At 50.5% G+C, this 57,671-nt stretch carries 37 protein-coding genes, 1 tRNA gene and 1 pseudogene (1 of these 39 running past the window's edge); 15 read left to right on the plus strand and 24 right to left on the minus strand.

What is annotated here, in order from left to right:
- The first annotated feature begins 285 nt into the window (after positions 1 to 285).
- Genes II896_06320 through II896_06330 form a run of 3 tightly spaced genes read left to right on the plus strand, consistent with a single transcriptional unit; the run spans position 286 to position 5,146 of the window.
- Positions 286 to 1,365: a class I mannose-6-phosphate isomerase gene (locus II896_06320; GenBank protein ID MBQ4444249.1), complete on the plus strand. Its 1,080-nt coding sequence runs from the start codon at positions 286 to 288 to the stop codon at positions 1,363 to 1,365.
- Positions 1,362 to 2,234, plus strand: a complete 873-nt coding sequence (locus II896_06325) for a carbohydrate kinase (protein ID MBQ4444250.1) — start codon at positions 1,362 to 1,364, stop codon at positions 2,232 to 2,234. The genes II896_06320 and II896_06325 overlap by 4 nt, the downstream gene beginning before the upstream one ends.
- Positions 2,231 to 5,146 carry an alpha-mannosidase gene (locus II896_06330; protein MBQ4444251.1) on the plus strand — a complete coding sequence of 972 codons (2,916 nt, stop codon included), beginning with the start codon at positions 2,231 to 2,233 and terminating at the stop codon, positions 5,144 to 5,146. The genes II896_06325 and II896_06330 overlap by 4 nt, the downstream gene beginning before the upstream one ends.
- A 92-nt stretch (positions 5,147 to 5,238) precedes the next feature.
- Here II896_06330 and II896_06335 read toward each other — a convergent pair whose 3' ends face one another.
- Both II896_06335 and II896_06340 read right to left on the minus strand, forming a co-directional pair.
- Positions 5,239 to 5,844 (minus strand): rubrerythrin family protein, encoded by a 606-nt coding sequence (locus II896_06335; protein MBQ4444252.1) that lies wholly within the window; start codon positions 5,842 to 5,844, stop codon positions 5,239 to 5,241.
- A 167-nt stretch (positions 5,845 to 6,011) separates the two neighbouring features.
- The gene (locus II896_06340) at positions 6,012 to 6,728 is read right to left on the minus strand and encodes an aspartate/glutamate racemase family protein (protein MBQ4444253.1); all 717 of its coding nucleotides are present in this window, start codon (positions 6,726 to 6,728) and stop codon (positions 6,012 to 6,014) included.
- Between the two features lie 117 nt (positions 6,729 to 6,845).
- On the opposite strand from II896_06340, the gene II896_06345 reads away from it, so the two are divergent.
- The 3 genes from II896_06345 to II896_06355 all read left to right on the plus strand — a co-directional run bounded on the left by II896_06345 (position 6,846) and on the right by II896_06355 (position 10,657).
- Positions 6,846 to 8,864 carry an elongation factor G gene (locus tag II896_06345; protein MBQ4444254.1) on the plus strand — a complete coding sequence of 673 codons (2,019 nt, stop codon included), beginning with the start codon at positions 6,846 to 6,848 and terminating at the stop codon, positions 8,862 to 8,864.
- Between the two features lie 199 nt (positions 8,865 to 9,063).
- The gene (locus tag II896_06350) at positions 9,064 to 10,044 is read left to right on the plus strand and encodes a hypothetical protein (protein MBQ4444255.1); all 981 of its coding nucleotides are present in this window, start codon (positions 9,064 to 9,066) and stop codon (positions 10,042 to 10,044) included.
- A gap of 133 nt (positions 10,045 to 10,177) precedes the next feature.
- Entirely contained in the window at positions 10,178 to 10,657 is a 480-nt protein-coding gene (locus tag II896_06355) for a PH domain-containing protein (GenBank protein ID MBQ4444256.1), read from the plus strand.
- Positions 10,658 to 11,118: 461 nt separating this feature from the next.
- Here II896_06355 and II896_06360 read toward each other — a convergent pair whose 3' ends face one another.
- The 5 genes from II896_06360 to II896_06380 all read right to left on the minus strand — a co-directional run bounded on the left by II896_06360 (position 11,119) and on the right by II896_06380 (position 25,904).
- Positions 11,119 to 12,744 (minus strand): recombinase family protein, encoded by a 1,626-nt coding sequence (locus II896_06360; GenBank protein MBQ4444257.1) that lies wholly within the window; start codon positions 12,742 to 12,744, stop codon positions 11,119 to 11,121.
- Between the two features lie 1,140 nt (positions 12,745 to 13,884).
- Positions 13,885 to 14,763, minus strand: a complete 879-nt coding sequence (locus II896_06365; GenBank protein ID MBQ4444258.1) for a hypothetical protein — start codon at positions 14,761 to 14,763, stop codon at positions 13,885 to 13,887.
- A 411-nt stretch (positions 14,764 to 15,174) separates the two neighbouring features.
- On the minus strand, positions 15,175 to 24,177 hold the full coding sequence (locus II896_06370; protein ID MBQ4444259.1) for an InlB B-repeat-containing protein: 9,003 nt from the start codon (positions 24,175 to 24,177) through the stop codon (positions 15,175 to 15,177).
- 219 nt (positions 24,178 to 24,396) lie between these two features.
- Complete coding sequence (locus II896_06375; protein ID MBQ4444260.1) at positions 24,397 to 25,296, minus strand: site-specific integrase; 900 nt, start codon at positions 25,294 to 25,296, stop codon at positions 24,397 to 24,399.
- 149 nt (positions 25,297 to 25,445) lie between these two features.
- A complete protein-coding gene (locus II896_06380) occupies positions 25,446 to 25,904 on the minus strand; it encodes a hypothetical protein (protein ID MBQ4444261.1) in 459 nt (152 codons plus the stop codon).
- Positions 25,905 to 26,307: 403 nt separating this feature from the next.
- Between II896_06380 and II896_06385 the strand changes: the two genes are divergently transcribed.
- Together II896_06385 and II896_06390 are read left to right on the plus strand one after the other, a co-directional pair.
- Entirely contained in the window at positions 26,308 to 26,553 is a 246-nt protein-coding gene (locus II896_06385; protein MBQ4444262.1) for a type II toxin-antitoxin system Phd/YefM family antitoxin, read from the plus strand.
- A gap of 4 nt (positions 26,554 to 26,557) precedes the next feature.
- Positions 26,558 to 26,779, plus strand: coding sequence for a type II toxin-antitoxin system RelE/ParE family toxin (locus II896_06390; GenBank protein ID MBQ4444263.1), 222 nt, complete (start codon positions 26,558 to 26,560; stop codon positions 26,777 to 26,779).
- Positions 26,780 to 27,140: 361 nt separating this feature from the next.
- Here the strand turns inward: II896_06390 and II896_06395 are convergent, their stop codons facing one another.
- Together II896_06395 and II896_06400 are read right to left on the minus strand one after the other, a co-directional pair.
- Positions 27,141 to 32,942: a metallophosphoesterase gene (locus tag II896_06395; protein MBQ4444264.1), complete on the minus strand. Its 5,802-nt coding sequence runs from the start codon at positions 32,940 to 32,942 to the stop codon at positions 27,141 to 27,143.
- A 7-nt stretch (positions 32,943 to 32,949) separates the two neighbouring features.
- Complete coding sequence (locus tag II896_06400; GenBank protein ID MBQ4444265.1) at positions 32,950 to 35,238, minus strand: hypothetical protein; 2,289 nt, start codon at positions 35,236 to 35,238, stop codon at positions 32,950 to 32,952.
- A gap of 1,253 nt (positions 35,239 to 36,491) precedes the next feature.
- Between II896_06400 and II896_06405 the strand changes: the two are divergent.
- Positions 36,492 to 37,514 (plus strand): annotated as a pseudogene (locus II896_06405) (IS30 family transposase).
- A 344-nt stretch (positions 37,515 to 37,858) separates the two neighbouring features.
- On the opposite strand, the gene II896_06410 reads toward II896_06405, so the two are convergent.
- The 14 genes from II896_06410 to ychF form a co-directional block, all read right to left on the minus strand.
- Entirely contained in the window at positions 37,859 to 38,989 is a 1,131-nt protein-coding gene (locus II896_06410; GenBank protein MBQ4444266.1) for an XRE family transcriptional regulator, read from the minus strand.
- A 133-nt stretch (positions 38,990 to 39,122) separates the two neighbouring features.
- Positions 39,123 to 40,043 carry a DUF1738 domain-containing protein gene (locus II896_06415; protein ID MBQ4444267.1) on the minus strand — a complete coding sequence of 307 codons (921 nt, stop codon included), beginning with the start codon at positions 40,041 to 40,043 and terminating at the stop codon, positions 39,123 to 39,125.
- Positions 40,044 to 40,110: 67 nt separating this feature from the next.
- Positions 40,111 to 40,434, minus strand: coding sequence for a hypothetical protein (locus II896_06420; protein MBQ4444268.1), 324 nt, complete (start codon positions 40,432 to 40,434; stop codon positions 40,111 to 40,113).
- Between the two features lie 25 nt (positions 40,435 to 40,459).
- Complete coding sequence (locus tag II896_06425; GenBank protein ID MBQ4444269.1) at positions 40,460 to 41,764, minus strand: PcfJ domain-containing protein; 1,305 nt, start codon at positions 41,762 to 41,764, stop codon at positions 40,460 to 40,462.
- Complete coding sequence (locus tag II896_06430; GenBank protein ID MBQ4444270.1) at positions 41,761 to 42,780, minus strand: hypothetical protein; 1,020 nt, start codon at positions 42,778 to 42,780, stop codon at positions 41,761 to 41,763. Before II896_06430 ends, II896_06425 begins: the two co-directional genes overlap by 4 nt.
- A 262-nt stretch (positions 42,781 to 43,042) precedes the next feature.
- Complete coding sequence (locus tag II896_06435; protein MBQ4444271.1) at positions 43,043 to 43,585, minus strand: hypothetical protein; 543 nt, start codon at positions 43,583 to 43,585, stop codon at positions 43,043 to 43,045.
- Positions 43,586 to 43,775: 190 nt separating this feature from the next.
- Entirely contained in the window at positions 43,776 to 44,129 is a 354-nt protein-coding gene (locus II896_06440) for a DUF3848 domain-containing protein (GenBank protein ID MBQ4444272.1), read from the minus strand.
- Positions 44,126 to 44,842 carry an N-6 DNA methylase gene (locus tag II896_06445; protein MBQ4444273.1) on the minus strand — a complete coding sequence of 239 codons (717 nt, stop codon included), beginning with the start codon at positions 44,840 to 44,842 and terminating at the stop codon, positions 44,126 to 44,128. The genes II896_06440 and II896_06445 overlap by 4 nt, the downstream gene beginning before the upstream one ends.
- Before the next feature lie 2 nt (positions 44,843 to 44,844).
- Entirely contained in the window at positions 44,845 to 45,267 is a 423-nt protein-coding gene (locus II896_06450; protein ID MBQ4444274.1) for a hypothetical protein, read from the minus strand.
- A gap of 60 nt (positions 45,268 to 45,327) precedes the next feature.
- Positions 45,328 to 45,555 carry a hypothetical protein gene (locus II896_06455; GenBank protein ID MBQ4444275.1) on the minus strand — a complete coding sequence of 76 codons (228 nt, stop codon included), beginning with the start codon at positions 45,553 to 45,555 and terminating at the stop codon, positions 45,328 to 45,330.
- 15 nt (positions 45,556 to 45,570) lie between these two features.
- The gene (locus II896_06460; protein MBQ4444276.1) at positions 45,571 to 45,840 is read right to left on the minus strand and encodes a hypothetical protein; all 270 of its coding nucleotides are present in this window, start codon (positions 45,838 to 45,840) and stop codon (positions 45,571 to 45,573) included.
- A gap of 425 nt (positions 45,841 to 46,265) precedes the next feature.
- A tRNA-Arg gene (locus II896_06465) sits at positions 46,266 to 46,342 on the minus strand.
- Between the two features lie 140 nt (positions 46,343 to 46,482).
- Positions 46,483 to 48,165: an arginine--tRNA ligase gene (gene argS / locus II896_06470; GenBank protein MBQ4444277.1), complete on the minus strand. Its 1,683-nt coding sequence runs from the start codon at positions 48,163 to 48,165 to the stop codon at positions 46,483 to 46,485.
- Between the two features lie 9 nt (positions 48,166 to 48,174).
- Positions 48,175 to 49,266, minus strand: coding sequence for a redox-regulated ATPase YchF (ychF, locus tag II896_06475; protein ID MBQ4444278.1), 1,092 nt, complete (start codon positions 49,264 to 49,266; stop codon positions 48,175 to 48,177).
- A 142-nt stretch (positions 49,267 to 49,408) separates the two neighbouring features.
- Here ychF and II896_06480 point away from each other — a divergent pair, with 142 nt between their 5' ends.
- Positions 49,409 to 50,149 carry an undecaprenyl-diphosphate phosphatase gene (locus tag II896_06480; protein MBQ4444279.1) on the plus strand — a complete coding sequence of 247 codons (741 nt, stop codon included), beginning with the start codon at positions 49,409 to 49,411 and terminating at the stop codon, positions 50,147 to 50,149.
- 352 nt (positions 50,150 to 50,501) lie between these two features.
- Positions 50,502 to 55,280 (plus strand): InlB B-repeat-containing protein, encoded by a 4,779-nt coding sequence (locus tag II896_06485; GenBank protein ID MBQ4444280.1) that lies wholly within the window; start codon positions 50,502 to 50,504, stop codon positions 55,278 to 55,280.
- Positions 55,281 to 55,396: 116 nt separating this feature from the next.
- On the opposite strand, the gene II896_06490 is transcribed toward II896_06485, so the two are convergent.
- Positions 55,397 to 55,582 (minus strand): hypothetical protein, encoded by a 186-nt coding sequence (locus tag II896_06490; GenBank protein ID MBQ4444281.1) that lies wholly within the window; start codon positions 55,580 to 55,582, stop codon positions 55,397 to 55,399.
- 64 nt (positions 55,583 to 55,646) lie between these two features.
- Here II896_06490 and II896_06495 point away from each other — a divergent pair, with 64 nt between their 5' ends.
- The 4 genes from II896_06495 to II896_06510 all read left to right on the plus strand — a co-directional run.
- Positions 55,647 to 55,901: a DUF4160 domain-containing protein gene (locus II896_06495; GenBank protein MBQ4444282.1), complete on the plus strand. Its 255-nt coding sequence runs from the start codon at positions 55,647 to 55,649 to the stop codon at positions 55,899 to 55,901.
- A gap of 12 nt (positions 55,902 to 55,913) precedes the next feature.
- Positions 55,914 to 56,351 carry a DUF2442 domain-containing protein gene (locus tag II896_06500; GenBank protein ID MBQ4444283.1) on the plus strand — a complete coding sequence of 146 codons (438 nt, stop codon included), beginning with the start codon at positions 55,914 to 55,916 and terminating at the stop codon, positions 56,349 to 56,351.
- A 159-nt stretch (positions 56,352 to 56,510) separates the two neighbouring features.
- Positions 56,511 to 57,230, plus strand: coding sequence for a hypothetical protein (locus tag II896_06505; protein ID MBQ4444284.1), 720 nt, complete (start codon positions 56,511 to 56,513; stop codon positions 57,228 to 57,230).
- Between the two features lie 274 nt (positions 57,231 to 57,504).
- Positions 57,505 to 57,671, plus strand: partial view of a hypothetical protein gene (locus II896_06510; protein ID MBQ4444285.1) — the 5' portion only. It continues 10 nt past the right edge of the window; 167 of the gene's 177 nt are visible here — the first part of the coding sequence; its start codon is at positions 57,505 to 57,507; its stop codon lies off the right edge, out of view.

Consider the following 57,671-nt stretch of genomic DNA (forward strand, 5'->3'; position numbering starts at 1 on the left):
TGCTTCTATTATACAACCATACGAACGCCCATTCTTACGAATGGTATCTATACTATGTATAGATTGGTCGCTGCGCTCCCTGCGTTCGGTTGCAATGCGGCGCAAGCGTTATGCAAATACTTCGCTTCGCTCGTGCTTGCACGCTTGCTTCTATTATAGCATACTTTTTCACCCGAGACAATCAAAAACGGTATTTTTTTCGCCTGCGTGCCGCGGATTGCATCTTGCGCGGCGCACGCGTATATGGTATAATCGAAATATCTTAGTGCCAAGGAGAGTTTCGCCATGCCCGAGCGTATCGTCAAATTGCTGTCCCAACCCATTTTCTTCGAGAAAAACCGCGTGTACCGCGTGTACAAAGGCGGGCGCGGCATCGCCGCGTTTTGCGATTTGCCCGCCGAAGAGGACGGCTTCTTCCCCGAGGAATGGATCGCCTCGTCGGTCAAGGCCATCAACCCCCGCTATTTCGGTCCGCGCGACGGCGTGGCGGTCATCGAGGGCACGGACGTCTTCTTCGACGACGCGCTACGCGACTATCCCGCCTTGTTGACGGGCCGCCGCCGCTACGACTGCCTTATCAAATACCTCGACAGCGCCATACGCTTGCCTATGCAGGTGCATCCCACGCGCGCTTTCGCCAAGGAGCACTTTGGCTCGCCCTACGGCAAGACCGAGGCGTGGCTGGTGCTGGCCACGAGGCCGGGTGCCAAGATATTCTTCGGCTTCAATCGCCCCGTCACCAAGGACGAGTTGTCCCGCATGGAGACGCGCAGCGAAGAGGAGCGCGATATCATGTCCACCATTTTGGCGGGCGTGGACGCCAAGGTGGGCGACGTCTATATCATCAACGCGGGCCTTATCCACGCCATCGGCGCGGGCTGCACCATTTTGGAAGTGCAGGAGCCGACCGATTTCACCATTCAGCCCGAGCGGTGGTGCGGGGATTATCATATCAGCGAGCAAGAGGAATATATCGGTCTCGACAAGTTCACCGCGTTGGATTGTTTCGACTATTCTTTGGTGGGCGAAAAGGCTCTCAAAGGCGCCTTGCTCACCCCGCGGGTTATCAAGGACGAGGACGGCGTCAAGGTCGAACTCCTCATCGGCTACGAAGATACGCCGTGCTTCGCCGAGAACCGCGTTTCCCTCGCGGCCGGCAAGCGGTACACGCCCTCTTTCGCCCCCTCGGTATGGATCGTGCTGGACGGCGAAGGCGAAATCACGGGCGACGGGTACGCCCGACGGATAAAGAAGGGTGATTATTTCTATTTGCCGTACGCGGCCGAGGGCAAGTTTGACGTAGGCACGTCTACCGCCATCGTGCTGGCCGAGTGCTTGCCGAGCAAGGAGAATCTCGACCTATGATTACGGCGATAGGGGAGATATTGGTTGACAAATTGGTCAAGCCCGACGGGGCGGTGTGCCACGTGGGCGGCGCGCCTTTCAACGTAGCGGTCGGCGCGGCAAGGTGCGGTGCCGCCGTCACGTTTTACGGCAAGGTTGGCGCCGACTCGATGGGAGACTTTATCTTGGGCGCCATCGGCTCGTTCGGCGTGGACGCCAAGGTCAATAGGGACGCTCGCTATCCCACCACCGTGGCCGAGGTCACCTTGGACGAGCGAGGCGAGCGATATTTCCGCTTTTTGCGCGACAACGCGGCCGACTATCACCTGACGGCGGCGGACTTCGCCGTGCCGAGCGATACCACCATCGTGCATTTGGGCACTCTTATGCTCAACAAGGCCGAGGGCAGAGCGGCCGCCGACGAAGTGATACGCCTTACGCGCCTAAGCGGCGCTTTGCTGTCGGTGGACGCCAATTTCCGCGACGACCTCTTTGCCACCACTTCTTTGCGCAACGAAGTTATGCTGCCCTATCTTATGGCGGCGGACGTTCTCAAAATGAGCGAGGACGAGGTTCTTAGCCTCACGGGCGAGGCGGATTTGGGCGAGGCCGTGCGTGCGCTCGCCTTCCGCGGTATGCTGTTCGTCACGGCGGGCTCGCGTCCTTCCCGTGTGTATTACGGCGGGCACGTGGCGCAAGTTGCCCCCCCACGTCTTAGCCATATTGTGGACACGACGGGTGCGGGCGACGCTTTTTACGGCGCGGTATTGGCCAATTTGGACGCCATCTTTTCCAAGGGGTTGCAACCCACGATGCCCGCGCTTACCGAGATATTGGAAGTCGCCAATCGTATGGGTGCTTTGGCCACCCAAAAGGAAGGCGCCATATGATCGCCGTCATCAAGATGTTGGTGGCGGGACTACTCAAACACCCCGTAGTGGCTTCGCACGTGGTCACGCTCAAAAAGCGCGTGTTCAAAGAGGTGGGAGACCTCACGGTGGACGCCTATTCCACCGCCGAGCCCATTCCTTTCGCGGAAGTGGGCTCTATAAGCCCCGAGCGTATGCGCAAAGGCGCGATTTGGACCGAGGAGCGTTTCGGTGCGTGTTGGTTTCACCTGACGGGCGTCGTGCCCTCGGCGGCGGACGGCAAGCATTTGGTCGCTTTGGTCAAATTGCAGGGCGAGGGCTTGTCGTACGAGGATGAGGAGACGGGCGACCTCGTCACGTCCATTTTGTCCGTTCCCGACGTGTTGCAGCCGCCCACCATCGGCAAGTGCGTAGTGGAGTTGACCCCCAAGGCCACGGCGGGCGCCATGGTCGACGCGTGGATAGACGCGGGCTACAACGGCATCAACGGCAACTTCTTGATGAAAGCCAAGTTCCGCTACGCCAAGATGGCCGTTCGGCGCGAGAGCCTTTGGGACTACTACTACGATTACGTCACGTTGGCCGTCCTTTTGGCGACTGACGGACACAATCCTCTGCTCACCCCCGCGCTCAAAGAGAAATTGCTGTGGGTGCTGTCGCAGTCCTACGCCCTGTACGACAACGGGCAGCTTGACGGCGCGCACAAGATCTTGCGCGACTACTACGATCTGCCCCCAGCGCAGGATGGCGTGGAATACACCCTCGTGGGGCACGCCCATCTCGACCTTGCCTGGATGTGGCCCAAGCGCGAGAGTATGCGCAAGGCCGTGCGCACGTTCACCAACGCAGTGCGCCAAATCGAGCGCGAGCCCGCCTATGTGTTCGGTGCGAGCCAGGCGCAGATGTTCGATTGGGTACGCCAAAGTACCCCCACGTTGTTTGCCAAATTGCAACGAGCGGTAGCGAGCGGCAATATCGAATTGCAAGGCGGTATGTGGGTGGAATGCGATTGCAATATGCCCTCGGGCGAGAGCCTAATCCGCCAATTCGGCTACGGCGACGCGTTTTTCCTCGAACATTTCGGCCGCACGTCCGACGTGGTGTGGCTACCCGACGCGTTCGGTTTTTCCTACGCCCTGCCCACCATCGCCGCGGGTTGCGGCAAAAAGTATTTCGTCACCACCAAACTCACTTGGAATCGGCACGTCAAGTTTCCCTATCAGACCTTCTATTGGAAGGGATTGGACGGGGCGACGCTTCTTTCTCACGTTTCCCCCGAGGGAACCTATTGCAACGACGGCACGCCTTTGGCGTGGGCCAAGGCCGAGGAGCGCAATACGCAAAAGGAGTTGGGCGCGGCGCTCGTCATCTACGGCGTAGGCGACGGCGGCGGCGGCGCGGGCGAGGGCCATATCCAGATCGCCAAGCGTGCGATAGGGCTTGCGGGCGCGCCCAAAGCCCGATTCGGCAGCGCCGCGAGTTGTTTCGAGCGGTTGGCCGAGCGCAAGGACGTGCCCACCTTCGACGGGGAACTCTACCTCGAATATCACCGAGGTGTTTTGACGTCCCAGGCCGAGGAGAAGCGGCTCAACCGTCTGGCCGAGCGCAATCTGCACGTGTTGGAATGGTTGCTTGCCTACGACGGACGGTCGGCGGACGTCACGCACGACTTGTGGCGCACTACGCTGTTCAATCAATTCCACGATATTTTGCCCGGTTCGGGCATTGGTCGGGTACACCGCGAAAGTGTGGCCGAACTCACCGAGGTGGTCGACCGCGCCGCCGAACTTTATGCGGGGTTGTTACCCACGGGCGAGGGCTTCGGCTGGCTCAATCCTTCTCCCTTCGCGCGGCGGGAATACCAAACGGCGGGCGGCAAGACCTATCTCGTATCGGCCGAGGGCTACGCTTCGGCTTCGTTTGCGCCCGTGGAGAAGGGGAGCGTTGCGGGCGATGACTATCTCGAAAACGACTTCGTCAAGGTGACGTTCGCGCGGGGCGTCGTCACTTCCTACCTCGACAAGCGGACGGGCAAAGAGTACGCGAAGGCGGGGCTCAACGTCCTCGGGCTCTACTACGACAAGGACAAGCGCTACGACGCGTGGAATATCGGTTTGGACTATCTTAGCCACCCACGTACCATACGTTTTTCGTCCCAACGCGCCTATATGGACGGCGCTATCGCCGTGATGGAACTCCGCTTCGCCTTGCCCCGCGGCACGGTCGTGCAGGCCGTGCGTTTGGGCTACGGCACCCAAGTGGTGTTTGATACCACGGTGGAGTGGCACGAGGAGCACCTGATGCTCCGTGCCGATTTCGTGCCTACCGTGTACGCCCGATGGGCCGATTGCGATATTCAATTCGGCAGCGTCGCCCGCGACACCGCCGACGATACGCCCGAAGCGGCCGCTCAAATCGAGGTCTGCGCGCACAAATACGTTTCCGTCGAGGACGCGGGGTGCGTTTTCGCTTTGTATTCGGACTCCAAATACGGCTACCGTCTCAAAAAGGGCGTGCTGTCCATCGACCTTTTGCGCAGTCCCAAATATCCCGATCCCGATTGCGATATGGGCGTTCACCGCTTCGCCTACGCGATGGATATCCCCGCCACACGAATGGACGCCGTTCGGGGCGGCTACAACTTCAACTATCCTCTGCTTGCCCTGCCTACCGCCGAGGCGGTCGCGCCTCTTGCCACCGTGGACACCGCGAACGTCGTTCTCGAAACGATCAAGCCCGCCGCCATGGGCGAGGGCTACGTCCTCAGGCTGTACGAGCGCTTGGGCGTAGCGACCGATTGTACCCTTGCGCTACGGCGCCCCTACCTCGCGCTGTACGCCACCGACCTGTTGGAGAAAAACCCTGTCGAAACGAACGCCCGTTTACACTTCGCCCCGCACGAGATCAAGACGATATTGGTCAAAACCCGCTAAAAACGGGAAGAGAAATCGATCCCTTCCCGTTAAGACTTTTTATTGCGTGTCCCCCAACCAATGGGACTTATTTCACCGCAGGTGCCCCTTTTCTATGCCAATACGCATTCTTTTTCGTTGAGATGCAGTTTCACCGAGCCTTGCTTTTCCTGGCACAGCGGGCAGGTGTCGAAGGCCTCTTTCCCTTCGGCGCGATAGCCGCAGGCGGGGCATTCCCACACCACCGATTTGCTCTTCTCGTAGGCCGTGCCGTCCTTGAATTGACGGTAGAGGTCTTTGAGAATGCGGTGGTGCCGCTTCTCCACCTCGGCCACGTTGTCGAACAAAGCCGCGATGTCGTCGAAGCCCTCTTCCCGCGCCGTCTTGGCGAAAGAGGGGTAGATATTGTTGCCCTCGTCTTCTTCGTCCTTGGCGGCCAATTTGAGGTTTTCCACCAAATCCCACTTTTCGCGGAAGGGATAGCCCGAACTAATGTCGATATTGTCGATGGGCTTTTGCGACGCCGACTGAATAAAACTGTAAAACATACGCCCGTGGTTGAATTCGTTGTAGGCGAGTTTGTCTATTTCGGCGGCCAGCGCCTTGTAGCCCTGTTGTCTCGCGCCGTACTCGATATACTCGTACCTCGTCCTTGCCATACATTCCCCTGCGAACGCCTTGGCCAAATTGAAATAGGTTTTGCTGTTCAAAAGTTCCATATCATACCTCCACGCCAAGTATTGACCGCCCTTGCCCGAACTATTCGCCGTAGTGTGAACTTGACGTAATCGAGCGGGTTTTTGCACGAAAACGGGGGAGCAGGGCGTGCTTTTTCCCTCGAAATGCGGATGGAATTTTGCGAAAACGCGGATATCGGATGCGAAGGCTATTTCTCTCGCACGAGGTGTTCGAGCGTTCGGGCGTACCGCTCGCGGTCTATTTTGCCCGAACTCAGCACGTCCACCGAAACGCCCTTTTTCGCGCTTCTTCCCGTAGCGCTCGGGGCGGGCGCGCCTATGGCGGACAGCAGTTCCGCGTTGCCGTCCAAGATATTTTTCGGTTTGACGATACGGCAAAGCACGTCCTTTATAAGGACGTAATGTGTACAGCCGAGTATCAAATTGTCCACTTCGCCCACGCCGTCGAGCCGCTCGCGGCAATAGGCTTCGATGGCATCCACGTCGGGGTAGTCGCGGTCTACGAGGGTAGCCAATTCGGGCAAGGACAGGGTGCGGAAACCGTCCGTATCGCGGTAGCGCGAGGTGGTCAGCGCGGTGCCCAAGAGCAGGCTTTTGCCGCCCAACGCGAGGGCTCTCTCCACGGGCGGCAGCACGCCGAAAACCGCCCAATCCGTGGTCTTGCGCAGGTACCGCAATGCCGCCGTCGAGGCCGTATTGCACGCCAGCACCAATTTCGTCGCGCCCTTCTCGGCGAGCCGTTCGCACCCCTCGCGCACCAACGCCATCACTTCCAATCGGGGCTTGTTGCCGTAGGGGGCGTGTCCCACGTCCGCGTAGTACGCAAAGGCGTTGTCCGCGCCGCTTTCGATGAGCGCTGCCAAGGTCGAAAGGCCGCCCATTCCGCTGTCTATGACGCCTATCATAGTATAGTATATAAAAAAATATCGAAAGGGTGATAGATTTTGCTTGCCAAATCGGCGGGCGTATTGTAATATAATAAAAGTCTAAATAACGACAAATATACCATAAAGGGGTACGATATGAAAGTTTTCGAAACAAATGCAATCCGTAACGTAGCACTCATCGGTCACGGCGGCGAAGGTAAGACTTCCCTTGCCGAAGCGATGCTGTTTAACGCCAAGTCCATCGACCGTTTGGGCCGCGTGGACGACGGCAACTCCACCATGGACTACGATCCCGAAGAAATCGCCCGCAAGATTTCCATCGGTTTGTCCGCCGGTTACGCCGTGTGGAAGGACGTCAAGATCAACGTCCTCGACACGCCGGGGTTCTTCGACTTCGAGGGCGAGGTCATCGCGGCCTTGCACGTCTGCGAGGCGGCCGTCATCGTGACGAGCGCTTCGGGCAATATGACCGTCGGCACCGAGAAGGCGTTGGAGATGGTCAGCGAGCGCAAGAAGCCCGCAATTCTCTTCGTCAATGGCGTCACCAAAGAGAACGCCAACTATGTGGAGACCGTCAACGCCATTCGCGCCGCCTATTCCAAAGTGGTCATGGCCGAGATTCCCATCGTCGAGGCTTTGACGATGAAGGGTTACGTCAACGTACTCGAAGGCAAAGCCTTCGACATGAGCGGTAAGGAGATCGCCATTCCCGCTTCTCTCCAAAGCGCCTACGAAGAGGCCCGTTTGGAGATCGTGGAGTTGGCCGCCGAGACCGACGACGCTTTGATGGAGAAGTACTTCGAGGAGGGCGACCTGTCCCACGACGAAGTCATCACCGGCATCAAGGCCGCCATCGCCGCCGACAGCGCCATCTTGGCCTACGGTGGTTCCGCCACCCAAAACGTGGGCGTCACCAATTTGATGGACGCCATCTTGCGCTTCGTTCCCGCTCCCACCGCCAAGACCGAGGGCACCTGCCTCCAAGTCTTCAAGAGCGTGGTCGACCCCTTCGTGGGCAAACTGCTCCTCTTCAAAGTGGAGGGTGGCTCCGTGGCTTCGGGCATCGCCCTCAACAACGTCAACGCCGACAAGCAAGAGCGCATCAGCGCCTTGTACTGTCTCAAAGGTAAGAAGCAAGAGGGCGTGGACAAGTTGAACGCGGGCGACATCGGCGCCGTGGCCAAACTCAGCTACACCAAGACGGGCGACACCTTGGGCGACGAGACTATCACCGAGCCCTTCGAGGCCATTCCCTTCCCCGCTCCCGTCATCGCCTTGGCCATCAACGCGGCCAAAGTGGACGACCAAGAGAAGGTCATCTCCAGCGTCCTCAAGATGCTCGAAGAGGAAAGCACCGTGGTCATCGAGCAAAACGCCGAGACCAACGAGACCTTGCTGTGCGGCATGGGCGAGATGCAACTCGACATCATCTGCAAAAAGGTCAAGAACAAATACAACGTGGACGCTATTCTGCGTGAGCCCCGCGTAAGCTACCGCGAGGCCATTCACCACTCCGCCGAGGCCGTCGGTCGTCACAAGAAGCAAACGGGCGGCGCCGGTCAATTCGGTCAATGCTCCGTGCGTTTCGAGCCGGGTGCGGCGGACGGCGTGTTCGAGTTCGTGGACGCGGTCGTTGGCGGTGCTATTCCCCGTCAATTCATTCCCGCCGTCGAGAAGGGTTTGCGCGAAGCGTTCAAGACGGGCGTTTTGGCGGGCTATCCCATGATCGACCTCAAGTGCACGGTCTTCGACGGTAAGTATCACCCCGTGGACAGCAAAGAAATCGCCTTCATCTCGGCGGCCAAGTTGGCCTACGACGAGGGCATCAACAAGGCCGGTCCCTACTTCCTCGAGCCTGTCAATGACGTCAAGATCATCGTGCCCGAGAGCTACCTGGGCGACGTTATGGGCGACGTCAGCAAGCGCCGCGGCGCCATCAAGTTCACCGAGCAGGAGAACGGCAAGCAGATTATTTCCGCTTCCATTCCGCAGGCCGAGATGCTCAAGTACGCCACTGACTTGCGCTCCATGACCCAAGGTCGCGGTCGTTTCGTGTCCACCTTCGCCGAGTACCAAGAGGTTCCCGCCTCCGCCAACGCGAAGATCATCGAGGACGCCAAGAAGCGCAAGGCCGAGTTAGACGCCCGCAAGTAAGCGGGGCGAGGATGCGCGACCGAGCGCCGTTTCGCGCTTTCGCTCGCGTTACGAAACACAAGTCTTATTTCACAAAAACCCCCGCAAAACGGGGGTTTTTCGTTACCAAATCGCCCCCGCTTGACAGGGCGAGTGCATGGTGCTATAATCTATATAACCTTAGCGTTATTGCGTATGCTATACTATAAGAGGTGATATTATGAAGAAACGCATTGCCATATTGATTGCCGTCGTTATGCTGGCCACCGTATGTTTGGCCGCGCTCACCGCGTGCTATCAGTCCCGCCCCGCCAAGCTCAGCAAGGTCGTGGGCACCTACGAGTTGAAGTCCTACACCCGCACCTATCCCGCCAAAGAAGGGGAGGAGACGGGCGAGACGGTGGACCTCATCGCCACCAATCAAATCAAGGCCTATCTGGTCGTCACGTCGGACGGCAAGGGCTATTACGTCTACGAGGACAAAGACACCCCCGTGCGGTGCTACCAATGCAAGATCAACGTCTCGATGGACGATAAGCAACCCGACAAGGTCAAGGAGATATCCTACACCTACGCGGCGGAGACCACGGGCGACGCCGTCCCCGGCAGCGGCCACGAGACCTTGGGCGTCTACTTCAAGTACAAGACCAAGAAACTCAGCTACAATATGCCCGCCATCTTCGGGCGCAAATATTCGCGTTCGGTGCGCTACGAAAAGGTGTCCAACGAGACCGGGCTGAATTACGTCAACCGAGAGTTTGGCACGACCTTCGCGCCCGCCGATTACGAGGTGGCTTTGTTGGACGGTGTGTTGGTCTACAACGGCGCCTACGACGCCGCTTCTCCCTACGTCTACTACGTCGTGGACTACTATCCAGAGCGTGCCAAATGCAACGTCTATTACGCCCTCAAATCGGATAGACAAGCACACGCCGACGCCGACCTCACGGCAACGCCCATGATGATGGCGCATTCCGACGACTACGATACGGGTGCGTATGCGGACAAAGTGACCGTCACGTTCGGCAATTTGCCTTTCGACGCGCCCTACTACGGCACGCCCGTCACCTCGCTCACCTACCACGGCGAGGGCTACGAAATGTGGCTTTCGCGCAACTCCCGCGCCACTTTCGACGTGCAGGCGTTCATTTCGGATGCCAACACCCAGTACGACCAATACCTCGCCTCGTTGGGCGAGTAGGGTTGCCGTATCGAGCGCAAGCGACGTGGGGTGACGTTTGCCAAGCCGTCACTTAGTCGGCCAAGGCGTTGCCTATTCTTCCAAAACGCACGCACACTCGCGGTATGCGCGGTATGACCAAAGGAGACCGAATATGAAGGATTATGATATGCAAGCGATGCGTGCGGACGAGATCGTGCCGCGCGAGGTATTCGCGGACGTTTTGGACGCGGACGAGGTCGTGGTGGGCGCGTACAAGCCCAACAAACGGCGCTATTACAAGGCTTTTTGGATGTTCGCCTTGCCCATCTTTTGGCCGCATCTTATCATGATTTTCATCCTTACTTTGGGCGTCGTGCCCATTCTCTATGTCAAGCGCGGCTACGATCACCTCTACTACGCCTACACCAACAAGCGCGTCCTCGCGCGTTCGGGCTCGTTCGGCGTCACCTATCGCAGCATAGACTACCGCGACGTGGTCTCCACCGAGGTCTCCGTGTCCTTCCTCGACCGCCGCACGGACACCGGCTCCATCTCTTTCCAAACCCAACGCCGCAGTCTTACGTTCAACTTCATCGAAAAGCCCTACGACGTTCTCCGCGAAATCCGCGAATATATCGCTCACAACGCCTAGCTATGAAGTATGAGTGCGGAGTACAGGGAACCATAAATTCTTTGATTTGTTCGCACCATAAATTGATAGGAAAAGAAACCGATTAAACGATAAATTACAAAAAAACGTTTATTCTCCCGCCAATATATTGTATAATAAAGGCGAATCAAGCAAAAAACGGGTTGATTTTCCCCGAAATACGCTTGACTTTGCAGTCACCCCCCGCGCGGGGGGGGTGGATTGAAATGCGCAGGGCAACACGATTACGTTCGGCTGCAAGGGGTGTGGATTGAAATCTCAGTCTACAACCGTGCACGCATCTCAGGGGGGGTGTAGATTGAAATCACGGTCGACATAGTGGCTGTGTTTTTAGGCGTACCTAGAGGGATTCGTAAGGAGAGACGACCTTCGGGAGCATCAACGGAATAGGCGCGCCCTATGGCCTGTAACGTCCTTATATAACATTCTCGCGCCGTCAGCCCCTACCGTAGGTTGGGGGTGCGACACGATAGTGGCGCAGTGGTGCTTTGCACCACCGAAGCCCTCGGTAGAAAAAAACGACTTGTGTTCGAACAAGTCGTTTTTGGCGTGCACGGGGTTAAAAACTTCGAACTTTCATATAAAGAAATAGAGGAAGCCGTGTTTTTGCACGCTTCCTCTATCTCTATTGAGCCATTTATTGTTCGTCGGTATGGAAGGTTGTCAGCGAAGTTGAACGATACAATGATTTTGTCATTGAACAGTTGAACCTCACGAATGAAATGCTTGACTATCAACTTCCGCACCTCTACAGAATTTATGTTGCCTGTAAACACATTATTTAAATAGTCTTTTATAGCCTCGATTGTCAGATATGTGTAACTTTGTTGTTTTTCCTCTTCTATGGCATAATCAAGTTGTGCGATTTCCGTTTCAAGTTCTCTAAGCCTTGATTTTGTTTGCTCGGTGATAATGCCTTGTTCCATTGCCGCAATCAGATTACTGCTTGCCTTCAAGGCTGCGGCTCGGTTGGATTCAAGCCCTTTCAACCTGCTATTTTCTGCTGCGTTCTTTTGATGCAACTTGTATACCGCCTCGGCTATGGCATTAACTGTTTCTTCAGATGCAAGCATTTTGTATGTCGCCTGAATAACGGCGTCTTCCAACTCTTGCTTGGGAATGTGTTTACATTCACATTTGTTCTCCTTCTTGCGCCTAGATAGGCACGAGTAATAATAATAGATAGCGCCTGTGTAACTCGTTCCGCTGATGCCAACCATTGACCTTTTACAATAACCACACACCAACTTTCCAGACAGAATATAATCATATACATCCTTCTTCCGGCAGGGGGCACGTCGGTTTTCGGCATGGATGTCTTGAACAGTTTGCCATAGCAGGTCATCTATAATCTTGGGATAGATATTGTCATACACGGTATCGCCGTGCTGGATCGTGCCGTTGTACTTGGTGTTGCGCAATATCTTATAAATCACTTTGTCAGTGATTACTGTACCGCGCTTACCCAATACGCCCCGTCGCTGTAGTTCGTCCGCAATGGCTCTTGCCGTATAGCCTTTGGCGTATTTTGAGTAGATCTCGCGGATAATGGCTGCCTCTGCCTCATTGATAACGTTCTTTTTGTCGACCGTATCATAGCCGAGGATTTGATACCCACCCGTATAGTTCCCTTTACGGTAACTCTCGTCCAATCCTCTATGTACCTTTTGGGACAGTTCCTCTGAGAAGTATTGCGCCATGCCTTCAAGCATAGATTCTAAGATGATCGCCTCAGGGCTGTCAGGAATATGCTCGGTTGCAGATAAAACGCGGATACCGTTGGTTTTAAGAATGCGCTTGTTAATTGCGCTATCATACTTGTTCCGAGAGAACCTATCCAGTTTGTAAACAAGAATGACATCCCACTCTTGCTTGCAACTGTCTTTTATCATGCGTTGAAAATTCGGGCGGGCGTCATTTGTCCCCGTCATAGCACGGTCTATGTACTCGCCTACGATGAGTAAATCGTTATTCTTCGCGTATTCCCTACACACTCTCAATTGTCCGTCGATGGACTGTTCCGTTTGTCCTGCGCAGCTATACCGCGCATAAATCACTGCTTTTTTCATTTTAATCCTCCTATTTGTTGTTTTTATCTTTGTCGGCATAATAGAAAAACACCACGATCAGAAAAGACGCGATGAAACTATCTTTCTCGTCCCTCTCCATCTTGGTGTAACTCGGTATGCCATTTGTTTTTAGCGTTCTTGCCATTCCTTTTCCTGCCTCCATACGGATTTCCAACGCCATAACGTCGGATTGACTGTATTAAAGCAAGTAATCTCCCCTCCTTTTGGGGACATTTATAAAGTTTTTCCATTTTATTCATCTTTTCACCTCCTTTTTCGTCTATCGACACCCATCCCACAATCGAAGCGAGCCAAAAGACAAAGGGAACCGCAATTACATTTGCCTATCCAAATAATTGCGGCGACTAAAAAAGGTCTAAGTAGGCATCATAATTGCCTTTCCTTTTTTAGTGCCTTGTCTTTTGGCGTAGCGGAGATTACACCCCCCGTCGATAGACGAAAAAGAACTATGTTGTGTGCCCATTTAGGTAAATACTGTGAATCGGTCTATCAAAGGAACAAAAAAACGTGGCATCTACAAGAGATGAATGCCACATAAAAGTATGAATACATTGAAAAGATGCGAAAGAGCAACTAACAAACAAGAAAAGGGGGATGGGACAACCGAACAAAGGCGAGGGGATATGGGCAGTGCCGCAAGCGGGTTAGCGCGGCCGCCCATTCCTCGCCGTCGGGGGCTTCCCCTTTTTGTCGTCGTTAGCTCGCGCTTCGAAGTCCGAAGTTGTCGGTTAGACGGGCCTTGTCTGGCGACGCATTTGCCAAGGGGACCCCGCGAAAGCGCGAGCGTAGCGAGCGATTCCGTGGGGAGTGGCAGCGGCGCCACTTGTTCAAGACAAGGACCGTCTAATAGTAAACGGTTCCACTTGGTTCCATTTGATTAGCATTATATTGTGCTGTGTTTTGGGTGTAAATGATACGGATATGAATCTTGTAATATTGTGATATACTTGTTAAAATGAAAAACTAATAGGTAAACGAAATACGACAATAAACGGATGCAATCCGCATTTCGCAAAATGCACAGACGAGAAGGCACTATTCTGTTTCAAACATAAAGTGACCGATAAATGGCGTGTTAGACTACAACTTTTTGTATTTTATATAAAAATGCAGTGTATCCTATTTCACAAGTAAGCTTATTACTGCGCCGATAATCGAACCGATTGCGCTACCGATAATCGCCCAAAATAATGGGGCGACGACGCGCCATTTAAGAATATCGGCACGCGTTTCTTTGGGTGCCCAATAAGGATTGACGCTAAGGTTGTCTTCTTTAATCCTACGATATTTCGCTTGGCACGCATTGGCGATCCCTCTTGCCGTAATATGACCGTTGCTTTTTTTAATTGTGTACGCGATATATTTAAGCATTTCATAAATACCCGCGGCGTTGAGCCCATCAATGGGTATCGGTGCGCCGCCTTGGTTGTTTTTCCAAATAAAAATACAAGGGATATCGCCCTCGTCGACATTAAAACTCGACATATTCTTCAAATTATCTTCACCGGACAGCTCCCATTCGGCTTTTGAATAAAAAATATCCAAATAATCGTCTAAAAAACGATTCAATTCGTCTTGATATTCTTGGATTAGTTCTTTTACCACCGCATTCCTATCCTTTTGCAAAATAACGCACTTATATCGATTGGAATCATTCAATCTCGATTGATATTCTTTATCATCTTTGTTAATTACCAAATTGAGCAAATCCTTGCGCATTTGTTCTTGTCGTTGATAGCGGCGATAGGCGTACTTTTCAATATTATCTCCTCGCCTGCAAAAAATCGAAATCAAGGCGTTAAAAATATCGTCGGATGTGCTATCGCAATCTTGTTCTTCAATGAATTTTTCGATAATGGGCGATAATGTATCTAATTGAATGGATATCTGCTTGGATTTTTCAACAAATGAATTTAATGGTTTAGATATTTCCAAATCATTATTATTTTTTGCCCATTCGATAAATTCAACGGTGGCTAAAATATCATTGTTACTCATAATAATTACTCCTTATTTTTATTTCCATTTAATAGTTAATATGGTATTTTTTCTTTAATTTTTTGGGGGATGGGTGCAACATCCCCCCTGTGGAATGTTGGGTTACTTTTTGATAAAATCGGTTTTGACTAATGGTATATTCCCAAGGAATATCGCCTGCGGTGAAGCGTGTGCGGCGCCGATGGCGCCTATGGCGGTCTGTCGGTCGGTAATCGGTTCATACGTACCTCCTACGATAGTTTGGTATGCAAAGCGCGGACGCCGCCGCTATCGGTGCCGTGTCCGCGGTCGCGGCCGCCCAAGGGCGGATGTTGTGACGGCGCAAGGGGCGGTAAAACCGCTAACCCTTGCTTATCACAGATTGCCCTTTCGGGCAGATTTAGAAAATTTTCGCTATGATTTTCGCTACGCTCAAGATAGCGAAATTTTCAAAGCGGGGACGACACCGTAACCAGTGAGGTCAACGCTGCGGTAGTTGCCGGCATAGCCATAGTAGCTGACGTAACGCGCGTCGCTACTATCACTATAGTACGGCGAACGGAGCCACCAATGGCCGTTACTTTTGTAAGAACTATCGGTACTCGTCCAAGCTCCTTGGCACTTGGCGTAGTCCGTGTTTTGTTTGCGGCGAGCCGCGTCGTAGTTATAGCAACTGCTGTTGAAACCATACGCAGAGTTGGTCACTTCTTGCTCACTGAGGAGGAAGATATAATCCTCGGTGTTGGCGCAGGCGTACGAAGACGCTTGCGTTAGGTTGTTACCCGAATCCGAGGTGCTGCGCGCGCTGTTGTCCACCGTAGTCAGCAGGATCAATTGCTTCTGTAGGTCATTGAATGCCGTATTGTAGAAGGCGTCGTTGAGCCACTTGCGGATATTGGACAGGGCGTAGTTGTTGGGGTAGCCCGTTCCGCCGTTGTGGGAGAATTGAGAGGTTGACGTATAGTGGCAGTACTCTTGGCTGTCCAACGCCATCTCGGCGAAGATGAGGGCGACGCCATCCGCTTCCGAGAGGATGCGCCACTTGATGGGCTCGTATTTGAACCAATATACGGTGGTGGTATTGTATCCGTTGTTGTCTTGGTAACTATTGTCTGCGCTACTGCTATTACTTGTATAGTAAGGCCTGTATTGGGTGAAGTACACACCGCGATATTGTTCGCCGCCGTAGGTTAGGTCGATGTACCACATATAATCCGTGGACGTGCTACTACTGATAAAGTACCCGTACGAGGTCCATGCTCGGGCATTGGAGGCCGTGGGCAAGGTGCCCGCCGCCGTATTGAGCGCAGATTTGATGGCGCTGTCCGTCACCTCGCTCTGCGGATAGGTGCCGAAGTAGAGGTAATCGCCGTGTCGGCAGTATACACCGTCTTTTGTGCCGTGGGCGGTGGCTCCGCACTTGGTACAAATACAGTTATCGTCGAGCGTATGCGCCGTACACTTCTCGAACTTGGCCGTATAGGTTTTGTTCTCGGCGGGCATGGCGAAGGTGTAACTTAGACTTGTGCCCTCGCTGACCTTGGTATCTCCGTCATACCAGCCGAGGAAGGTGTAGCCCAGGTTGGTGGCGGCGGTCAGAGTTTCCTCTTGCCCCGCGGTCACTTTCTCCGCATTCTTTTGGGTATACGTTCCCGCCGCGGTGAGATCGGTCGTGGTGGACAGGGTGTAATACGTCCATTTCGCCGTGTAGGTCTTGTTCTCGGCGGGCATGGTCGCGATATAGGTCAGGCTCGTGCCCTCACTGACCTTGGTATCACCGTCGTACCAACCGACCCAGGTGTAACCCGCGTTGGTGGTGGCGGTCAAGGTGATATTTGCTCCGCAGGGCACCGAGACGGCGTCGAATAGGGTGTAGGTGCCCGCCCCCGCCATATTCGTGGCCGTGGAGAGGGTGTAGCCGAGGTCATTGCAGAGTACGTACTCCCGCTCCAAGGTGTTGGCGGCGTCATCGGTAATGCGTAGGCGTACGCGGATATGGGTGACGACTTCGTTTTCATCCTTGTATTCCTCCAGCACCGTGATACTCTCGGACAGTTCGTCGCCGAAGGAATCGTAGGACTTGAAGTAGGTGCGCAAGGTCAGCACGGTATCGGAGGGCAGTTTCCAATAGGTGACGGTTTGGTCGCCCACCTGCTTGGGCTCGCGATTGTAGGTGGTAGTGGGCATACCGAATAGGCGGATATCGCTCAACACGTCGCTGTCCACGTAGTTGCCGGCAGTGTCGGTGAAGCGCAGGCGGATGTCGACGATGGTGCCCGCCACGAGTGCGTCGCCCGATGCGGCGACAAGACTCACCGCGCAGGGATTGCCGAAGCTATCCTCTGCATAGGCGTCGAATTCTTCGCCATGGCCCAGCAAACTCGCCAGGTCGGAGGAGAAGGCGTCGTAGGTCATAGAAGCGCTAATATCCGCCGCGCTATACACGGGGATAGCCTCGGTGGTGATGGCGGCGCTGTTGCCGACAGCGTCGGTGGCGCTGACTTGGTAAGTCACATAGCCGCCCGCCTCGAAGGTGCCTTCCGCCTGCGTAATGCTCACCCGCAGGGGCTCACCGAAGCTATCCGTCGCGGTGGCGTGCAGACCATTGCACAGCAAGCCGCAACTGCCGCCTGCCGCGGGATAGAGCGCGCCCTCCATCACTACGCTTTCGATGGTCATACTATAGTAATACCCGCAAGACACCACATAGTACAGCGTACCCGCCGTCACGGCGTATGTGATCGAGAAATTGCCATCGCTGCCGCCGTTATTGTTGTAGGCTAGGCGCGTCGTTTTATTCGCAGCATACAGGTAGCCGAAAGTGTCGTTGCTACCGGTGGAATAGATGGTGACGTTGCCGTCGGTCAAAGGTACAAAGGCATAATACTTAAAGGAATACGAATCATACCTACTATCTACGGACAAGCTATACAAGGTACCGTTGATGGGCAAGACGCCGTCGCCGGCATGGGCTATCCAACCGGCATAGACGGTGACGTCGGCGTCGATATCTCGGCTGAAATCGAATAGCGTTTCGCAGACCGCCGTGGTGTACCAACCCGAGAACACAAAGCCATCGCGGGTGGGTATGGCGGTGGGGTATACCATGGGATGCTCGTTGTCTATCGTTTGGGCGGCGGGTTGCCCCTCGCTGCCGCCGTTCAAATCGAAGGAGAGCGTTACCGATTTAGTATATAAATAATAGGGCTGCACATCTTGGTCCGCTTTGAGCGTATCGCAGTCATAGGTGACCGTTGGCGCACCGTAGACGCGCACCTGCGCGGTGGCGGTGGCGGTATTGCCGGCACGGTCGGTAGCGGAAACTTGGTAGGTCAGCGTGGCACCTGCAACCCATTCGCCATCCACCAAGGTGAGCGTGGGTGCAAGCGTGAGGTTAAAGCTATCCTTCGCCGTCATACCCAGGTTGGCATAGGCGACGCTATCGGTCACTTTATAATCGAACTTGGTTTGCTCCCCGATGGTGGGCATACCGTATACTTTGACCCGATAAATCGTGCGCTCCGCCGTATTGCCTTTGCTGTCGGTGGCGGACAAAAGCACGTTTATTTCCTTGCCCGCCTCAAAGGTGCCACTGACGATGGTAGCGGTGACGGCAAGCGGCTCGCCGAAATTGTCGTATGCCGAGGCGTCAAATAATTCGGCGGATATGGTATCGTCCACCTTGATATAGTACCAATAGTCGGCATTGATGGTCGGCTCGTCGTAATTGCGAATGTTTTCTACTGTCAAAGTAGCGACGTTGCCGGCAACGTCGACCGCGCGCAACGTGACGGACACGATCTCGCCACCGTATTCGTTGGTGCTGATGGTGGTCAATGGCAGGTCCGCCGTGACGGAGACGGCGTCGCCGAAGGTATCGGTGGCCGTGGCAGCGAGCTGGGACTCCACGCTGCCGAACGTATCCAACCTATTGTTGATATAGTCGCGCGTGGTATCATAGGTGATGGTGGGCGCACCGTACACGCGCACGTTTTCGATGGTCAAGTCCTTGCTGTAGGTCTTGGTGCCGATGGTCACCTCGGCGTAGTAGAGGATGGTGATGGTTTGGCCTGCGGTTTGGGTGCCGACCACCTCCGCGTTGACCTCCACCTGCTTGCCGTCGGTATCGTACAGGGTCACCGAGAACAGGTCGGCGTCGATGGTATCGTCCGCCCGCACGGCCGTCTTGGCGGCGTTGTACTTGATGTTGTTGAGGCCGTAGGCCTTCCACTTGGCATACAGCGTGACGTCGTGGTCGGGCATGGTGGTCGCCTCGTAGGGATTGGCGTCGCTCTGCGCGAGATACCACCCCGTGAAGGAGTAGTTTTGGCGCGTGGTGACGTAACTGTTGATGTCCAAACGGTCGCCGTAGGCCAGGGTGACGGGGTCTATCTTGGTGCCTTGGCCCGTGACGAAGGTGACGGTGTACTCCTGCCGTTGCAGATAGGCGTATAGGGTGGCGTTGCCGTCGATATCCCAGTCGCGGAGGCTACTGCCCGTCTCATCGGTGTATTGCACGCCGCCGCCGTTCACCGCCGTGTACCAACCGCGGAAGGTGTAGCCATCCACCGCTTCGGGCACGTCCAGCGTGAAGCACTGCCCATAGTATACCGTGGTATGGCCGCTCGGGGACAGCGTGCCGCCGTCCGCCACCGCCGTGGCGCCGTCTATCCGCAGCGTGCTATCCCCTTGCTCGTCGGGATTGGCGCCGCGAAGCGCCACGTAGTACAGCCTGTTGGCGGACACGTTGTAGTTGAAGAGGAAGTTCTTGTCCTCGTCCGACACGTCGTCGTGCGAGACGAGCAACGTGCCGTATTCCGAATAGAGATAGCCGATGGTGTCGATATCCCCCTCGGTATACACGGAAATATTGCCGCTGGCCGTGGGCACCAACGCATAGACGAAATAGGTGACGCCGTCTATCGACAAAGCCTTTGTCCCGCCGACGGCGATAACGTCGGTGACCGTGCGCGACTCCGCGCCCAAGGTGACCGTGCGGCCCGTGGCCTCTATCCACTTGGCGTACAGAGTGACGTCGGCGACGACGGTCGCGCCGAAGTCGAATACCCTGCCCGCGCATTGTTCGTTGTCGTACCAACCTCCGAAGGCATAGCCCGCGCGCGCGGGTACAGTAGGATACGCGAGCGCGTCGTTGTTACCGATGGTTTGCGCCGTGGGCGCCGTGCCCGAGGCACCGTTCAAATCGAAAGTAACGGTAAAGGTTTGATTCTCTTCGCGATTGAGATAGACGGTATAGTACGCCGCCTCCCAAGTGGCGGTCAAAGTGATATCGCCGGTGGTGCCGTTGGCGATATTGGTGACGAGTTCATTACCACGCAGCCAACCCGCGAAGAAGTAGCCTACGCGATGCAAATCGGTCAATACGATGGTATCGCTTTCGACGGTATACGTCGTGGGGTTGGTGTTGTCGGCATCGAAGAGGTCTTGATAGGTTATGGTATAGGTGATCGCCTCGAAATTTGCCACAAACGTCCTATTGCCGTAGGAGCCTTTCGCTATGGACGTAACCTTTTTGCCGTCCTCATACCAACCATCGAAGGTATAGCCGTTCTTGACGACGGGGGTCAGCGCGAAGGTGGCCGTCTCGATGGTGTAGCCTTCGGGATTGGATTGGCCCTCTTGATAGGAGCCTCCGCTCAAGACGAAGGTCAGACTGTAGGTCTCGGGCGTCCACGCCGCTGTCAGCGCGACGTCGCGGGCGGGCATGGTGTCGAACGCATAGAGTTCGTCCTCCTCGTACCAACCGTCGAATACGTAGCCCGTTTTGGTGGGGGCCACGGGGGCCGACACGGCAGCGCCGTAGGTCCGGTAGGTGGGCGCGACCGCCGTGCCGCCGCGGCTGTCATAGGTGATGGCGTAGGTGATGGCGGTCGTCTTGGCATACACGTAGACCGTGGTGCCCACGGCGGGCGTGTCGGTGATGGCGTCGATCTTGTCGGCCTCGTCGAAATCGCTATCGGTATACCAACCGTTGAACGTATAGCCCGTGCGCGAGGCCGCGGCGAGCGCGATGGGCAGATCCGCCAGCAAGAAGGCGGTGGGATTGGCGGGGGCGTTATCCGCGCCGTCCAGCACGTATTGCACCATGTACGTCACGACGGACCAACTGGCTGTAAGAGTCACGTCGCGCGCCTCGATGGTAGCGAATATATAGGGGGCGTCCGCCTCTTCTTCATACCAACCCTCGAAGGCATAGCCTTTGCGGAAGGGCGTGTTGGGCGCGGAGACCGTGGTGCCATAAGCCTGCCGAATGGTATCCACGTCGGTGCCGCCCCGACTATCGAAAGTGATGGTGTGCAAGTCCGCGGTAAAGTAGGCGTACAGCACCTTGTCCTCCTGGTCGGCGGTGGCGAATGCGGTGATTATATCGCCCTCGCCGTTCGGCTGGGTATACCAGCCGTGGAAAGTATGTCCCACGCGCACGGCGGCGGACAAAGTGACGGTGGCTTGGTCCAAGCAATAAGTAGCGGGGTTGGCGTTTTCATCGCCATCGCGGATATCCATATAGGTGATGGCGTAGTTGACCAACTTGCCGTACAATACCATATCCGCTGCGGTGCCCACGGTGATCTTGTCGATCTTGTTGACGCACGCCGCCTCGGTATACCAACCCACGAAAGAGTAGCCCTCTAGGGTCGCATTGGCCGGGACGATGTCGTTCTCGAGTACCGTATAGGCGGTGGGGTTGGCGTTCTGTATCGCTTCGTTCGTCGTTTCTTCACCATTGACGATATAGCGGTAGGAAATGGCGTAGGTATTCAAGGTGTATTGCGCATAGAGTTGCAATACGCCCGTGCTACCTTGCTCTATCACGGCTATTTCGGTGCCGTCCACCGCGTGGTCGTACCAACCGATAAAGGTATAGCCGACTTTGGCAACGGGGGCAAGCGTTATTGTGGGCGTTTCGATGGTATAGGTGGCGGGATTAGTATCCCCTTCCGCCAAATTACCGCCGAAAGAATTGTAAATAATATCGTATTCTATGATCTGCCAGTTCGCATAGAAGTTGCGAGCGCCGCGGCTGCCCAACGCGATGGTGGTGTCGGCGGGCACGTAAGCATGCGCGTCTTCATCGTATTCTGTCCACCCCGTGAAAGAGTAGCCCGCTTTATGGGCGTCGGTCAGGGTGAACGTGGGCGAGACCTCCGAGTAGGCAAGGGGATTGGTGTGCGTGGCGCCGTCGGTATTGGCATAGGTGATGGTATAATTGGACAGCATCCATTGCGCATAGAGCGTTTTGTCGCCGTATGTGGTGCCCGCCTCTATCGCGGCGCACAATTCGCCGTCCGTCTTTTGGGTGTACCAACCTTTGAACTCATAGGCGTCGTCGTTGCTTTGGAGCCGTGCCAAAGCGAAGGCGTCCTCTACCGTATAGGTAGCGGGGTTTCCTTCGCCTTTGAGGTAGCCGCACGGCGTCACGCCGTCGGGCCCGAACGTGACGTAGGTCAAGGTATACGGGATGGCGGACCAGTTCGCCGTCAAAGTGCGATCGCCCGTGCCGCCCGCTGCGATTTGCGTGATCACGTCGCCGTGTTCGTCTTTCCAGGCGACAAAGGTGTACCCGATCTTTTGCGGCGCGGACAGGGTGATGGTCGCGCTCTCGACAGAGTAAGCGGTGGGGTTATCGTTGACAATCTCGCCGATGTCATAGTCGCCCGCTACATTATAGGTTATGGAATAGAGGATGACGGTATAGACGGCATTGACCGTGATATCGCCTTCGACGGGGAGCGCATAGGTTTCCCACTGTCCGTTATACCCCGATTTGGCGGGCACGGCGGGCGCTTCGATGGCTGTCGTTTCAACGGTAACGGGAATTGAAATAACGCTAATGCCATCTGCAACAAAGTCTATGCTATATGTGATGGTCTGCCATTCGGCGACCAACGTGACGGACTCGAAAACGCCTTCTATGCGTGTGATGAGCTCGCCGTCTCGGGTCCAACCGACGAACGTGTAACCGTCTACGGTCAGGGGTACGAGGTCGATCGCGGCGTCAAGCACCGTAAAGGACTGCGGGTTGGCGTTGGCTGCGCCTTTGGTGTTTTGATAGGTGACGGCGTAAAGTATCGGCGTCCATACGGCCGAAATGGTGCGGTCACCGACGCTGCCCGCGGCTATCTCTTCGATGGGTTCTTCGGATTCGTCCACCCAACCCTCGAAGGTATATCCCGCGCAGGCGATAGGTGCCAAGACAATGGCTTCGCTCTCCACGGTGTAGGTAAGCGGGTTGTCGTTTGTAATGTCCGCGATCTCATACTCACCGTCAAGGATGTATGTCAGCGTATATGTAACGGGCGTATAGATTGCTTCCACGGTCACATTGCCATCGACGGGCAATACGTATGACGCCCATTCGCCTTCGTACCCGCGTTTGGCGGGCACGGTCGGCTCGTCGAGCGAGAGGGTCTCCACCGTCGCGGGCAGGGTCGCCACCGTCTCGCCGTCGGCGACAAAGGTGACGCCGTATTCCACGGGTTGCCAGTTGGCCACGAGGGTCAGGTCGTTATACATATTCCGTATGGCGTCGATGGCTTTCCCGTTCATCGTCCAGCCGCGGAAGATATAACCGTCTACGGACAGGGGCCACAGGGTGATGGCGCCGCTCTCCGCCGTGTACGCGGTGGGATTGACGTTTGCGGCGCCCTTCGTGTTCTCGTACGTGATGGTGTAATGATCGAGCGTCCAGTGCGCGATCAGGGTGTGGTCGCCCAAGTTTTCGACGGCGAACGAGGTCACTTCCGTACCGTTCTCATCCGTCCAACCCAAGAAGGTATAACCGTCCATCTTGAGTGGCAGTAGCGTGAGGACGCCGTTCTCCACCGTGTAGGTGGTGGGGTTTAGGTTGGAGGCGTCCATGGTATTCTCGAACGTGATCGTGTAGGAGATCGCTTGGTACTTGGCGTAGAGCGTCATATCTCCCGTCGTACCTTTGGCGATAGACGCTATGGGTTGCGTCCTTGCTTCGTCGGCATACCACCCCGCGAAAGTGTAGCCCGGTTTCGCGGCGGCTTGCAGGTTGATCTCGTCCTCGACCGTGTATGCCGTGGGATTGGCGTGCGTGCCGTTCTCGTCCACATAGTTGACGGTATACGTATTCACAACGAATCGCGCATAGACAGACACGTCGATGGTGACGGCTTCGCTTTGAAGGGTGGTTGCGGTAAAGACTTTGGCCCAGCTGTCTTTATCCAAATACCAGCCGCCGAATGTATATCCTTCTTTGGTGGGCGCGGCGGGTATGCTAACGGAAGACTTGCCGTCCGTTTTGACGGTGGTATACACGGCGTCGTCAACCACGAAAGATACGGTGATTTCCTTCACTTTCGTCGTTCTGTTCTTGCATGCGGATAAAGTCGCTATGCTCAACACCAGCATAATGACGCATAGTACCGCAACTAACGATTTTTTCATATTTGCCTCCTTGGATAAATACGCATAGAATATGTTAATCTACGATTATTACAGAGAGAATGATGTTGTATTGGGAAGGGAAAACAAAATAATGAGCATAAAGTGCTTGCGTGCGTCGAACATTTGTACCATTAAATATTGACAACGCGCGCTATTATTCGTAAAATAATATTTAGAAAACTGAAAATGCTCGTAGATTAACATAATCTGCGAGCATTTTCAGTTGCCGTTATTCAGTCTGGACAGGCGGTTGATAGACTTCCGTTTCAGTCCCATTTGGCAGTGCGCATATCGGTCGATGGTGATGCTTACGTTAGCGTGTCCCATCAGTTCGGACAGGGTTTTGAAATCCATTCCGCATTCCAATGCGCGGGTGGCAAAGGTATGGCGCAAGGAATGAAATCCAAGGGGACGTACCCCTACTTTTTGCAGCATCCGTTTGAAAAGTGCTTGATAGGCGCGTATGTTGGTTTGGTGTGCTTTTGTTTCTATGACAAACTCACAGATAGCGGTTCTCTTTAAGTCGCGCAAAACGCCTATGATTGCGTTGGGAATTGGTAACAAGCGAATGGACGCTTCCGTTTTCGGCGGAGTTATTTCACCATGTTCGCCAATGGTTTTGGATATAAATACCGTCCGATTGTGTAGGTCGATGTCGTCCCAAGTAAGCGCAAGTAGTTCTCCGATACGCAAACCCAAATACAGACAGATGATGATGCCGTACAGTTTGGGCTTATTGGCAAGCGTAATATAGGTCTCTATCTTTCTCTGCTCGCTCAATGAAAACGCTTCGACTTTCTTTTCTACCTTTGGCAATCGCTTGATCTTGCGGCACGGATTCTTGGTTATCTTCCCAAGGTCTTCGGCAAGGTCAAAGGCGAGATTCATCACGTTTATCACAGAGTTTATCGTACTTGCGGATAATGTGGTCTTTTGACGTAGTTCCACATAAATCAACACTTGCACGTCTTCTCGCGTAATGCTTTCCATTTCCCTTTCCCCAAAGTGGGGTATGATATAGGTTTTTGTGATTTGGCTATACTTTGTATAGGTGCGAGGTTTTACTTGCCCTTTCACATATACCGACAACCATGTTTCAAACCATTCTTTTGTTTTCATTTGACTTCTCCTTTTAGTGGTTTTTCTAATTGTACCAAACCGCCCTACGGAGTGAATAACGGCTATCCCTGCCAAATGAAACGATTGCTGTCTTTTATGTGGTATTGTTATGGGTTTTGTTCACAATATCCTCCTACGTGATGGTCTTTTCAGCACATTTTGTATGTGCCGAGGTTAATGCATGTCTTATGTTTCCTGACTGCATATTCCAATGTTTTTGCGGCGCCGCCCCAACCGTGATTGACATAGGCAATCAACAAATCGGATTGGTCTACCATATATTCGTTGCGTTTGAGTATGCAATACTTAGGTGGCGTGTTTTCGATGGGTGGGGTTTCTATCCCATCGTAACCGTCCAAGGATACATCTCGCCTTTTGAGATAATCGGGATCCAAGTATGGCGTGACAAATAGCAATGTCGCGGTCGGGTGTGTTGCCTTATACTCTTGGCAACAACGCAAAGCGAAACTGTCGAAGGCACCATACCAACCGAGCCAAAACTCCACCGTATCATCTTTGACAAAGTCTTCTATTTCGGCAAGTATCTTCCTGCGTAATCCGTCAATGCCCCATGCGTCATGATGTCCGCAAAACGTGATCCTAACCAAACAAAAAGCCGCCTCCTTCTAATAGTAGCGGCTGTCAAAGATGTCTATAAAATAAGATGCCGCTCCTTATGGAACGGCAAATATAGTAATTGCACCATTACCATAAGTCGCCAAACTTCGTTCCAACATCATTGTATTGATGGTAAAACAGATAATAGATGCAAACTACTACCTTGTAGTATGCACCATCAATACAATATTCAATTAGTTGGAACATAGGTCTTGCGCCCTATGAAGTTTGGCTCTTATATTATAGCCAAATTAAGCCCCGTTTGTCAATGCTCTGATATAATTCAAAACATAGGCAGTGAAAAGAATCTTTGTATATTTTGCATTTTGCTGTTGTATTTTTCGTAAAATAGTGCTACAATAATATCAGCAAACCACACAAGGAGGTGTTAATATGAACATTAAGCCTATCTCGGACTTGAGAAACTACAATAGCGTACTGAAAGACTGCCAGAACGGCGCGCCTGTCTTTTTGACCAAGAACGGTAGAGGGAGATACGTCATCATGGACGCTGAGCAATACGACACGATGATGGCGGAGATCAAACTGCTCGCCAAGGTCGCCCAAGCGGAGCAACGCATTGCCGACGGTGAAGCGTATATGAGTTTAGAGGCATTGAAAGCAAAACTCGGGGTGTAAGCTAATGAAAGAACTAAAGATTAACCCCCAAGTTTTCGACGATCTTGAGGATATACGCAATTACATAGCGGAGGACAGCCAAGAGCAGGCAAACAAGGTAGTACGCGATATATTGGCGGATATGGAACGGCTGCGCGATTTCCCTGACATCGGTGCGAAGTTAAGCAACAAAGTACACATCGACGCCAAGTATCATTATCAATCGCCTCTAAGCAATGCAGAATAATGGATGCAAATTCGTGCAATTACGACAAAATAATCTAAGGAGACGAAATTCTTTCCTCTACAGTTATCCTATACCCTCTTTATCTCCATTTGCTTGCCTATATTCGGTAGCAAACTCAATGTACTATTCGCAAATCCATTTCGTATGTATATTTTTCTCTCCGTCGCGTATCCTTTCCTTTGTCTGTTTATATATGCAATTGGTGGAGTTACACCAAATTATTTCAAAGGGGCGGGAGTTGTATTCCCGTATCTATAGTTTTACGGGCATTTTCTATCAATGTTGGTAATTCTCTATCCTAAAACACCACACCCGGCAGCGTTGCTGACCGTATATAGGATACAAGATTAGATGTTGGGCACTAACCGATGTCTTTGATATCCAAAACGGATAATGTCGCGTCGGACATATCCTCGGCAACTATTTTTCGGGAAGATGCGCCCTTTCCCAAATATCTGTAATAACAATTCTCTATATTCTCAAATGCATCGCGGAGAATGACTATGTTGGCATACATAGCGTCCGCATCGCCTTTTTGAGCAAAAAATTTGTCTACCTGATAGTGTCGGTTCGAAGTGATATTATTATGCACATGTCCTGCCAACTCGACATACCCGCCCGACCCGCTCGTTTCGTTTTCCTGCATCAATATTTCTTTTGTTTTTTGCAGAGTGATAATGTCCTGTTTTTCAATTCCAATCAGTTGCGCACCCTTATATAAGATATCTTGAACATATTCGTCGGCTTTTGATTCCGTTTTGAACTCGCCGTTATTTTCGATACAATAGTATATCCGTTCCATATCAGCGTATACCAGTGAGTTTTTGACATATTTGGTAGCGACTATGTTGCTTAACATCTTTTCGCTCAGCACATCGAATAAGCGAACAAAAAATTTGTTAGCATCCTTGGGGCAATATTGCTTGAAGTAGTTCTGCAACGCATGATAAAAAGCGGTGATTGCTTTTATTTGCAAATCTATGCAAGTATCGATTTTTGAATGGACTACAGAAGGGTTAGAGCGCAATCCATCGAACACGTTATCTTTTATATAGTAGAAATAATTGGCATTGATGTTTGTAAAATCTATCCATCGCCGAATAATATTAAAAGCTTCTTCAAGGGGAAGTGGGGAGGCTGAGTTCGTGAATAGAGAATTACCCACTTCTTGTAGCGTATATGCTAAGGGGTCTTCAGTGGACTGATTTAAACTATTACACGCTTCTTGATACAAATGCAATACTTTGTGGAACTCTTCATAGACGGCATCATCCTTAACCTCATCATCAATGCGATTGGTGGAATTGAGCACAGCCTCAAACGCATGGAATGTGCAATAGAATGCATGGCTAACTTCTTGCATCCTATCTGGCCACAACATATATTTATCTTCAACATAATCTGGACGGTAGTCTAACGAGTGGTGCGTTAGTACAATGGGATATTTGTACGATGATTTGCGCGCTTGCATCAGTTGCGCAATTTCATTCAGATTGAAAGACACCTTGTTGGTTTGTTTGGCGTTGGATTTTGTTACCGAATTAAACAAATATACCGTCAATCCTTGCTCGGAGTATTCAGAAGGCTTATCGATTACCTGCAAATTGCGGTAATGGCGCACCTCATTAATATCGTGCATTATTAACTCATCGATTGGCGCGTCCAAGAACCTAAGCAAAAACTCAATGTAGTATGTCAACTTGGACATGGTGCCGCCCGAATACCTGGCAGGGAAACCCGCTTTGATTCGACGCCCGTCTTCGTTCTTGTCCAGTTCGATGGTAACATCATTCATTGCCGTGTAGTCGTGGTTGCCGGGCACAAAGAGTACCCGACGTTTCCAGTCATGGGGCAACAGATATAGCCCACATCCTTTCTCTGAATCTACCTTGATGTGTTGTCCCCACAACTCAATAGCTAAAAGGGTCAACACGTGCCGCACAATATCGTAGCGGCACTGAGCGTCGTATGCCGATCCTGCAGCGTTAATCAAGTCACCCGTCACCGCGATTAAATCTATATCATTATCGAATGCTTGTTCTCTTGCTACCGACTGTTTGTAAGCACCCATGAACTTGCGTGTCAATTCGATATAGCTTTCTTCGCTTCTATCTTTATCGCTGATATGCAAATCCGATATGTGCAGTATCTTTACGGCTTTAGGTTTATTGTTGTCCATAACCGATGCCACTGACTTGATATAACCGCAGTCGAAACGATAGTCAATCAACTTGGCATAGTCATGTCGCAGGGCATATAGCAAACGATAGCGCATAAAAAGGATACGCAGTGTATTCTTGCGCAAGTCTAAGATTGGATCACGCGTAAAGTCACCAGAAATTGTTTTCTGCAACACGACGAAAAAGTGACGATTAGCATTCTCTATCTCTTTTGATGAACTGCGTGTAAAGGGGATTTTAATCACGATGAAATTGATTTTTAGGTCATCCTCTGGATTGTCCGTATTTTTTGGTTTTAACACAAAAGAAGTCACCTGTGCATCATCGATATGTATGGGATCCTTTATCTCCCACTTGCCCAACAACTCTTTGTCGGTGCTATCGGGCCGACCGAACATTCTGCACAAATGATTGAGTTTGCCTACGGTTATGTTAAGGGGCGACCATTCGTTCTTTATTAGTGCAGTTGTTTTTTTCGAGTCGGTCAGAATCTCGTTCGAAAACACGTATCCGCTACGCGTAATAATCTCGGCATCTTCGCCCTCTTCACTATACAGCATATAGCATGAGTCATACTTGGTCATTCTCGCCATGGATAGGCACAAATCTTCATAGATGTATTGCAAACTATCGTGATGAGCGGCTGATTTGCGACAAGTATCATACTCTTGCTCAGTGAGATAATACAACAACTTGTAGTAGTTAAGCATCTCAGTCAAACAAATCATTTCATCAGTATTAATATCTCCCTTCTGCACCAGCGCATCAAATATATGCTCGTAGTAGATGACGTATTTAGAAAGATAGTTTTGTCGCAGATGCTTACCATCTTTGTCATAAGTCCCTCGAATCAACTCTGTGACGTGTGAGTATAACGCATTGAACAATTTATTGGACGCTTTCAAACTACCTGCACCGTTATAGACGTCGTAGGGTAACTCGGATTTTCTGCCTAATATAGAGGAGTTGCTGATTCCATCCTTGACGGCGTGTTGTGTGTACAAATCATCCATTAGGAGAAATAGCATTAGCGTATTTTCCAACAGGATATTTTCGTATATTTTTTTTAAGATTGTTCCCCCATCTGCTACAGAGATTTCCTTATCGAGATCATTTTTCAGTTTCAGCAGACGGAAAGACATATAAATGTCTTTCTCTGACATTGTTGCCGACTTGATTGAACAACAGTAGTCTTCAACGGCGGTAGATATATTGCGCGACAATATGTTGGGGTCAGTTGCATTTGCATCATTGGATTGCATATAGAGATAGTCATAGAAAGCGGACTTCTCTTCGTCAAATACAAAATGGGTTTCTTTTGTCGATTCGCCAATCTGCTTGATGATGTCAGTGCGCAGAATTTCGTCCGAACCCAGCATAGCCAAGCGGTGAGTAATGATTTTTGATAGGCGGTATTGTAGCATTGGTGCGATGCTCAACTTGAGCTCGCCGTTATTCCGTTTATTATTTCTAATGAGTTGCGTGAATTTCCAGTAGGAATTGTGAATTCCCCTTTTGCCGCCATCATCTTGAAACAAATAATATGTATATGCGTTTTCATTTACAGTTTCCTCTATAATCTTCTTACTCAGCTTCCCCTTTTTTGACAAGAGTTGAAGCATGATTTTCATAATCTCAATGATGGTTTGCCGAATGATATAGTTTTTGCCGAGATTATCACGCGATATTACCTTGATATACGATACAATGCACATGATATTGTCATAGGCAGTTTCCCCTTGGACGGATGACAACATCTTGAGTATCTTGACATACACAATCTTTTTCTCTAGGTAGATGTACTTCTGCAATTGGTCGTTTGTGGACAATCGGCTGTATTGCAGATCATTATGTAATTCAATTTGAGTTTCATATACAAGTTTTTTATATGCGTCATCTAACGTTTTCAGCCGCAAATAATGGTCTTGCATTACCATTTCTTTGCACTTATCAAAAATACGATAGTCTTGCTCCTCCAACTTTGCGAGTTGCTCGTATTTCCAGCAATCTCGGTCAGGTACATTCCTATTATACTCAAGATACTGTGTCAGTTTATCACATGTTTCTTTGTCTCCTTTATAATAAGCCCATACCACAAACCATTGGAAATAGCCCGCGTCGGTGCGAATCTGTTCGCTCATCCATTCGTCGAATTCTGTAGGTGTACGCGGCTCATGCTTTTTCTCGTTTCTAAAAAAGTTTTTAGCCATATGATCCAAAGCACTGCGTTTGCCCAGCAGATTAAACCTTTCGCGCGTGCGACATCCCGGGCACATGCCCGACGTAGTGTTATAAGAGGGGACGAATATGTTAATAAAACCCTTCCAGTCACTGGTGGGATTGTTTACCCAAATATGCGCAGTTTCAAACGAACTGCGGTTGACTAACAAAAAGACCTTTTTAAAACGAAAACTTATCTGGTTATCATTAATCTCGCTAATGTCTATCTCTGCCTGGTCGCACAACATTTGTAAAAATTTATAACCACGTGCGATAGTATCACCTGTACAGATTGAGTCGTCTACATAGTAAAAATTGACCTTCGCCTTTTGTGCACAAATATTGCGTAATTCTTTGGAAATGTAGTTAAACTTGGTTCTTACCGTTTCTTTGGAGGTTTGAGTGATGTTGATATGCAATAGATGCAGACTGCTACCAAAATAATTGTCCACAACCAATTTAAGGAAAAGGCCATTGGTAATGTGCAGGGGCGACAAAATGATGTTGTAAGCGGCGATGTCGTTTTTGTCGTCCGCCGTCTTGAGACATTCAACCCATTTGGCAATTTGTTCACTCTTGTGCGCGGCAATCTTCTCAAAGTCAAAGTAATACTCATAATGATTGTCTGCTCGTGCGATATGTCCGTGTCTGACGTAACAATCCTTTCCATTCGGTTTGAGATCATCTATCATTCCCATATTCTCATCTGTTCGCAGATAATACTCTTTTAGTGTTTTTTGCGAAATCGGGGTTTGATAGGTCATGTTGAGCAGAGTAGATGTGGAATCTACCTTGATGAGTGGGGGTTCTATCGTGGGTTCTTTAAGTACACTCGTATATTCGTTTTGCGCCGTTACTTTTGTAGTGCTAGTTTGCGCTGTAATGTCCTCTTGAGCGATGGCATCTATAGTATCAGTCCATTTTGAGTCCACAGCCAATAAGTAAGATACTGTAAGGGGGACTTTATTAGGCTGTGACGGACGTAATGTCACACAGTGAAACACTTCGTCTTGTTTCGGCGCACATTCTTCTACGTATAATTGATATGTTTTTCGCTTCTCTTCGGATAATGTCGTAGTCGCACCATATACTTCTCCGACAGCTACAATGCAATAGTTATTGCCCTCTGGCGTGATAATGCAATCGACCGCATCTTTTTGGGGGGAATCGGCGCTTTGTCGTTTAATTAATTGCCGCAGATTATTCTCAAAGAAATTGTGTAGTTTGTAAAAAGTTTCCATTGTGGCGCCGATTGGCACAATGGTGAAACAGAAAAATTTATGCCCTTCTTTGACCCATTTGTAAATAGCGTTTTGTTCTTCTTCCAATAGATATTCAAAGTAGGGGTTGTGTTTTTGCCCCTCTCGATGTGTGTCTATGAGGATGTGAATTGCGAAATCTGTTGCCATTCCACTTTTAATCAGGCACTCCCGGATTTCATGCAATAACACATACGAGTAGTTTTCATAGCCTAACAAAAAGACAGGCATCTTGGGCGATTGTTCATCACCGTCGGCATTTCCCCTTTCTTTTTTTGCTATGTTGTATTCAGCAATCTTTTGTGCAATATCATTGGCCAGCAATAAAGCAAATCGCTTGACGTTATTTACATTATGAAATAGTAACTCCGCCTCATAGAATTTGTTTAATCTTACGCCTGATGTTACTTGTACGTTGACATTTTCTACCACACAACCGTATTCGTCTGTGCGTAGATCGGTTTCCAGTCTTTTTTGCATTTCATTCAAAAAAATATTACTCATAGTGTTTTTACTTCAGGCGCAGTTCGCTGAGACGTACAGTTTGCACATCATCTTTTATCAAATCGTTTATAGAAAAATACAGATCAAATGGGAACAGTTTTTCAATCATACGAATGTTGGTTTCTTCACTATTCTTGTTGTCCTCGCACAAAAAATGCAGTAGGGATATGTACGGCAAAGAACATTTGGCATCGTAGTACACAAAGTTGTTTGCCGTTTGATATGCAGATGCAAAGTTGCTGCCCGCAATGACGAAGTTGATTTCGCGTTGTTCATTACAACATGCAATTTGCACGCCTTTCATATAGTTATCAGGAGTATGCGACATTTTAACATAGAAGATCGAAAAGAGCCGCACAAACTCATTGATATCGTCCTTACCGACGCCTACTACATGGGCTTCGGGCGAGTCAAAGATTATAGCAAATCGCAATTTTTTCTCAGTTTGTTTCTTTTTTATGTTGTAGATATGGGAAAACAAAGATTTGGTGAATATCTCTATTGTCAAGGGGGAAAAGATTCTTTGCTTTACCATAATAATCGACAGTACCTCATCCGAACAAGGCAGTTGCGTATCTAGCACATCCATCAGTTTTGCTACGAGTAAATCTTTTTCGCCGATACCAATGTCATTTGCCAAGTCGCAGTCGATACATAAAGTATAGCGTATAATCATTTTGCCGATATAATCGGCATCGTATTCCAAGATTCCACTAGCAACTTTGTCTGTAGGGGGCAGATAAGGGAGGGGAAGTAAAATGTTATATTCAGTAGCATACAAGTTATACAAATCGGCACCCTTAAGTGCAGATGACGCATAATTTGCAGAAACCGTATCATCCTTGAATTGATTACAATACCAACTTTGTTCGGCAGTAGGATTGTCGCCACGATAGGGGGAGAAAACCTCTAACAGGCCATTCATCTTTTCGATATGGCGTTTGAGCAATTGCATACCATAGTGCTTTGTATAGTAAGAGAGGTGGTCATTATAATCGTAATCGCTTTCACTCATACTGAATACGTCGCGAATTCTTTCTGGTTTCGTTTCGATTCTTTTGTCATCTCTTATTACGTCCAAAATACCTTTGCCACAGTGAAATCCGTCCAGCGCACTGTCCAATACATAGAACTCCAAAAACATCGTATATTCGGATTGGTTAAAAATATTGTCAGTTACATTGTGATTATACCAAAACTTTTCCCACAAGCCAACACGGGTGCCCGAATTATTCTTGAGGTTTGACATAGATTTAATAGATGCTTGATGAATGCGCATACCAAAGAAAGCGCTATGCCCACATGAATGCTCAATAGCGTTCTCGATGATTTGCCATAGCCCCTCAGCATAGGATTTTGCGTTGGCACGAATGTTAGACAATGCTACGCTTTCCTCTGGGGGGATTCTTTCTTTTGATTCTTCATATGAGCGTAATAAATATTCGTATATCAACTCATCGAATGAACCGGAGTTTGTCCACGACTCCGTCAAGTTTTTTGCTTGTCGCGAGTCATGCAGAGTTTGTATTTCTTCCTCGAAATTATAATAACCATTGATGTTGGTTATTTCAATTACTGAGAATAGGTCTGACGCACTTGTGCTTTCCCCGGCACGTGGCAAGGTGATACTATACTTATCTGCTAATCTGCCCAGCAATTGATTCGCTCGGCATAATATTTCTAATTCTTGATTTTGCATCTCAATAACAAGTGAGATATTATCATAGTGCTTTCGCAAAGGGAAGTAGTAACGCAAGTTATTCACGTCAAATTTCTTTCCGATTTTAACTCGAATCGTTTGACTCAAAGTTAATTCGAGTTTTTCAAGACCTTTTGGCAATGTAACTATGTATTCCTTTTTTATTCTAGCATTTAGATTAATCCAGTCTGCGCGATTAAACGAGGACATTGTATATGTGTATTTTGTGGATTGCGGCAACATTATGCGGGCAAAAAAGAAAACCAGAGTGTCTGTTTCCGCAATTTCTTTGTATTTCACGATCAAATTTGCGCATAAAATATCGATGTTCTTCGTCGAATATGGAACTGCGCTCGTCAAGTGTAGCATCGGTGGAACCAAGCCCTTGATGTGCAACTCTTTTGCAAATCGCAAATACGCGCATATCGGTTCGTAGGTAAGACCGCTGATGTTACCGATCTTGTTTTCGTACAGCATATATTCAAACTCAAACTCAACCGATGCGACTCCATCTTCTAATATTTCCTTTTGTACAGTGGGAATCACCTTTTTATAATCGAATGAACCTTTAAAATCCAGTGTGATTCTTTTTTCCATAGTATTTTCGTCGTCTATCATAGGCATAACTGGTGCTTAGTCGCGCATGAGGAATGCGCAGATGAGCATCACTCCATTTATCATATTTACGATACTATTCCTATGCATCCAAATTTAAGTATTATTCTCACTTTTCATAATCCTCATACCTATCTACCATAGGTTGCAATTTATATTCTTTTCCAACTTATTATCACCACTTTTCGTTGGAGAAATAAAATTTCAATAACTCTAGTACAAAATACCGTATCATATTCTGTTTTTAGAGCGTCAACTGCCTAAAATGAAAATCCTCGATTTGTAAAAAACATTTTGTTTTATAGCAAACGATTAGCATAACATTATATAGACCTATCTTAACTAATACTATTTTATGCTTTAAATTAAGAATTCCGCATCACCTTAAACAACGCTACAATCGTTTATTCGCTTATATCCACTATCTCTTACCTTCACTTACAGTTCACCGAACCAGTATTAGGGTTCTATTCATATTGAATAGGTTTCAATTCTTATTCTGCGTGTAGGTCTTGGTGGCTGTGCGATATTCAGGATGTTTCTTTCAACGAATTAATCATCTCATTATATAAATTATCCAACACTAGTCCATGACTAAGTAGTTTTGTACTTCCTTGCCGCATAAGACATACATTCTCCTTTCAAACATATTATAACCGCTTGCTTAATCCTCAAATCTTTATTACACTTGCCATATAGTAAAACCTCCCTTCGTGTGCGTTTTGTTTGGTTAACTAAATCATACAACAAGGTTTCCATTCGCCTCCACTTTTTTACTCTATCTTTTTTAATATCTTTATTCCTTGTATTGCGTATAAATTGTGACTTATACATATTTTATCATGAAAAATAGAAAAATGCAAGAAAAATATTATTTTTCGGTTTCCTTATCATTATTCGAAGGCTAATAATTTATTTGTGACTTCTTCTCGTCTATCTAAGAGGTACGGGGAGACTTAAGAAGCAGTTTACCGTGGTGCTTGACGAGCGCCTACAAATTGTGGTAGACTATCTCACGGGAGGGGTTATTCCTTGCGAGACGTCGAGTACCACAGTACGATAAGTGCAGTGTACAAATTGATAATTGCTGTTATCAGTTCGAGCATTGGAATCACACCTCCTTTTTCTATGCCCAAAAGCAACAATTTAGGGCGATAGTCAAGCAGGGGGCGGAGTATCAAGGATAGAGGAAAGGACGGTGATACGAATGAAAAAAGGAAACAAAACATTGACGTATACCCCGGCTAATCCTTGAAAAATGCCTTGATGCGGGTTTGACTAAAAAGGAAATAGCCGAGAAGTTAGGGGTACACCTATCCACGGTGTATAGAGAAATCAAACGCGGCGAATATAAGCATACGATTGTTTCGTATACGGATTGGTTCGGTGATAAGCACTACAAAGAAGAAGTCCGTTTCTCCCGAGATGGCGCAAGAGCGTGCGAAACTCAACGCGACGGCCAAGGGGGCGCCTATTAGTTGGGTAATCACCACGAGTTTGTGGAATACGTCGAGCGGCGCGTCCTTGACGCTAAACTGTCCCCTTGCGCTGTTCTCGGTGAAATCAAGCGCGATGGCCTATTCCCTGAGATATGTATAAGCAAGACAACGCTATATCGGTATATCCACGATGGGGTCTTCCTGCATATCTCAATGAAAGACTTGCCGATGAAGTCCCGCAAAAAGCATTACAAAAAGACAACGGCCAAACGTCCGCCCCGGGGCACGAGCATAGAGAAGCGGCCCGAAGAGATTTTATCGCGTGGTGAGTTGGGCCACTGGGAGATGGATTGCGCAGTCGGGCGCAAGTCTACGCGGGACGTGCTTTTAGTCTTTAACGGAGCGTAAGACAAGATATGAGATTATATACAAAATGCCTAACCGTAAAGCGGATACAGTAGTCCACTATCTCAATCGTCTGGAACGGCGATTCGGGCGGCGTTCCGCACGGTATTTAAGTCTATCACGGTCGATAACGGAGTGGAATTCTCCGACTATGAAGGGTTGGAGCGTTCTATCTATAACGGGCGGCGCACGTCAATTTACTATTGCCACCCTTATACCTCATGCGAGCGTGGATCTAATGAGCGGCTAAACCGCGAGATACGGCGACGTCTGCCAAAAGGTACGGACTTCGGCGCGTATACCGATGAGGATATACAAACCGTAGAGGATTGGGTGAATGCCTATCCTCGGCAAGTCCATGGCTTTGCGACGTCGGCGGAGTGTTTTGCCGCGGAGTTGGCTCGGCTCGCGTAAACTATCCTTTGATTTAATGCTGTTTTGTAGCTGGGTTGTCTACCTGGTTGTATTGCTGCGCCGTGGTCCGGCGTTGAGTATCGAGGTTGACGAGCTGGTTTTACAAGCCGTCCGAGGCGACGGCCCTTTTTGCACGTTCAAAAGCGGCGGCATGCCCTTTCGAAAGGGCAAGCGGGCACCTTCGGCATCCGTCTAACGCTCATAAACCATTCAAAAACATACGGAAATATGTCAATTTGAAAAAAACTTTGTTTTCAATCCATTTTTTTGTAAAATTATCTTGACAATTCAAAAATAGCCGAGAGTGGTATGCTTTCGGCATGGCTGAAAATTAAACGCTTTTTCTATAATGATAACAATTCTTGTACTCTTGTTTGCAAAAACTTCTCAATGGCTTGCAATCGTGTGTTGGACAGATTGTAGCGCGGATGCTTCTTAAACTTGAAGTTGATTATATGGCGTAACCGTGCCTTTTGTTTGGGCGTAATGAATGTCTTGACTATTTCTTCGTAGGATGCATTGAATGCGGAAGAACGCGTTTTGGCATAAGCGGGTAAGTTGGCGATGTCATCGTCCATTGCATAATTGAACAAGGATAAGCCATGGTCGAACAACGGAGCGAATCGTATCGGTTGGTTGGTTAGATTGTCCACAAGCAAGCCGAAGTTGCCGTAATGCCTGTCGGTATTATAAATCAAAGCGTCGAATACGAGCATATCGACAAACGCATCGTAATACTTATCTCCCATCCCTTTGAGATAATCGGCGGTTTCTCGCAAGCCGCTTTGCGACAAGAATTTGTGCATGGGCACATAAGACGTATTGATGTCGGTAAAGAGTTCGCAGGTCGAACAAAGCGAATCGTGCCACATAGAAAGGCCGTAATCTACATGGTCGATACCCATAGCGGCGGCAATCTGCGCGGCATAATACTCCGAATAGGGCTCTTTGCCCGTATTGGCGGCACCCGACGTGCCACCTTTGTAGAGATATATCTTGCCACTCACCCTACGCCAGCATTTGCGGAGCATGCCATTGGTAGTGTATTCGGGAGATGATGTAAAGCCTCTTTTTGTGTTGGAGCCGTAACCAGTGTAGGCAATCAAAGCAAGCGTACGCGTGAATTTGTTTTGAAAAAGGTTATAATCGGCGAATTTGCCGTCGAAGCCTTCTTCAACGACCCAATAACAGTCATTAAGGGACAAACCTTTGCAAAGGTTGATAATGCCCATTGTGTCCCCATGGGACAACCCACTTTGCGTTAATATCCTATCGACATATTCGCGGTTTTTGGGAATCGTTCTTTCGGACAACCACTTCTTTATCCCGTCTGCATCAGGAGTCATGCCGATGGGTAGCAAATAGCGGTATTCCTCGTTTATCCAATCAACGGAATACTGCACCTTGCCGAGTTCGAGCCTTTTTATCGAGAACTTCAACAGAATATGGTCATATTGTTTTAACACATATCGCATATCGAACTCCTTATGTTGGTATTGATTATAACCTATTTGACGCCCTGTTGTCAATGTTTATGGTTATCTGAATGAAAATAGCCAAGAGTGGAATGCTCCCGGCTACCGTTTCATTTATTCGTGTTTCATCACTTTACGCCGCGCCGGTATCTTCCTCTTTGTAGTTTAGGATTAACCGCACGGCTTTGTCCGCTCTCGCTGCCGCGGACGCCACCATCTTGTTGTCGTTGCGGAGTGCCTTGAGCCAAGATCGGATATAAGCGGTGGAGTTTTGGAACGTACGTTCGGTTTCTATTCCCAATACGTAGAGGATTGAGCTGGCGCCGATCTCCGCTACCAACTCTTCTTTGCTGTACACCCCGTCGCCAAACATTCCGAACTCGCGGTGCAACCGCTTTTCTGCGCCGGTGGAGTGTACCATTTCATGAAAAGCGGTGGAATAAAACTCTGCGCCGTTACGTCCGAACTTGAACTTTTCGGGTAGGTAGATCTCGTCGGTGGAAGGGCGGTAAAAGGCACGGTTGCCCTCGTAGGTCAAAGGAATGTGCTCACAGGTGAGATAGTCTTCCATCACACCTTCCGCATCGGCGTCATCATCAAAGCGTTGCACCTCTCCTTTGAATTCGTCCTCGGCAAGCGGTTCCACTCCCTCGACATCCTCGATATGAAACACAACGTAGTATTTGAGAATGGGTATTTCTTTCAATTTCCATTTCTTTTCGTCTTCGTCTTCGCCCTTCTTGTCAGCGGGCACTTTGTAAGTCTGCCACTTGTAGAAAACCACGATTTCGCCTTTCGCTCCTTTGCGGATATGCCCGCCCAACTCCGTCCATTGCTTGAAGGACGCATATTCGCCAACCCGCCGCAAGGTCAGTTGGTTGAGTAGACTATATGCCCGTTTGGTCACACGGTTAAAGGCAACCTGTTTCGATGTGCCCGCGTCCACTCTTGCACCGCTACACACCCACGGCTTATTCCACGGTATCTCTCCCTGCTGCAACTTGGCGATAATGCGGTCGGTGATGTCTTGATAAATGTCGAATTTGCTTTTCATTTGTTTCTCCTTTTGCATAGCAAAAGCCGAGAGCGTTTTGCCCTCGGCTCCGTGCTTATTATGTTTGTCATACTCTTGCGAACTTGTTGGGGATATAGACCCTATCTTCCACCATGATGGCGCGATAGGTTACGCCCCTTACGGTTGCCGTGGTTTCTATCGGTCTACCATCCATCTCGGCACGCAGTATCATCTTTTCGGTGTTGGGTTCGGCCAGACCGATATTGACGTCCAAAAACTTGTCCGTGTCGCCTACCTCTATGATTTCAAAGCCTTTATCATAGAGATAGAACGTGAATTGAAACTGTTTTTCAAAGATGCCGTTGCTGTCGATGATACAGCACTTATTGATGTCTTTGTGATACGCTGTGATTCTATAGTATTTGCTCATACTTCCTCCTATGCCGCAATTTGTTTCATTTTCTTATTGGCATACGGCAGCCATTTGTTGTGGAGGAATGATTGCACCTCGTCCGATGGTTTGGTGTTGTGTTCCGCATAGAGTTGAAGCACACGCTTGTTGGTATGCTGTACTCCATCGTGACAAATGGCACGTCTATCTCGCTTGTTCTCCGTACAAAGAAGATCAAACTCTCCTCCCTCGCCACCTTTTGGTCGTAGTTACATCGCCCAACGCAATGGTTAAGCGCGTTTCCCTCCTTGATAAGTTCGGCGGGAGATTGTGCGATGATGACCACATACCCCTCGCCTTTGTTCCTCTCCAGCATGGTGTATTTCTCGATGACCGACGAAAACTTGGCGTAGAGTTCGGCGCGTTTCTTTGCGTCTTCTTCCGCAAGTTTGGTGTGGTATTGGTCTATACGTACATCGTGCCAATATCGGAAGTCGTGTGGATAGCGGTTACGAGGTATGCTCATATCCATATCCAATTCTGTACAGGCTTTGTAGTAATCTCGGTAGTTGGCTATGCTTGTACCTTGCTTTTCCAAGTAGGCAAGGAACTTTTCACGTTCTCCCGTGAATGCTTGCCGTAGTTCTTTGTAATCCGACTTGGCAAACTCTTTTTTCGCTCGCTCGATTTGCTCTTGTTGCGTTACGTCTCGATTCCGCTTATAGGCATTGATAATAGAGGATACGTAATAGTAGTTTATCCCCTTCACGTTCCTCTGCCTTACCAACCATTTGCGAAATCCCTTGTCTTTGGTGGCAAGTTCGCATATCTGCTTGCTCATCCAAAAGTTGTAGTAGCCGAACTTCATCAAGAACTCTATTACGGGATATTTCTCGTATTGAGATATGAACTGTATTAGGTGTGAGGTCTGTAACTGTTGATAGCCGCTGTATTTGTACTCCGGAAACGTCCGCATATAGTTTATGTTGACGATGGGAGCATCGGGGTCATACCCTTTTGCCCCGGACCAGCCCCATCCCGAATAGCGATAATACATTCGCATGGAAGGTATTTCAAAATGCCAATCTACGATATAACCGCCAAGCCAGTTAAGTATCATGTCGCCCACATAGCAGTATTTGTCGTTGACGATATGTACCACTACTTGCTTACAATACCATTGTTTTTTGTAGGTCTTTACTCCTACGGTGATTTTGGCAAGTTTGCCTTTGATTCGGGTAAGGTAGGCATAGAATCTTGTTGCGCTTTTTTGTTGAGGGCACCGACGTATATCCTCTTTCTTTATTTTTTCAAAGATACGTTGCGGGATAGGTCTGATATTTGGTAGTTTTACAGCTTGTTCCATCATTTCACCTCCACTTTATCCAAAATGCGCAGTAGCTCGAAAAATCGCTCGTCGTCGAACTTTGCCAAAGACGCTTTGGGCTGTTCGGGTTCCTCAACAACCGATGTTTTGGGTGCGGGATAACCGCGAACCTCTCCATCACCCTCCACTACTACCACCATCTTAATGGCGGATATCTTGTTGAAGTAGATTTCTGCCGCGTGGTATGGAAATCCCACCAACGGTACACGGTTTTCTAAGCCAACGTCTCGGCTTGTAAGCGTCAAGTCCAACCGCTTTGCTATCTCCACGGCGTCATCACCCAGCACCTCGTAAAAGTCACCGATTCGCATAGCGATAATGGTATCGGGGTAGGAATCTTGGTAGTCCACATACCGTGCATATAACCCGCTAACGGGTTTCGGCTTGGGTATCTCTACGGTGGGTGTTACTTCCTCCGTGGGTGTTGGTTCCTCTTGTTCTTCCTCCGCGACTTCTTCGGTGGATTCTTCCTCTGGTTCTTCTACGTCGGGGTCCTCGCTTTCGTCCTCGGTATCGGGTTCTTTCTGTTCGGGTCCCGCCTCATCTTTCTTGTCGGTGGATAGGTCGAACATATCGAACATGGACGTTTGCGGGGATTTCGGTTTGGGTGGCGTGGAAACGGTTGGGGTAGGTTTCGCCGTCGGTTTCGCAACGGGTTTCGTGGCGGGCTTATACGGGGTGCCGTCAAGGGTATACAATACACCCTCGATATCGTCTTCCTCGAAGTAGTGCATTAGCCAACCGATGATGATCTCCCCATCTACGCATAGTGCCACTGAGCCCGTCTTTTTCTTTTCCTTCGCCATCTTTTCGGCTTGCTTGGTGGCATACGCCATAAAGTCCGCAAGGTCGTTCTTGTTGATCAACTGCTTGCCGTCTTTCTCGTATGGCGTTCCGTTGTTGATCTTTTCCGCCAATGCGTCGCTTGCACTTTCTTCCAAGTAGGCTTTTAATCGTTCCTGCTCGGGACCACTTGCGTGTAGGTTTAGTTTTTTCATTTCTTTCAATACCTCCTTTTGTGTTTTTCTTAAAAAGAAATCACCACCTAAAACGGCAGCGACTTCCACTTGATTTTGTCTTTCCTTGTCATGGGTTGTATGTAGTATCGGTTGCGGTATTTATTGCGTTGTTCCCTTGCTACGCGTCCGTCTTTGTATCGCTTTGCGGCTTTGTAACGGAACGTATTGAAACAAACGACTCTGTTTCCGTCTTCCCCGATGTACACCACCATAAACCCGTTGGGGTTATGCTCGTCTGGTCTCATCCCGCCCACCCCCTTATTGCCTCGGCAATGTGCGGTAAACCCGTGAATAGGTTGCTACCCATTAGGACTTGGTGTAGGCGTCTATCATGGGCGTAATGATTACTCTCGGCAAGTTGGCGTCCTTTCCCCGTGAGTTTCTTTATCTCGTAGAAGTCGCTACCATCGTGATGGCTACCTTCGATATATAAGTGCCCGCCCACGTCATAGACCTTGAGATAATCCAAGTGGGATAGCCCACGGCTAAGGTCCGTGATGTCACGAATGAATGAGCCTGCGGATGCGGGGCCGTCCCATCTTCCGCAAGTGCCAACGATGAGGCAGGGAGTGTCTTTCAGCAATCGGACGAGGGCATACTTGAAATCGTCCCACATCCATTGGTTCTCGCTGTAGATGGTGCCTTCGACGCGGTCATCGGGCACGTCCTCGACGCTTGCCCATCCTTCGTTCTCGGCGTTGGTATCGAAGAGTTCTTGGCGGGTGTCTTCCTCTCGCTTGCTGTCGTAGTAGTCGTCATATAAGATTTCTTGTTTGTTTTTCATTGCTTATTCCTCCTCGATTCTTCCGTATACATCGTCTGCATAGTAGCAGTTTGTAAAGATATTGAAAATGGCGGAGCATCTCACTCCGCCATACTCTACGATATAGATTGTTTGTGTGCTATCGTGGGTTTCGCCGATAACCGTTACCTCGGCTTCCTTTCCATCTAACGAATGGATACGTGCCTTTATCTTATACGGTTTCATCGCCATCTCCTTCTTTGCCCAGACTGTCCCTATACTCCATCGTGTCTTGGATAAAACGCGCGGTATCGTCATAGGTGTTTACGCTGACGAACTCGTCTGAAATAAACTCGTTGTATAAGAAGTCCAACAAGTCGTCCCCGACCTTGTAAAGCAGGCGATAAATCCTATCGCTGAAGTATTCGTCGTAAAACAACGTTTCTTTTAGTTCCGTCTTGACGTGGATTTCGTAGTTGCTGAAAAATACTTCCTCCACCGTTTTGGTGAGCATATCCGCTTTGAAAGCATCAAACTCTTTTTCCACTCGTTCTTGTATTTCTTGTTTGTAATTCGTTTCGTTCATACTATTGTTCTCCGTTCTAATGATTTTTGATAGCCCTCTATGTAGTCGCGGAACCGTGACCATTGAAACATAAGGGCGGGCGTCTTCCACGTTTTGCCTATCAGTTGTTGCGTTAAGGCGTTGCGTTGTTCGATGATGGCGGGAATGCCCGCAAGCGACAGTTGGATATAGCACATATGCACGCATCGAGGGTCTATGTCCGTAGCCACGACGAAAAGGTGCCTGGCATAGTTGACGTTGTATTGATTCCACAATGCGTCTGCCGTAGCCAGCACCATCACGCCGCTACCACAAGTCGGCTCATTGAGGGTAAGTATGTCATTCAATCTCGGGTCGTCTCCGCTGAATGCCATTTGTGCCATACAATGCGCAATGTGATAGGGAGTGAAGAATTGACCTGCGAGTTCGCTTTTGGTGCCGCTTTGCATGTACAACTCACCGAGATAATCCCCAAAGCCTTCTTCCGTCATGTGGGTAAGTACGCTCCACGTCTCGGCGAATAGTTTGACCAATATATCCACTTCCTCTTTGTTGTATTTCTTGATAATTTCGTGATACCGTTTCTCCCTCGAGGGATAGTTCGTTAAGTCCGCCTGCTGGGATATGACGATAGCCGCTATCTCAAAGAAATCGGCAAGCGTGTTGTATGCAGAATGTCGATAGGACAGCGATTCGGTCAACTTGATTAACTTCTTCAACTTCTCTTGATTCATAGTTAAAAAACGCGGCTCAAACCGCCGCCGTAAGTGCGTACTACGATGTCTCCCAACTCCGAGCAGAGGTCATCGCTCTTGTTCCAAACGTAGGACGCGACGTAAAACGCATTCCCCTCGCATTCCGTGAGGCTATACTCCCAATCATCGGTATATTGCGACACATAGAGGCAACTCCACATCTCGCCCAGCGTGGTCAATTCGTGTGTGATGGCATACACGGTACAGTTGTAGGTTTCTTCCACCTCTTTCATCTTGGCGAAGATTTCCAGCTCTTGATCTACCCAATACCCGCCGAAGCGTTCAAAGAAACACACGCGATTGCTTTGCTCAAAGCCGTGTATATAGGGCTTGTAGATATCCAGCGTTCTCATAAACTCGATTGCCTTTGCCTTTTGTTCTTCTTTTGTTGCTATCTTACACATATCTTTTACCTCCTTGTATGTGTGATTTTGTGTAAACAAAAAGGGCACGTTGCCGTGCCCTTACTCAACGTCCTCGAAGTCATTGATGTTGATTCGGGTGTAGTGCAAACCGTATTCGAAGTACAAACCGTGTTCGTCTTCAAAAAGTTCGTATTCGCATACGCTTATCTTGCCTTCTTTCGTGACGGCTACCACGATTGCTTTATCAGTTATTTCCAACAAATCAAAAGTGATAAATCTTTCACCGTTCCAAAGTTGAAACTCTTTCATATAGATACGTTCATTCATTGTTGTTTCCTCCTTTTAGTCCATGAATTTGTAATTGATGTAGTAGTTGACGTTTACGGTACGCCTGTCGATTTCGTACAACTCCCAAAACGCCCCTTTGTACTCGTTGTCCGTTCCGGGTACTTGATGGCAGTATTTCAAGCAATCTTCATAAACCCTGATATACGGTTTACCTGCTTTACTGGTTTGAGCGGTAACGAGATCGGTATCGGTGATATACCCGACACCCGACGTCTTAACGTTCTCTTTACCGACCTTGATAACTGTGAATACTACTTTTTTCATTTTCTATACCTCCTGTGGTTTATTCTGCCTTTCGGCAAGAGGGCGAAGTATCACGGTTCGGTACAAAGAACACAAATAAAAGACTTTGGAAAAGGCAATGGGCGCAACAAAAAAGGTAGCAGCATAGCCACTACCTCTTATTCCTTTATTTGTTGCGAGAATGAAAAATATTTTCACGTTACCAAAACCAACCCCCTATCCCCCGAAAATATTTTTCCCGTACCATTGCCTTTTCCGAGAACTGTGATACAATGACCGACCGAAAGACAGAGAAACCAAAAGGAGGGAGAAAATGAAAAAAGTGTATTTCTATATACAAAATGGCACAAAACACTATATTAAGTTGTCTTTATTGCCAAAACAAACTCATTTTGGGCAAAAAATAATACGAACCTTCGATTAAAAAAGTTCGTATTATTTTCTTCTGGCGTACCTAGAGGGATTCGAACCCCCAACCGTCCGGTCCGTAGCCGGAAGCTCTATCCAGTTGAGCCATAGGTACGAGTGAATTGTACTATGATTATAGTCCAACCGACGGGCGTTGTCAATCAAAAAACGCAAGTATTTTTATAAACTCGCCACTTCTTTGTTCTATTCGGGTTTCTCTCGCTCGGGCGTTCGTGGTTTCGTCGCCCGTCGCGGCTACATCTTGTCGGGCAACGAGATACCCAATATGCGCATTCCGTTCTCGACGACCACGGCGGTGGCGCGGGTGAGGGCCAATCGTGCGGCGCGCACGGCGGGGGGCGCGGTGAGGATCTTGTTGTCGAAGTAGAATTTGTTGTACAGTTTGCAGAGGTCCACCACGTGGCGGGTGATCATAGACGGCTCGCACTTGTCCGCCGCGTCCAGAAGGAGCGAGGGATAGCGGTCGAGGTAGCGCACGATATCCTTGCTGACGTCGTCGTCGAGGCTGCCGAAGTCCGCCTCGGCCTCAACGCCCTCGCCCGCTTTGGCCAGCACGGACAGACACCGCGCGTGCGTATATTGCACGTAGGGGCTGGTCTCTCCGTCGAAATTGAGCAATTTGTCGTACTTGAACTCGATATCCTTTATGCGGTTGTTTTGCAACGCGGAGAATATGACCGCGCCCACGCCCACCTGTTCGGCCACGCGGTCGGCGTCCGCCAGGTCGGGGCTTTTCTCCACGATGATCTCCTTCGCCTTGGCCACGGCCTTGTCGATGACGTCCACAAGCCACACGGCGTTGCCCTTCCTCGTGGACATCGCGCCCTCTTCGAGGCTCACCATACCGAAGGCCACGTGTTGCATATCCTTGGCCCACGGGTAACCCATCTTCTCCAACACGGCGAAGACCTGTTTGAAGTGGAGATTTTGCTGATACGCCACCACGTACAGGCACTTGGCGAAGTCGTACGTCTTGTGACGATACTCTGCGGCGGCCAAATCGCGCGTGGCGTACAAGGTAGCGCCGTCCGACTTGACGATGATGCAGGGCGCCATGCCCTCCAACTCGACTATCTTTGCGCCCTGGCTCTCCACCAACAGCCCCTTTGCCGCCAACTCGTCGATAACGGGCTGCATTTTGTCGTTGTAGAAACTCTCGCCCGCCAAACTGTCGAAATGCACGCCCAAGCGCGCGTACACGGGCATATCGTCCGCCAAGGTGATCTCTTTGAACCATTGCCACAGGTCGTAGGCCTCTTGGTCGCCCGACTCCAACTTTTTGAACCACAGGCGCGCCTCGTCTTCCAACTCCGGCCGTTCCTCGGCTTCGCGGTGGAAGCGGACGTATATCTCCACCAACTTGCGCACGCCGCCTTTTTCTATTTCCTCGCGGTTGGACCACAACTTATAGGCCACGATGAGTTTGCCGAACTGCGTGCCCCAATCGCCCAAGTGATTGATGCCCACCGAGCGGTACCCGATCTCGTCGAACAAGCGGCACAGCGCCGCGCCCAGCACGGTGGTGGACAAGTGCCCGATATGGAAAGGTTTGGCGATATTGATGCTGCTGTAATCGATGCAGACGTGGCGGCCTGCGCCCACCGTGGACTTGCCGTAGTCGGCGCCCTCTTGCACCACTTTGCCCACCACGTCCCGCGCAAATGCGGACGGCGCGTACTTAAAATTGAGGTAGCCCGCCACCGCCGTGACGCTCTCTACGAAGTCGGGCTTGCGGATAGCGGCGGCCATTTCCTCGGCGATGGCCACGGGGCTTTTGCGCATGGTCTTGGCCAAGCGGAAGCAGGGCAGACAGACGTCGCCCAAGGATACGTCTTTGGGGGGCGTCAGCAGTTCGTATGCCTCGTCTTGGGGCAGATAGGGCGTGAGGAGGTCGGCGATTTGACGTTTGTAATCCATAGCCCCCTCCTACACGTTGAAACGGAACAGCACGACGTCGCCGTCCTGCATGACGTATTCCTTGCCCTCGCTGCGCACGAGGCCCTTTTCTTTGGCGGCGTTCAGGCTGCCGCACGCCAAGAGGTCTTGGTAGTTGACGATCTCGGCGCGAATAAATCCTTTCTCGAAGTCGGTGTGTATCTTGCCCGCGGCTTGGGGCGCTTTGGTGCCTTTGGTGATGGTCCAGGCGCGCGTTTCCTTTTCGCCCGCGGTCAGGTAGCTGATAAGTCCCAGCGTGCGATAGCCCACGGTGATCAACATAGACAAGCCGCTCTCGGCGATGCCGTACTCCTCGGCAAACACGGCGCGCTCGTCCTCGTCCAGAGCCGCCAACTCCGCCTCCACCTTGGCCGACAGCACGATGACTTCGGCGTTCTCCTTGGCGGCGATGGCGCGGACGGCACGGACGTACTTGTTGTCGGGCTTACCGATATCGTTCTCGCCGATATTGGCGACGTAAATGACGGGTTTGGCGGTCAGCAAGAACATATCGTAGAGGTAGGCTTGCTCCTCTTTGTCCAATCCTTGCTCCCTGACGGGGCGCCCCGCCTCCAAAGCGGCCTTCACGCGTTCCAGACACTCCAACTCGGGCAAGAGTTTCTTGTCCCCGCTCTTGGCTTGATTTTTGACGCGGGCGATGCGCTTGTCCACCGTCTCGATATCGGCAAATATCAACTCGTAATCTATGGTTTCTATATCGTTTTGGGGATTGACCGCGCCCGAAACGTGCGTGATATTGCCGTCGTCGAAACAGCGCACCACGTGCACGATGGCGTCCACCTCGCGGATGTGCGACAAGAACTTGTTGCCGAGTCCCTCGCCCTTGCTGGCGCCCTTGACGAGGCCGGCGATATCCACGAATTCGAGTACGGCGGGCGTCACCTTGCGGCTCGTGTACAACGCGGCCAATTTGTCGAGGCGCTCGTCGGGCACGGCCACCACGCCCACGTTGGGCTCGATGGTGCAGAACGGGTAGTTGGCGCATTCGGCCCCCGCTTGCGTAATGGCGTTGAACAAAGTTGATTTGCCTACGTTGGGCAATCCTACCACACCTAATTTCATACGGTCACTCCTTGATGGTTTGGCGCACACGGCGCGCATACCTTGGTATTATAGCGAATAATATTATACAACAAGGCGAGCGGTTTTTCAACAAAACCGCATAGATTTGTCGCCAAATCGCAAAAAAGAGGGACTTGTGGGTATGTGGATGGATATTTTGAAGGGTATTTTGTTGGGTTTGGTGCAGGGGCTCACCGAGTTTCTGCCCGTGTCAAGTAGTGGACACCTCTTGCTGTTGGAGCGCATGGGCGTCACCGCGCCCAGCCTCTTGCTCAATCTGCTGACGCACGTCGCCACCCTTCTTGCGGTGCTTATTCTCATGCGAAAGGACGTTATTCTATGGGTACGTCACCCCCTTTCCCGTCGCGCGGGGTGGCTCTACCTCACCTGCATCCCCACCGCTCTCATCGCCGCCTCTTTGATGTATTTCGCCAAGGACGTGCTGACGGGCAAATACCTGTCGTTGGGCTTTTTGGCCACCTCGTGTTTGCTATTTTGGGGCGCGTCCATTCGCCCTCGGCACCGCCCCCTCACCCCCGTCAACGCGCTTTTGACGGGCGTGGTGCACGGCGTGGCGGCCTTGCCGGGGCTATCGCGTTCGGGCGCGACGGTCAGCGCGATGCGCCTTATGGGCATAGACGGCGACGAGGCCGTGCGTCTCTCCTTCCTTATGTCCATACCCGTCATCATAGGTGGCGCCGTCGTGGAGTGTATCGGAGCGGATTGGGGCGCGGTTAACGTGCCCTTGACGGTGGCGGCCGCCCTGTCCTCTTTCGTCTTCGGCCTCGTGGGGTTGCGCCTTATGCTCAAGGCTTTCCGTCGCGCCATGCCCCTCTTCGGCTTCTACACGCTCGCGCTGTCCATCGTGGCCTTGTTCGTGTAAGCAAGGGTATTGTGCTTTCTCCCAAACCCGAACGTAGTGGAATATATACTTCTCTCTATTGACAGACATATACTTTTGGGGTATAATGAAAAGGCCAAACTTGGCAGGGCTTGCCCTGCCGCCAAACATGAATATATTCCTTATGTGGTACAACTCTCTCAATAGCAGTTGTATCTATTATCCTTTCTTTGTACCACAAGGAATGTTTGGAATAAGTTTGGCGACTTATGGGTAATGGAGCAATTACTATATTTGCCGTTCCCATAGGGGGCGGCATCTTATTTATATACAAGAAATAATGCCGCCGTATCTACGAAAGATATGGCGGTTTTTCAAATATGGAGGAAATACTATGAAGAAGACGTTGATTGTCGCATTTTGCTTACTCATCGCAGTTGCTGTCTCTATCGCACTCGCCTCTTGCGCCCCTACGGGTAGCAATTATACGGGCACCTACTACGACTACGAAGACGGCGTCAAAAACGCCAACGATTGGATTAAGTTGGAGAAAGACAGGTGGTCGGACAACGAAGGGATGTCCGGACGGGTGGAATATGTGGACGGCAAGGTCGTCTGCTATCTTTCTATGTTCGGTGAGGAAGACGTCCTCTTGTGGGGCACCGTGAAAAACGGCGTCTTCACCTACACCATCGGCGAACGCAATGCGGCCGGCGACTATGTGTATTACAACGTATACACCGACAACAGCACCGCCTCCGTAAAGGATTCAACGGGGCAAGCCAAATCTTCCGACGATAACGCCGATACGCCCACGCCTTCCGTAAAGACCTACACGGTGAAGTTCGACAGCAAAGGCGGCACGGACGTCGCGCCCAAGACCGTCAAAGAGGGCGAGCGGTTGGAAGCCCCCGCGCAACCCACCAAGACGATGTACGTCTTCGCGGGCTGGTACAAAGATTCGGGCACGCGCAACGTATGGGATTTCGACACCGACCGCGTGACCAAGGATATGACCCTCTACGCCAAGTGGACGGCCGAAGAAGTGCGCGTCACGTCGGTAGACGGCGCCACCATAGACGGCAACAACATTTCCGTCGTCATCGAGAAGAACGTCAACGAGATGGATATGTCGGACAAGGTGGTTTTGAACAACGATTCCGCCACATGGAAACTCTACTACGACAAGATGGGTCGCGATGAAATCCGCACCAAAATAGCCACCAACGACTACGGCAGGTTGGACAGCGGCAGCAACCTCTTCTACATAGTAGTCACTTCGTCGGACGAAACGCAATCCAAGACCTATACGTTGGAACTCTACAAGCGCTACGACGTATCGGTGGGCATATACGACGTGTACGGGGATTACGTGGACTCCTACGCGGTCACTACGTTGGACACCCTGACCGCCCCCTCCAATCTCTCCATTGCGGGCTACACCGTCAACGGCTGGAAATCGAGTAGCGTCAAAATCGGCGAAACCGTACCCAAGAACTACGAGGGCGCCATTCGTCTGACGCCCGACGCCACGCCAAATACCTACACCGTCACCTACCAAGCCAACGGAGGTAGCCTGTCCAAGACCAAACAGACCGTCACCTTCGACAAAGCCGAGCAATTGGCAGTACCCACTCAAGAGGGTTATACCTTTACGGGGTGGACGATGAACGGCGAGGACGTCACCGACGGCACCGCCAAGTGCACCTGGAAGATAGCGGGCGACGTCACCCTGACCGCCCGCTACCGCGCCAACCACTACGCCGTCGTCGTGCAGTCGAACGATACCGACGCGGGCACGGCAAGCATATCGGGCAACGGGTTGGACAACGTCAACGTCTTCTTCAACGTCAACAACGACAAGTGCGCTACCAACGTGCACACCCAGACCGTCACCACCCAAGAGGGCTTGCGCTACCCCGCCGATCCCACGGCCGAGGGCTATCTCTTCCGAGGGTGGTACAAGGACGGCTCTATCTACAACTTCGCAAGAGATATATACGGCGATCTCAACCTGACCGCCGAATGGTACCGCCTACCCACAGGCGCCCGGATCGTCACGGCATACACCGCCGCCTCTTTGGCAGAGGAGACCTATGCCGAGGTGAGCGGTGCGGCCGTCTCCTACTACTTCGTCGCCAAGACGGGCGGCACCTATACCCTCTCCTATCGCAATACCCAAGAGGGTGCTACCTATGGCGCGCGCATTTATGTGAGTGGTGCCAACGGCTACACCAACGTGGTCGCCACTAATACCACACGCAAGACAATCACGTTCACGGCCAATGCGGGTAGCGTATGCTCTATCAATCTGCAACGCGAGGGTGACTACAATACGGGCGTCTACTTCGCCGTGTACGGCGGCAATATGTTCGCAGCTGGCGGCAAAGTCGCCGTGTCCGACCTTAACCGCGTGGTGCTGGCGGGCAATACCGTAACGCTCAAAGCCACCGAGAACACGGGCTATACCTTCGAGGGTTGGTACAAGAACGGCACCAAACTCAGCGCCGACAAAAACTACACCTACCGCTCCCCCGCCGCCGACAGCACCATCACGGCGAGCTACACCTACTACACCGTGTCCACCGACGCCAATCTCAGCGATGCGGGCACCTATACCCAAAAATCACGCGAGAAAGTCACCGTCGGTAGCACCGTCACCCTCACCGCCTCTACCAACAACGGCTATACTTGGTTGGGTTGGTATGACGGCAATACCAAGGTCAGCGAGGGCACCGGCCTCAGTTGCACCATCACAATGACCGCCGAGAATAAGACGTATACGGCCAAGTGGACACCCACGCAGTACACCATCACCTACAATCTGAACAGCGGCACCAACAGTAGCAACAACCCCGCCACCTACACCGTGGAGAGCAACACCATCACGTTGGCCAACGCCACCCGCGCCTACTACACTTTCGGCGGTTGGTATACCAACTCGTCCCTTACCAACCGAAAGACGCAGATCGCCAAGGGAAGTACGGGCGACCTTACCCTCTACGCCAAGTGGACGCCCACACGGTACGCCATCACCTACAACCTCAACGGCGGCACCAATAGCAATAGTAACCCCACTGAGTACACGGTGGAAAGCAACGCCATCACCTTTGCCAACCCCACCCGCACGGGCTACACCTTCGGCGGTTGGTATACCAACTCCGCCTGTACCCAATCCACTACGGGCATTGCCGCAGGTAGCCACGGCTACGTGACGGTATACGCCAAATGGACCATCATCACCTATACCATCACCTACAATCTGAACGGTGGCACCAATAACAATAGTAACCTCACCACCTACACCGTGGAGAGCAATACCATCACGCTCGCCCCCGCCACCCGCGACTACTACACCTTCGGCGGTTGGTATACCAGCTCGTCCCTGACCAACCAAAAGACGCAAATCACCAAGGGAAGTACGGGCGGCCTTACCCTCTATGCAAAGTGGACGCCCACACAATACACGATTACCTATAACCTTAATGGTGGCACTAATGATAGCAACAATCCTACCAAGTACACGGTTGAGTCTAACGATATCACCTTCGCCGACGCCACCCGCACGGGTTATACGTTCGGTGGATGGTACACCAATTCATCATTGACAAACAAAAAGACGCAAATCGCCAAGGGCAGTACGGGCGACCTTACCCTCTACGCCAAGTGGACGCCCACACAATACACCATCACCTACAACCTCAATGGCGGCACAAATAGCGGCAGTAACCCCGCCACCTACACCGTGGAGAGCAATACCATTACGTTGGCCGACGCCACCCGCACGGGCTACACGTTCGCAGGTTGGTATACCAACTCAGTTTGTACGCAATCCACGACGGGCATTGCCGCAGGTAGCCATGGCAACATGACGGTATACGCTAAATGGAATATCATCACCTATACCATCACCTACAACCTCAATGGTGGCACCAATAGCGGCAGTAACCCCACCACCTACACCGTGGAAACGATAGGCGAAGGCGTCACGCTCGCCCCCGCCACCAAGGAGACCGCCCGCAATATAACGAACAAGAGCCTCGGCAACGGCAACTACAGCGTGACTACCGAAACTACCGCGTACACCTTCCTCGGCTGGTACAAGGAGAGTACGTTCGTCAACAAGGTGACCACTATCACCTCAGCGGATGGCGACGTGATGCTCTACGCCAAGTGGAGCGAAACTACCTCTACTACTACTACGGAGAGTGCCTATCTGCGCGACGGCAACTATATTTACTTCGGCACCTATCCACAGACCGAGGTGACGGACAGCACAATCAAAACTGCACTTAATACTACGGCGGGCACCCTGCCCACGGCGGAGAATGCGCAAGCCTGGACGAGTTATGGATACTATATCAACGGCTCGGTATCCGACTATATGTGGTACATCGACCTGACGTACAACGGGGAGAAATACCGTGGCGTGTACTTTACTTCATATAGACCGTACTCCACCAGATTTAGCAGTGGCGCAAGCAATAGCATACAAGACGAAAACGGCTATACTACAGGCAACGTGTATTGGTTCCAATACGAACCCATCAAGTGGCGTATTCTCAGCGAGGCGGGTGGGGAAGCGCTTATCTTGTGTGAGATGATTATAGACAGCAGGGAGTTCTATCACGAAAACGTAGATTATTATACCTTCTCCCACAACGGTGGAACGGGCTATGCCAACAACTATGCCTTGTCCAACATCCGTAAATGGCTGAACGACACCTTCTACAACACGGCATTCAACGACCTGCAGAAGGAATTGATACTCCTCACCACGGTGAACAACAGCGCACGCTCTACCAACCCCGATAGCAGCGCCACCGCCTTTAACAGTGGCAACAACACCTACGCCTGCGCGAATACGCAGGACTACGTATTCCTACTCTCGGAGCAAGAGGTAACGACCGCCGCCTACGGATTTAGTAGCAATTACGGCGACAAGGATACGGCAAGACGCAAGCAAAACACGGACTATGCCAAGTGCCAAGGCGCTGAGACAAGCACAAACAGTTCTTACTATGGTAACGGCTATTGGTGGCTCCGTTCGCCCATCTCTAGTTATAGTTACTCCGCGCGTTTCGTCAGCTACTATGGCAATGTCGGCAGCTACCGCAATGTCGGCGACACTAGTAGCGGTGTTGTCCCCGCTTTGAAAATTAGGCTATCGTGAGGCGTCCCCCCGTCATGTTGAGCAAGCACAAAGTGCGCCGTTGCGCCATAGCTGCGCATTGGGCAATAGACCGAAACATCCCCTATCAAGAGGAACTTCCCTTCGAGATACTTCGGTCAATTGCCCTTTAGGCGCAACACGCGCACGGCGCATTGGCTCAGTATGACGCCGCCAACGAAAGCAACGGTTTTCTCCCAATCACCCCCATTACAAAGAACCGCAACGCGCACCGTTGCGGTTCTTTGTTTCGGGGCGGCCTTGTCGTATGCCGATATGGAATAAAACAAAACGGATTCTTGCATAATATGTATTGACAATATCACGGTATCGTGATATAATAAGAATAAAAACAGCAGGAGGGTACGTATGCCGGTATTATCGAGATTTTACGGAATTATCATTCGGATGTATTTTCAACAGGCGGAGCATAATCCGCCCCATATTCACGCGCTATACGGCGACAATATGGCGGCCATCGACATTCAAACGGGCGAGATATTAGAGGGTAACCTTCCGCCCAAGGCGCTCTCGATGGTGCGTGAATGGACGAATGCGCAAAAGCACGAATTGTTGCGCATTTGGGAAACGCAAGAGTTCAAGGCATTGCCCCCGCTCGAATAAGGAGATGACGATATGTTTCACAAATTGAAAGACGTGACTGCGATAGCCGATTATCGCCTGTGCGTGCAGTTCGCCGAAGGCGTGACCAAAATCTACGACGTCAAGCCGTTGCTTGACAAGTGGCCGACGTTCAAGGCACTCGTGACTACGCCGCACCTGTTTTATGACGTAAAGGTAGACGTGGGTGGGTTCGGCATCGTCTGGAACGACGACCTCGATTTGTCCTGCGACGAATTGTTCGCCAACGGCGTAACGATACAAACGCCCTTCGACGGGCTGTTGGCGTTCACCGACGCCACCCAATTGTGGGGGCTTAACGAAAGCACCTTGCGCAAAGCAATCGCCTATGGCAAACTCGTCAACGGCGTGGACGCCTGCAAGTACGGCAAGCAATGGGTGGTGTCCATCAAAGCGATGGAACGCGAGTACGGGGCGCCAAAAGTGGGATAATTGTTATTCCGATGACACTACAAAGCAACAAAGAACCGCAACGAAGCGCTGCGGTTCTTTTGGCGGAACTGCCTTGTTGTTTGACGATATGAAATAAAGCAAAGCAAATTCTTGTATAAACTCATTAAAAAACTGATGCCAAATAAAGGAGAGTAGCATATGAATATAACGGAAAAATTAACAGATATAGGTTTAGATCTTGTAAAGTCACTACTAATCACCGTAGTTTCCGCACTTATTGCGTTTTTCTTTACAAAAAAGTATTATTCTAAAGTCAAATTTGCGACAGGATTAAAAGAAATCGGTATACAATCTTTTTTAACACGTTACCCAAAGCAACAAGAACTTGAATATATGTTTTTGCATTCTGACGTCATCAAAATAATGTTTGTTTCAGGCGTATCCTTTTTTAAGACATACAGGACATTGATAGAAAAAGCGGTAAAACTAAACAAAAAGGTGGAGATACTCATCGCAACAAGGGAGACAGCTTTTTTGGCGCACATTGAAAGTTTGGAAGTATCATTTGGTGGACGTGACGAATGTAAAAAAATCAGCGATGAAATAGACGAAGTTATGAATAAATTAGAATATCTGTTGAAAGATGAGAACTATTGTAATAATATTGAAATTCGTCACTTCAGCGATGAATATAGACTTCCGATGATCTTGTGCCAAACATACGGCGAAAATAATACTTTGCAGAAAAGCGACTGCTTGCTGTATATCTCATTGCCACCCTATTCATCTCGTCAAGCCGCTATTCTAAAGCTCCATTCGGATTCAAAGCAAAGCACCGATAAAGAATTGGACATGATAGAAATGGCAACGGCGCATTTTGACAAGGTTTGGGAACAAGTTAATCCCAAGACCGATTAAAGCGCAGCGATAATATAGAGGTTCTCATTTTTGCGAAACATATACTGTATACAAAGCCACGGAGATATTCTTTTGTTGGCACTAAAGATGTCGCTGTAAAAAAATCATTTGCTCACTACTCAGCGAATAAGCATAAATGTGTCTTGAGTAAAAATGGAACTCGGTGGAACCCAGTGGAACTCGTGAAGCCGTTTACAGTTAGACGGTCCTTGTCTTGAACAAGTGGCGGCGCGATGCGCCACCAGACAAGGCCCGTCTTACACCGTAACCGCAATTGCCGAAAACCAAACAAAAAGGGATTGGAACGGACGACGGGGGATGGGCGGCCGCCCTGTCCTCTTTCGTCTTCGGCCTCGTGGGGTTGCGCCTTATGCTCAAGGCCTTTCGCCGTGCCATGCCCCTCTTCGGCTTCTACACGCTCGCGCTGTCCATCGTGGCCTT

Source organism: Clostridia bacterium, assembly GCA_017394805.1.
In the GTDB taxonomy this organism is placed as follows: Bacteria; Bacillota; Clostridia; order Christensenellales; family CAG-1252; genus RUG14300.

Bases quoted from the DNA above. Each gene is read 5' to 3' on its own strand.
- II896_06320 (MBQ4444249.1), top strand. From the start codon at position 286: ATGCCCGAGCGTATCGTCAAATTGCTGTCCCAACCCATTTTCTTCGAG.
- II896_06325 (MBQ4444250.1), top strand. From the start codon at position 1,362: ATGATTACGGCGATAGGGGAGATATTGGTTGACAAATTGGTCAAGCCC.
- II896_06330 (MBQ4444251.1), top strand. From the start codon at position 2,231: ATGATCGCCGTCATCAAGATGTTGGTGGCGGGACTACTCAAACACCCC.
- II896_06335 (MBQ4444252.1), bottom strand. From the start codon at position 5,844: ATGGAACTTTTGAACAGCAAAACCTATTTCAATTTGGCCAAGGCGTTC.
- II896_06340 (MBQ4444253.1), bottom strand. From the start codon at position 6,728: ATGATAGGCGTCATAGACAGCGGAATGGGCGGCCTTTCGACCTTGGCA.
- II896_06345 (MBQ4444254.1), top strand. From the start codon at position 6,846: ATGAAAGTTTTCGAAACAAATGCAATCCGTAACGTAGCACTCATCGGT.
- II896_06350 (MBQ4444255.1), top strand. From the start codon at position 9,064: ATGAAGAAACGCATTGCCATATTGATTGCCGTCGTTATGCTGGCCACC.
- II896_06355 (MBQ4444256.1), top strand. From the start codon at position 10,178: ATGAAGGATTATGATATGCAAGCGATGCGTGCGGACGAGATCGTGCCG.
- II896_06360 (MBQ4444257.1), bottom strand. From the start codon at position 12,744: ATGAAAAAAGCAGTGATTTATGCGCGGTATAGCTGCGCAGGACAAACG.
- II896_06365 (MBQ4444258.1), bottom strand. From the start codon at position 14,763: ATGAGTAACAATGATATTTTAGCCACCGTTGAATTTATCGAATGGGCA.
- II896_06370 (MBQ4444259.1), bottom strand. From the start codon at position 24,177: ATGAAAAAATCGTTAGTTGCGGTACTATGCGTCATTATGCTGGTGTTG.
- II896_06375 (MBQ4444260.1), bottom strand. From the start codon at position 25,296: ATGAAAACAAAAGAATGGTTTGAAACATGGTTGTCGGTATATGTGAAA.
- II896_06385 (MBQ4444262.1), top strand. From the start codon at position 26,308: ATGAACATTAAGCCTATCTCGGACTTGAGAAACTACAATAGCGTACTG.
- II896_06390 (MBQ4444263.1), top strand. From the start codon at position 26,558: ATGAAAGAACTAAAGATTAACCCCCAAGTTTTCGACGATCTTGAGGAT.
- II896_06395 (MBQ4444264.1), bottom strand. From the start codon at position 32,942: ATGAGTAATATTTTTTTGAATGAAATGCAAAAAAGACTGGAAACCGAT.
- II896_06400 (MBQ4444265.1), bottom strand. From the start codon at position 35,238: ATGGAAAAAAGAATCACACTGGATTTTAAAGGTTCATTCGATTATAAA.
- II896_06410 (MBQ4444266.1), bottom strand. From the start codon at position 38,989: ATGCGATATGTGTTAAAACAATATGACCATATTCTGTTGAAGTTCTCG.
- II896_06415 (MBQ4444267.1), bottom strand. From the start codon at position 40,043: ATGAAAAGCAAATTCGACATTTATCAAGACATCACCGACCGCATTATC.
- II896_06420 (MBQ4444268.1), bottom strand. From the start codon at position 40,434: ATGAGCAAATACTATAGAATCACAGCGTATCACAAAGACATCAATAAG.
- II896_06425 (MBQ4444269.1), bottom strand. From the start codon at position 41,764: ATGATGGAACAAGCTGTAAAACTACCAAATATCAGACCTATCCCGCAA.
- II896_06430 (MBQ4444270.1), bottom strand. From the start codon at position 42,780: ATGAAAAAACTAAACCTACACGCAAGTGGTCCCGAGCAGGAACGATTA.
- II896_06435 (MBQ4444271.1), bottom strand. From the start codon at position 43,585: ATGAAAAACAAACAAGAAATCTTATATGACGACTACTACGACAGCAAG.
- II896_06440 (MBQ4444272.1), bottom strand. From the start codon at position 44,129: ATGAACGAAACGAATTACAAACAAGAAATACAAGAACGAGTGGAAAAA.
- II896_06445 (MBQ4444273.1), bottom strand. From the start codon at position 44,842: ATGAATCAAGAGAAGTTGAAGAAGTTAATCAAGTTGACCGAATCGCTG.
- II896_06450 (MBQ4444274.1), bottom strand. From the start codon at position 45,267: ATGTGTAAGATAGCAACAAAAGAAGAACAAAAGGCAAAGGCAATCGAG.
- II896_06455 (MBQ4444275.1), bottom strand. From the start codon at position 45,555: ATGAATGAACGTATCTATATGAAAGAGTTTCAACTTTGGAACGGTGAA.
- II896_06460 (MBQ4444276.1), bottom strand. From the start codon at position 45,840: ATGAAAAAAGTAGTATTCACAGTTATCAAGGTCGGTAAAGAGAACGTT.
- argS (MBQ4444277.1), bottom strand. From the start codon at position 48,165: ATGGATTACAAACGTCAAATCGCCGACCTCCTCACGCCCTATCTGCCC.
- ychF (MBQ4444278.1), bottom strand. From the start codon at position 49,266: ATGAAATTAGGTGTGGTAGGATTGCCCAACGTAGGCAAATCAACTTTG.
- II896_06480 (MBQ4444279.1), top strand. From the start codon at position 49,409: ATGTGGATGGATATTTTGAAGGGTATTTTGTTGGGTTTGGTGCAGGGG.
- II896_06485 (MBQ4444280.1), top strand. From the start codon at position 50,502: ATGAAGAAGACGTTGATTGTCGCATTTTGCTTACTCATCGCAGTTGCT.
- II896_06490 (MBQ4444281.1), bottom strand. From the start codon at position 55,582: ATGCAAGAATCCGTTTTGTTTTATTCCATATCGGCATACGACAAGGCC.
- II896_06495 (MBQ4444282.1), top strand. From the start codon at position 55,647: ATGCCGGTATTATCGAGATTTTACGGAATTATCATTCGGATGTATTTT.
- II896_06500 (MBQ4444283.1), top strand. From the start codon at position 55,914: ATGTTTCACAAATTGAAAGACGTGACTGCGATAGCCGATTATCGCCTG.
- II896_06505 (MBQ4444284.1), top strand. From the start codon at position 56,511: ATGAATATAACGGAAAAATTAACAGATATAGGTTTAGATCTTGTAAAG.